Raw genomic sequence first — 40,949 nt, forward strand, 5'->3', positions numbered from 1 at the left:
TCCCAACGACCGGGCGGTGATCCGGCTGGTGGGAGCCCTGATGCTGGAGCAGAACGATGAATGGGCGGTGAGCCGGCGCTACATGTCGCTGGAAAGTCTGAGCGCGTTGAGCGATGATCCCGTTCGCAGGCTGTCAGCCGTGACCGCCTGAGCAACCCGGCTCAGCCGAGGACTGGCGCTCTTACACCACGCCGTGGGACACGATCAACTGGCCCGGCTGGGGGCGGACATCGTCTTGAATGGCCTTGGCGATGCCGACGAGATCGAGGCGACTCGCAGCGGGCTCGAGCGCAACCACCGTGTACGTGCGGTCTACAACAAAGCTGACATGTCGGACGGAGAAGCCGTGCGTGGTTTGATCGCCACCACGGTCGAGACGTTCGGGCGCCTTGACATCTTGGTGAATAATGCCGGCATCCAGTTCACCGCGCCTGTGGAGGAATTCCCGCCCGCCAAGTGGGATGCCATTCTGGCGATCAATCTATCGGCGGCATTCCACGGCATTGCAGCCGCTGTGCCCCTGATGAGGAAGCAGGGTTGGGGGCGGATCGTCAACATCGCCTCCGCTCACGGCCTCGTCGGTTCACCCCATAAGGCCGCCTACGTCGCAGCCAAGCATGGGCTTGTCGGTCTGACCAAGGTGGTTGGCCTTGAGACTGCCGGGAGTGGCGTGACCTGCAATGCGGTTTGCCCTGGCTGGGTGCTGACACCATTGGTTGAGAAGCAGATCGGCTACATTGCCGCAGAGAAGCAGATCAGCGAGAAGGAGGCGACGAAGGAGCTGCTGGCGGAAAAGCAGCCGTCCCTGGAGTTTGTTTCCTCTACGCAACTCGGCGGCACCGTGGCCTTCCTGTGTTCGCCCGCAGCAGACCAGATCACAGGCACGGCGATCTCCGTCGACGGCGGCTGGACGGCGCGGTAGCCCAATGCGACTGAGTTCGCAGCGACGGCCGGCCGCTCCCTTGGGCCGGCTGTCCTCAGTCTGACGGGCTGCACCGTCACTCTTGGAACATCTGATTAGCGTGCTCGAAGGAAGCGCCCTCCTCCGACCGAGGGAGAGAAAATTGAAACATGGCTCCCCGTGGTTCGTTCGCGCTTGCCCACAAGCGTCCGCCGTGTGCGTCGACAATCGAACGGCAGATCGACAGTCCCATGCCCATGCCGGCCGGCTTCGTGGTATAGAAGGCTTCGAAGACACGGTCGGTGCTTGGCAGGCCGGGGCCTGAGTCCCGCACGGTGACGAGCACGTCCCCCGACCGGGCTGGCTCGGTGCTGATCAGCACTTCGCGCTCACCGTCTCCGACGCCGCTCAGGGCCTCTATGGCGTTGAGGATCAGATTGAGCATCACTTGTTGCAATTGCACACGATCGCCGCGAACAAGCGGCAAAACATCAGCGAGTTCAGCCGTGACTCTGACGCGGCTCTTCATCGCCTCGATGCGGGTGAGCTCAATTACATCAGAGATTAGCCCGTTTATCTCTAGCAGATCCTGCTGCGGCGGTGCCTTCTTGATGAGACCACGGATCCGGTGAATGATCTCGCTCGCTCGGGTGTCATTCTTGATGATTTGAGTGAGCAGTTGCCGCACCTTGTCCAGATCGGGCGATCGCCGTGCCAGCCAGCGCAAAGCCGTCTGGGCGTTGATGACCGTTGCCGTTATGGGTTGGTTCACCTCATGGGCGATCGAGCCCGTCAGCTGACCCATGGTGGTGACGCGGTTCGCATGTGCCAGCTCCATTTGCACCTCGCGGTAGCGGCGCTCGCTTTCGCGGGCCTCGGCCTCCGCCTGCTTGCGTTCCGTCAGATCGAGAATGTAGGCAACGCCTTGGTCGGGCGGTACCTCGAAGGCGGCTGCGCCGATCAGAACCGGCACCCGGCTGCCGTCTTTCCGGAAGTATTCCTTCTCGCGGGCTCGCATCATGCCGGTCGCCTGAAGCTCTTTGGCCTCCTCGAGGACATGCGCTTCCTGCCATTCCGGAGGTGTCATGTCGAACCATCGCATTCCTGCCTTCAGATCCTCGCGGTCGTACTGAACCATGCGGAGAAAGGCATCGTTGGCATCGAGCAGACGGCCGTCTAGGTCCCAGATGACGATCCCGATCACGTCAGAGTCAACCAGGCGCCGGATCCTGCCTTCGCGTTCCGCCAAGTCCCGGTACAGGCGGGTATTCTCGAGGGAGATCGCCGCCTGTGAGGCGAGCAGCTTCAGCACCGCAATCCGGGCCGGCGCAAAGACGCGGGGGGCCAAATTGTTCTCAAGATACAGCACCCCAATGACCTTGGCCTGGTTGAGGAGCGGCAGACAAAGAACCGAACGGGCTTGCCGCTGGCGAATATAGTCATCGTCGGAGAATTGGGACCGAACGGCGGCATCGTCGAGGATAGCGCTCTCCCCGGTGCGCAGAACATAATGGAGCACCGTCACCGGCAGCACAGATGTGGCCACAGGCTCGTTGCATAGATGTGCGATTGCCACATTGTTGCTGGTGGTAGCCTCTGCCGCGACGTGCTGCTCACCCCCTTGCGAAAGAATGAGCAAGCCTCGCTCGGCACCTGCCTGCTCGACCGCAGTGCGCATGAGACTGTCGATAAGTTTTTCCAGAACCATCTCTCCTGAGATGGCGTGCGAGACTTTGATGACCGTGGTCAGGTCCAAGAGGTCCGCAGGCGCCAAGATGGTGCTCGTCGGTGTCGCGATCAGCCATTTTTTCTTGAGGTGTGGGTACAACTGGTCGAGCTGTGCAACTTTGCCGTCGGCGCCCCACCGCTCGTAGTGACGGCGTGCTTCGAGCAAGTACGCATCTGCAAACGTTTGGAAGCCGCGACCAGCGTAGAAGCGTGCGGCGACCTCGTAGGCGATCCCTTCAGTGTTGATAAAGCCGTCGCGGTGCGCCGAGTGGATGGCCTGCTCGTAAAGCCGTTCGGCCTCAAGCAGGCGGCCTTCGATACGGGCAATTTCCGCGCCGATCAGTGCGGTGCGGTTCTCAAAATTCTCTGGGCACTGCTGCAACCATATCTCGTGCTGCCTCTGGTGAGCGGCAAGAGCCTCGAAATGCTGGTGCCGCAAATCGTCAGGTGCGGAATCATAGGCCGCTGCTCGCGAGAGCGCACCGTAAAAGTGATACTCAGCTGTTTCGAAGAAAGCGGGCGATGCCCAAAGCAGCCGCTTAGCATTCAAGGACGCGTCGACTGCCGCAAGATAATCGCCCGCAAAGAAGCGGGCTTGCAGCTTTCGGATCCAATACCAGCACTCTGGCAGTGCCAATACGGGGTTACTTGCTAGATGACGTTCGAACCGAAGCTCGTCGAATCGTTCATCATTGAAAGCACCGAAAGTCGCTGTTAAGCCACGGAGCGTCCGGATCAGCCCAAGTTGCGCGGTGATGCAATCTATGACGAGAACGAACCGGATGCCGGTCGCAAAGGCGAGGCCAGTCACAGCCTCGCGCTGCACCTCCGCCAAAGGGGCTCCCGCCACGAGAGAGGTCGTGTTCAGGACGTTGCAGCTGTAGGCGGCGTAGGTGAGATCGCCTATTTCATACGCGGCATCGAAACAGCGGCGATGGAGCTCCCTTGCTGTCTCAACGTGTTTCGCCCATGGAATGATCAGGGTCGCAAACGACATATGGGTGCGGGCCTGATAGCGATGCAAGCCACGCTTCTCTGCCAGATCGCAACCAAGCTTGCCAAATCGGAGCCCAGCCGGATAGTTTCCGAAATGAGATCCCGCGAGCATACCCAGCCATACATAGGCGTAGCACGACCCATCAGTGTTGCCATGCTCCAGACTCAAGCTGACCATCCGACAGATCACGAGAGCAAGAAATCGCGGATCAAGGAATAAGGCGGGTGTCACGATCTCGGTGAAAACATCCAGAACATCAAGGACTTCCGGATCGGTCATCAGGGGCAAGTCAACGATGTCTTCGATCTCGCGTTCCCCGAGCAAGGACCATACGCGGTTATACTCTCGCAATACTTCCTCTTCGGAAGGACGCGGCGACCACTTCATGCCACGACCTCTTAAGTACTCGAGAAAGACCTCGATGGCACGTTCGCTGCGGTCTAACGTGGTGTACAGCGTCAAACGCAATCGCGTGACGAGAGCGACATCATGAACGCTTCCTGCCCGTTTGGCCAACATGGACAGCCGCGTTTCTGCGGCGTCCATAGCCGTGGTCAGCAACTCGCACTCGGCCACGAGAACCTGGATCGAGAAGATCAGGTCGTAATTGTCCGTCCAACTCTCATCGGTTAACAGGTCCAGTCCGGCGTGAAGGTACTTCAGCGCGGAGGTGTACGCGGTTGAGAGCTTCGCGCGCCTGCCAGCAAGGAGGTTGAGCTCAGCGATACGAGCACGCTCCGCATTCGACGTTATCAGGTGAGCGCCATGGTTGAACTGGTTGACGATCTCGAAGATTCCTTCCTCAAGTCTGTCCAGAGGCGTGTGGGTTGCCAGCAACATGCCAATGCGGAGGTGGGCCTCTGCCCGAAGCTCGCGCGGGATGAGCGAGTACGCCGCCTCGTGAACGCGGTCGTGAAGGAAGTGATAGGAGTCTTGCGTGCGCACAACAAAGCCCGCCTCGACCGCTTCCGCGAGATGCGTATGCATCTGCTCTGCCGCATCCTGGTAGACCACGTGTAACATCGTGAACGCTGCGTTGTTGCCCAGGCAGGCGAGTTGCTTCAATGCGTTCTGACAATCAGGGGTTAGGCGGCCTAGTTTCCGGGCCATCAGGTCCGCCACATTTTCAGTATATCCCCTGGCGTGAATGCGATGCAGGTCCCAAGACCATTGTCCTTCAGCATGATCGAAGGTGAGCAAGCCCTCGTCGCAAAGTACGAAAAGAAATTGGATCGCAAAGAAGGGATTGCCGCTCGTCTTGTCGTAAACCAAGGCCGCGAGCGGGCCAGAATGCTCCGGCTCGCAATGAAGGGAATCTGCAATCAACTGCTCGAGATCTTCACTCGTGAGAGGCGCGAGCACGATATCGTTCAGCACCGCTCCCGCTTGGCGCATGTCGTGCAACTTGCGCATTAACGGATGTGCCGAGCCGACTTCATTGTCCCGATAGGCGCCGATCAACAGCAAGTGTCTCACGTCGGGCTGCGTGAGCAAATTCTCCATCAGGTCCAACGTCGCTGCGTCGAGCCACTGCAAGTCATCGAGAAACAAGGTCAAAGGATGCTCGGGCCGGGCAAAGACATTGATAAACCGACGGAATACCAGATGAAACCGGCGCTGGGCGTCCTGCTGCGGAAGATCCGGAACTGGGGGTTGTTCCCCGATGATAAGCGTCAGCTCCGGGATCAGGTTGGTCATGAGCCGGCCGTTCGGGCCGAGTGCCTCCCGCAGGGCCTCACGCCAGCGAGCTAGGTCCACCTCATCCTTGCCAAGGATCTGGCGGACGAGGCCTTGGAAGGCCTGAGCCACCGTGGCGTATGGGATGTCGCGCTTGTACTGGTCAAACTTTCCGGCGGCGAACAGGCCACCTGGCGGCACCAGCACCCTGTGCAGCTCGTTCACCACCGAGGACTTGCCGATGCCGGAGTAGCCGGACACCAACATCAACTCCACCGTCCCGCCGGCGACCACCCGATCGAAGGCGGCAATCAGCGTGTCAATCTCGGCTTGGCGCCCATACAGCCTCTCGGGGATCAGCAGCCGGTCTGACCTGTCCTGCCGGCCCAGTGGGAAGTCATCGATGCGGCCGTGGGCCTCCCATTCGGACAAGCAGTGCCGCAGATCGCGCTCAACGCCGCCAGCGGTCTGGTACCGCTCTTCGGGCGTCTTAGCGAGCAGCTTCATGATGATCGCCGCGACCGGGCCCGGGACATGCTCCACCCGGTCGTTCGGGGCGATAGGCTGTCGAGCGATATGGCAGTGGACCCACTCCATAGGGTCGGAAGCGGTGAACGGGAGCGCGCCCGTGAGCATCTGGTAGAGTGTGACACCAAGAGCGTAGAGGTCGCTGCGGGCATCGATCGAGCGGTTGATGCGCCCGGTCTGCTCAGGCGCCATGTACGGGAGGGTACCGGCGATGATCTCAGGGGCTTCAGGCGCTTGGCGCTTACGCGCCAGGCGCGATGCAATCCCGAACCCGGTGAGCCGCACGTTTCCATCCGCACAGCCGACTATAATGTTACCCGGCTTTATATCCTTGTGAATCAGGCCGTGTTGGTGGACCCTGCCAAGGGCTATGGCTGTGTCGATCGCTAGGGGGAGGAAGCGTTCCACCTCCAAAGGTGAGCCGAGCCGGCTGGCAAGCGGCTCGCCGCCCGGATCCTCGAGTACCAGCTTGGCTCGACCACCATCATGCGTCAGCTCGAGTGGACGCATCGCCCAGGCTGGGTCGAGTTCATCTCTTAAGCTGAATTCGTGAGAAAGGCGATCGTGAGTGGCGGCTGACGGGTATTCTGCGACGGGAACCACCACCAGCGCTGTGGTCCGGTCGGCGCCAGCGTAGCTCACCCGTCTGCACAAGGCGCGTTCATCATCCTCCCATAAAACCTGGAGGCTGTCGGCTCCCTCACCGCCGGCCTGAGAGGTTGAGTCCATCCGGGGCTCCGCTGGCAGGCAGATTGTTTGCGGTCGGTCTCATCACAGTCCGGCCACGATCAGGTTAAACCCGCTACTGCGCCATTGCTAGAGGATGATGGGCAATGCTCGCTCGATAAGCCTTCGACCCATATCCTACTTCGATCTACGTCGTCGCGGGTGGTACCTAACCTTCAGTATAGTCTTCGTAGACTTATCGAGTGGGCCTCCACGCCACCGGCTCAATGGTGCGACCTCTCTTGTGCAGGCATGCTTCTGGACCATGCGGTAAGCCTCTCTTGACCGGTAATGAGTATTACCGTAAAAGGAGCTGGTAACACACATTACCGGAGGGCGCCATGGCGCGTCTTAGCAAGAAGAAGCGGATCGGCATCCTGTTGTGCCTTGGTGCAGGTGTCGTCACTGCGGCCGGTTGGGCTTGGGCCCGCTCAAGTGACGAGACCTCAACCGACAACGCCTACATCCGCGGCGACGTGACCTCCCTCGCCCCGAAGGTTGCAGGCTACGTCACCACGGTCGAGGTTGAGGACAACCAAACGGTCCGGGCGGGTGACGTGTTGTTCCGGATCGACGATCGGGACTACCGCGCCCGGCTTGCCCAAGCGGTGGCCAATATCGAAGCGGCCCAGGCTCGCCTCACCAATGTCGATGCGGAGACCCAGCTTCAGCACGCTCTCATCCGGCAGGCCGAAGCCCAGAAGCAATCGGCTGTCGCCGAGTTGAACCGCGCGACCAAGGCCTCGGACCGCCACCGCCAGCTGATCCGCAGCAATGCCGTCAGTCAGGCCCAGATCGATGAGAGTGACGCGGCGCGATCGCGGGCCGAGGCGGGCGTATCGGCAGCGGCGGCCACGGTCGAGGCTCAGCAGCGGCGCATCGCCGTTCTTGTAACCCAGCGCGAAGCGGCTGTGGCGGCCGTGGCGCAGGCCCAGGCTGCACGCGACCTCGCCCAGATCGATCTCGACAACACCGTGGTCCGGGCACCGATCAGTGGCGTGATCGGCAACCGCCAGGTTCGCATCGGCCGGCTGGTCGCGCCGGGCGCCTCTTTGCTCGATATCGTCCCGGTCGCCGATGTGTGGATCGTGGCAAACTTCAAGGAAACCCAGCTTGAACATATCCGGCCCGGACAGCACGCCCGGATCTCTGTTGATGGCTATCCGAATGAGGTGCTTGAAGGTGTGGTGGACAGCTTTGCGCCGGGCAGCGGGTCCGCCTTCAGCCTGCTTCCCGCGGACAATGCGACGGGCAACTTCGTTCGCGTCGTCCAGCGCGTTCCCGTCAAGATCCGGTTCGCCAACAACCCGTTGCCAGGCCGCCTCGTGCCTGGCCTGTCGGCGCGGGTTGAGATCACCGAAGGCAGCGGCTCATGACCACGGCGGTGGTCGCCTTGCCGAGCCATGGCAAGCCTGCGACAGGAGCTCTTCTTGTTACAGCCATCGTGCTGGCGGCGCTGACGGAGGCGATTGCCAGCACCGTCCTGTCACTCGGACGCGCCGATATCATCGGCGACATCTATGCCACGCCGGATGAGTTCGCCTGGCTGGATGTTGGATACACCGCTTTCAAGATGATTGGGTTCATCGCCGCTCCCTGGCTGATGACCCGGATCAATCTACGCAGCCTGATCATCGGGGCGACACTCGTGATGGGCACGGCCTGTGGCCTGGCTGCCTTCACGGCTCGGTTGGACCTGCTGATCGCGCTTCGCGTCTTCCAGGGTCTTTCCGGCGGTATTCTCCTGGTCGTCGGCCAAGCGATCATCTTTCTCGCTTATCCGCGAACCTACCAGCCGATCCTGCAGGCTCTGTTTGCTATGGGGTCCGTCGTGGCCCCTGCGACCATCGCGCCAGCTCTCCAAGGCTGGCTGCTCGATACCCACTCCTGGACCTGGATCTTCTTCAGCGTTGTTCCGGTGGCTATGGCGGCGGCCGGCCTCCTGCTGATGGTCGATGGCCCGGCTCCCAGTAAGGCCACGCCGCGTCCGTTCGATTGGATCGGCTTCGCGCTGGTCTCCACCACTCTTTTGTGCTTCACCTACGTTCTCAGTCAGGGCAGTCGGTGGGACTGGTTCGAGGAGCCTCGCATCGTGTGGCTGACCGTAGTCGGCTCAGCCGCCCTGCTGGCGTTTCTCGGTCAGCAGGTCATGACCAGCCCGCGCAGCCTACTCGACTTTACAGCGTTTCGGTCAGATGATTTTACCTTTGCCTTCATCGTCAGCTTTGTTGCCGGCGCCGCCTTATTCGGAAGCGCGTTCCTGATCCCCGCGTTTGCCGTCTCCGTCCTCGCGTTCACGCCAACCGGTGCCGGCCTTCTCTTATTGCCAAGTGGCGCTCTTTTTGTCGGAGCGCTCCTGCTCGCCGCTTTCCTCTTCCAAGTGCGCCGTGTTGCTCCATTCGCGACTGTACCGTTCGGAATTCTGATGATCATGGTAGCGATGTGGATGCTGTCCGGATCGACCAGTCAAAGCGGCGCCGACGACATGATGGGCGCCATCCTGCTGCGCGGCCTGGGCCTCGGGTTCCTGTTTCTGTCGATCACCCTAATCGCTTTCAGCACTCTCAACGGCGCTAATCTGGCCTCCGGCATCGGGCTCTTCAACACGGGCCGTCAGCTTGGCGGTCTCATGGGCGTCGCGGGACTTCAGACCCTGATCGAGCACAACGTTGCGGGCAACCTCGCGGTGCTCGGCTCCCACGTCTCCGCAGGCGTTCCGGCAATCAGCGAGCGGTTAACGGCAATGACAGCCATGCTGGTGGCAAAAGGAATGGACGCCGCGGGGGCCGGACGCGCCGCCATGAGCCTTCTGGGGCGGATCGTTGCAGGTCAGTCGACCGTGATTGCCTTTGATACGGCGTTCAATGCGGTCGCTATACTCTTTCTCATCGCCGCGCCCGTGCTGGTCACCATCAAGATCGGCCTCGCCCGGTATGCGAAGGCGCAGGCTGCGAAGTCGCCGGGGACGGTTGGGGTCCAACCTCGGCCCCAGGTGAAGCCGAAGCGCGAAGAGAACCCACGTCAGGTGGTTCAGCTGTACAGTGGAGCGCGCTCAAACCTCGCCGATCGTCCAGCCCAACAACAATATTCCGACAGCGTGATGCTCAGCCTGCAGTCCTGTGCCCCCTCCACGCAGACTCTATGAGCATCCCGCCGGGCCCTGGCATTGCTGTCAGGGCCCACCCCTGACCACGGTACAGGCATTGAGGATCTACCATGCACGGAGCGGCATCCCCCGCGAGCGGCAAACGAGTTTCTGATCGTCGAAGTATCCCGAAGAGTCGTCAGATCCTGAACGGTGCCCGAGAGATCTTTCTGCTGAGCGGCTATGCGGAGGCCACCATGGAGGAGATCGCAACGAAGGCCCAGGTCTCTAAGGGTACGCTTTACAATCACTTCGACAGCAAGGACGATCTGTTCAGGGCTCTCATTCATTCTGAGGCCGGACGGATTGCAGAGGAACTGCCAACGCCTGCTTTGGAGGATCCGAACCCAGCCTCGGCTCTGAGGCAGATGGGGCTTGCAATTCTTAAAGTGATGGAGGCCCCAGCGACAGTGGCGACGCTGCGTCTCATCGTCGGTTCGCTTGGCCGTTTCCCCCGCCTGGGAGGAGAGTTCCTTACGCACAGCCTTGGTCCGACGGTCGAGCAGATCGCGATATACCTCACCATTCATGAGGCCGCCGGTGGCATCCAGATCCTCGATAAGCATGCAGCGGCGGAGCGGTTTACGAGGTGGTGCCTGGCGCATGTGATGGAGCGCATTCTCATGCCTGACCAGCCCCAGCGAACGGCGGAGGACTGCTCCGCGTGGGTGGAGTGGATGTTGTCGCCAGCCGTCTCCCCGTGGGGTGCAAAGACATGAATGATCTCCTGTCGTCGCCTCCTCATCGCGACCTGGTCAGTTTTCGGCGGAAACCTCTCCATCGCGTTCTTCTGCTACCCAGATACCGGGACATTGCACTGCCCGTTCGCTCCCGAGGCCATAGGTGGCGGGGTATTCTGTGCGTCGGCTGTCTGGTCGCTGCATTGATTGTTGGTTTCGCCGTCCAAGCTGATGAGTTTGACCCCCTGATCGTCTATGAAGAGGCGAGAGTTTTGAATGATCAATGGCAGAACTGCGCCGCGACCGTCGTAAAAGGACGACTGCGGGCGGATCAGACGGCGGAGCAGCTTGCAGAGCAAGCACTTGAGCGATGCCGTGCAAGGCAGAACAGCCTCAACCGCTTCTTGATTAAGAGAATCGGGGCGACGAGCGCCAGCAACGTGGTCGAGGTTCTGCGCGATAAGTATCAGTCAGGGTTGATTGTTGCCATCGCCGAGCTGAGAGCACGCAATTAGACCTGCCCGGCAGATCGCTTCTGAGCATCAGGACGTCTAGGTCGGCTTCATAGCGCTCGGGTCATCTCCCCGCTTGCCACTGGTTGATGGCCTCAACAGGGAAGATCAGCATGATGATGTTGAGGAGGAGGTTATCACGGATCCAGTATCCGACGATCAGTTCCATGAGCAGTGCGACCACCACCGTGAGCCAAACGGGCCAGATCCGGGCGAGCCAGAAGCCGGCGACCATGGCAATGACATCCATGATCGAGTTGATGACGCTGTCGCCATAATAGCTGAGAGCGATATTCGTTGCCCGGTAGCGGTCGATGACAGTGTTCGTGTTCTCGGCGATCTCCCATGTACATTCGACACCAAGAGCCATCAGGAGCGCCACGCCCAGCGGCAGAGACTTCCCTCGTACTAAGCCGACGAGCCACGTTCCGCCATAGAACAGGAAGCCGTGGATGACGTGGGACGGAGTGTACCAGTCGGTCAGGTGCTGGGAATTACCAGAATCGTTGACTGTCCCGTGCCATAGCTCGATCGTCCCGCAGGTGCAGATCGCCGTCCGGCCCATAGCGAGCAGGATACCAGCCGTAAGCACGATCAGACCCAGGGAAAGACCGACATAGAGCGTGGTCCGCGCCCTGGGAGGCTTGTTCCCCACGGGCGCGGGTGCCGCAGTGCAGTTTTCCGTTCCTTGCAATGACGTCATCTTGCCCTGGCCTACCTTCAACTTCGCTGATCAGATTGGCCGTTTACCGGTCGACTGGCTCTAGCGTCGAGGTCGCGGCTCTAAACACAAATGCACCGGGTCCGGCGTAGCGTCTGGCCAGTGGATCTTCGATCTGCGCTTGAAATTTTGAGTAAAGTGCTACCATCGCGGTGAAGCGTGCGTGCCTGAAGCTATCAGACGTCGTCAGCTCCGAGATGTCGATCACGCGGGCGCCATATCGCTTGGCCGCAGCCTGAACCCATGGATCGTGGACATCGTCCGAGCCGACACGTCGGCCGCCGGAGATAATGCGGGACAGGGTTAAAGCACTGTCATCGCTCGACACCAGCAGGGTGAGTGGACGAGGAAGCCGGCCGATGACCTCGAGTTGGCGAACCATGTCGACGACGTCGATATCCGGAGCAGCCAACACGACATTCGAAAACCTCTCGATCACCGCCCGCCGACGCTCGCGGCTCATTTTTGCCAGCGTCTCCATTGTGAGCCATCCTCCCATGCTGTGAGCCAGCAACACGACCCGCGCGTTCGGCTCCTCAGCGAGAATTTCCATGGTCCGGGCAAGGCCGTCCGTGGATGCCGCTGCCGCGGCTTTGTCTGCGCTATAGCTCAGCGGCTTCCCCTGGGATGGCCAAGCGAACAGCACCGCAACCCGGTCATCGTGGGCATCCGTCGTGAGTTGGGCGAGCCGATAAACCGTTTCCTGGAAGCTGTTATTATATCCGTGAACGTAAAGTCGGATGAGCCGCCCATCACCCTCCGATCCAGCGATACCGGAACGAAACTCGGCCTCGGAGAGGCGCTCCGCGTCGACGGTAACGAAATCGGTAGCCGGATTAGGTGGATCACTTGGCCACTCGATCGCATCGGCTTGGTGTGTTGGCGGGATCGAGATTACGTACCGGGCAAAGCGAAGTGTCTGCGATTGACCGCTGCTGAACGCAGTTGCCGAGCCGGGCTCTGGTGTTCGCAGTGTCGCGACAAAGATGGTGACGTTCCTTTCACCGCTCTCCGCTGTTGTAGACCGAAGAGCTTCAGGTCCAGGCCGTGAGACACACGCGACAAGCGTGGCGAGCAAGACCAAGTGAGCCACCGGAGTTAACCAGCTTCCGATGACACGATTTGTCCTTGCTACGCCAAGAACCACTTGCCAGCCCTCCCGTTGGCATTTGGTTGAAGTATCTCATCATCTGATATCGGATGGTCATCGACTATCAGCCCAAAGGCGATACTGACCTATGCCAAAGCACAGGGTGACATCGACGCTTTGACATCATTTTTCGAGCGTCTTTGTCGTGCAGTCGCGCCGGATGATCTCGATCACGGTCTCGGTGGTGCGATCGAGATAGCTGCGCCCGTCGGCGAGCCGCGCCGTGGGGCTGATGTAACTCTGCGGGCCAATGTGGGCTGCCGGGTCGAGTGAGTGCACCGTGATTTTCCCAGCGTCCAGGGCCCGGTTCCAGGCGCTGCGCCGCCACAGGCGCCAGCGCTGGGGGAACAGTCCGATGCCCACCCGCTCGATCCAGTCGTTCGCGCTGGTGAGCCGATACAGGTGGAGCGCATGCGTGAGGTCGTTGGCGCCGTTGTGGAAACCACCGAGCGTGATCAGCCATAGCGGAGCGCGGAGCTGTGTGAAGAGCTCCTCGACCGCGCCGGTCGCCACCTGGGCGCCGCCGCTGTAGCAGAGCAGGACGACCGGCATGCCACTGGCGGGCTCGTAGCCTGCGAGCCGGAGTTGGTCGGCGATCTGGGCGCCTACTGCCCGGTTGTACAGCGGGCGGTATCGGTGGTCGGCGGCCACAAAGGTCTGCATGACGTTGTGCAGGAACAGCATAATGCCGACGTGCCGCCGGAGCCAGTCCCACACCGGGCGCCCTACGAGCGGGGCTGCCAGGGGCGAGTAGGGCTGAACCTGGCCCAGCACGCGCAACTCCGGTGCTCCGGCGATGATGGCCTTGACGAATTGGCCGCCGTCGCGCGTATCGGTGAAGCGGCGCTTACCGATCCCGTCCAGGTAGACCACGTAGGCGTCCGGCGGTCGCCCTGGGTCGGCCCCCCTGGCGTAGGGCACCCTAGGCGGGAGCGTGACGACCGGTCTGCGCCGGCCGATGGTGTAAACCATCAGCTCGTGGCGGGCGAGCAAGCCCTCGGCAACCAAAACCGGTCCGAGCGCCAGAAGGACGACGAGCAGGAGCTCGCTCATGCGATCACCTCCCGCTCCCGGGCGCCGGCGATGATCCTCGCGATCAGCCGCCGGACCACCACGACTGTCGCGGCGAGCCCGGCCGCCGCGACGGCGATGCACCCGGCCGCGGTCCACCAGCCCAGTCCCGACGCCGCAACGAGCGGGCCGGCCAGCCCTGCCCCAACACCGGCCAAAAGCAGGATGTGCAGGAACGGCCCGAGGAGCGGGAAGGCGAGGACGGCGGCCAGCAGCAGCGGGGCGACCAGCGCGGGTGTCCAGGCCAACCCGGTCGTGCCGGTCAGCGGGGCCGCGTCAGGCGCCACGACCGGCTGAACCAGGCCGGCGACGGTCCACGCGGCGAGCGGCCACAGCGCGATCACCGTGCCCTCGACGACGGTGCCGGTCACCATCAGCCCGGCCACGAGCCACGCGGACAGCTTAGGCCTGCGAACCACCAGGGGCAGCACCTGCCCGGCACTCTCGGACAGCCCGGCGAGGACCAGCAGGACAATGATGGTCGTCGACATGGTTCAGCGCCCCCGTGCTCGATCGGTCGCGGTGCCTCCGCGGGCGGCGTCGAGGTACCGCTCGAGCTCGTCGGCGGCACGCCGGGCGCCACCCGCCTGCTGCTGTGCGGCACGCTGTGCTGCTGCCGCCTTGCGGAAGCGCGGCTCGTCCAGCAGTCTACGGGTGAGTGCATGCACCGTCTCCGCCGTGGCATCCTCCGTGCGGAGCGCGAGCCCGGCACCGAGTTCGACGACTCGCCGGGCCACCAGCGGCTGGTCCGCGCCCTGCGGTACGACGAGCGTCGGCACCCCGGCTCGCATCGCCTCATTGACACTGTTCATGCCGCCGTGCGTCACGAAGAGCGCCGCCCGGTCCAGCACCTGGAGCTGCGGCACGGATCGGCGGGCCAGCACGTTGGCCGGTAGCGGACCTAGGTCTGCCGGTTCCGTGTGCCCAGTCGAGATGACAACGGTGCCGCCCAGTGGTGCCAGCGCGGTCGCGAAGGTCCGCAGCAGGGCGGCTCCCCCGTCGAACACCGTGCCCAGCGACGCGTACAGCACGGGATCCTCAAGCCGGACGGCGTCAAACTCCGGATCGGTCAGGCGGGAACCGACGCTCGCCCCGACGAACCGGTACGAGGCGTCAAATGCGTCGGCTCCGGGCTGGAACGCGCTGGAGGTAAAGACCAGGTTCAGCGGCTCGCGCACGTTCATCAGGTCGGTCAGGGGCAGTTTGCCGGCGGCGTAGCCGCGGTGCAGAGCCCAGCGTGCGGAGGCGTAACCCCAGCCGATGCGAGGATGGGCCGCCGCGGCGGCCCCCAGCTCGCGGGAGATGCCGGTGGGGCTGGGCACCTGCCGGTTGAACGCGAACGTGGTGAACGTGGCCGCCGCCGGCACACCGAGCTCAAGCGCGGCCACTGCGCCCCATGGACAGGCTGCCCCGTGCACGATCAGGTCAGGCCGGATGCAGCCGAGGTCCGAGAGCACGCTGGGCAGTAGGTCGAGGGCGCTCCGCGCGAGCTCTTTCAGCAACGCGAGGGGGATCGGCGGATCCGGCAGGGGCAGGTCGCCCCCGGGGTAAAGGTGGACCTTCGCACCAGCGGCTTCAATTTGGGCCGCGAACGCGGGAAAGGTGTGGTAGGTCACCGTGTGACCACGCCGGGCGAGCTCTGCTACAACCGGGAGCGTCGGGTTGATGTACCCGTGCATGCCGATGTTGAGGAACGAGACGGTGCTCATCGGCGGCCTCCGGGTGCTGCCGCCACTGGGTCGCGTCGGTACAGGCCGAGGCCAGTGATGACCGGCTCGTCAAGGGACTGGGTTGCCGGTAGCAGCGCGGCATCAGTCAGCCGGGGGGAGTGGCTGAAGTCCCAGAGCACGGGCCAAGCCACCACCAGCGCCATCGTTCCGCCGGCACCGTCATCTAGATCCGTCTTAACGGACCGACTGGAGAGCTTTAGAATTGAGGGTCCGGGCCGGGAGACGCGTGCGACGAGTGCAATGAAAAGTGCTGCGAGCGATGCCCAGCGAGCCAAGGAGACTGGCCAGCGTCCGATGCCTGGGTTCACCCGTGCTCCGTTGAGAACCAACTGCCAGCCCTCCTCGTGGCATTGGGTCCAGTGCCCTGAAGCAACTGTCGCTCATGTGTTCCGGAAACCATCTTTTAGGATCAGAGAGAAATCGGCTACCGACCGAAAGGAGATACTCTCCTATGCCAACGCATAGGCCATCCTAGACGCTTCGACAGCACGCGTTCGCACGGGGCTTAGTCACCCTAAGCCTTGGCACTGCCCAACAGATGCCTGCGTAGAAAAGGTGGGTCCACCAGCCTCTTTCATTCTCCACGCACCACTCCCCTCTGCTCGAATGCAGAAATGTGATACCGGGATCAGGCGAGAAGGAGATCGACACTTCAGCGGCTGCACCGAGACGCAGGAGGAGAAAAAGACACCGGAGCAAATGGCTGAAGGTCTGCCTGCACCCACATCTACGGGCTCTCGTCCTGCTTCAGCTCCGTGCCAAGAGATCGCCGTTAGGGACTCCATTTGGATCGGTCTATGGACGGTGTGAAATATCATATGGATGATCAGAGTTCCCCGCTTCGAGGGATGGCGGTGTAATACTCAGCCGAATGTGCGGTTTGTCCAATGCAATGCATATTTGATCCATTGAGAAGCACATGCCGCCCTCTACCCTCTTTCCTCCTGAATATAGACAAGCGGCAATTATGGCCGCAGCCAAGGGAGAGAAACGCGCATGAACGCCTTCGAACGCCCGCTTCTCGCGACCGCTGTGCTTTGGGTCGGCATCATCCCGGCTCACGCACAGAACGCCTCCAGCTTTACCGCGGCACAGTCCGATGCCACCTTTCGCTCGACGCCGGCATCCCCGCAGATGGCCTGCACGGCTATCGAGCGCTTGGTGCTCCCAGAAGTGTCCTACCTCAAAGCGAGACATTCGGAGGCGACCGACCGGCACCCTGCTCATTGTCAGATTACGGGTGTGATCCAACCGGAGATCCAGTTCGAGATCACACTTCCGGATGCCTGGAACCGGCGGCTCTACATGTTCGGCAATGGCGGCTATGCCGGCGAGAACCTGGCCGAAACCAGCCGGCAGGACACCCGCAACGCCGCTCTGCGGCAGGGCTTTGCCGTGGTCCAGCAGAACAGCGGCCACGATGCCCGGGCCCAACCGCTCGGCAGCTTCGCCGATAACAACCTGGGCAAGCTCGTGGACTATGCTTCGCGCGGGGTCCATGTGACCGTCACCAGGGCGAAGGACCTGATCCAGGCCTACTATGATCGTCCTCCCTCCTACTCCTACTGGGACGGCTGCTCCACGGGTGGACGTCAGGGTCTCATCTCGGCTCAGCGCTACCCAGGCGACTTTGACGGCATTCTCGCCGGCGCCCCTGTGCTCGATTTCACCGGAACCCAGCTCTGGGGCGTGTGGAACGCTCAGGCTTTGGCAAAGGCGCCGATCTCCCTCCGGCAGCTTCCTGTGATCGCCAAGGCCGTGCTGGACAAGTGCGATGCCGTGGACGGGGCCAAGGACGGTCTGTTGGCCGACCCACGCCAATGCTCCTTCAACCCGGCTCAGGACCTGCCGAAATGCGCCGACGGCCAACCTGGTGATCAGTGCTTCACCCAAGCCCAAGTCGAGACGCTCCAGACCATCTATGGTGGCGTGAAGAGCAACGGCGAGGTCATCTTCCCGGGCCAGCTTCCGGGGGCGGAGCCGTCGGATGCCAGCGGCGCGAGCGGGTGGAAGGAGTGGGTCGTCTCTGAGGGACCCAAGAGCCGTCAGCTTGCCTATGGCGAGAGCTTCTTGAAGTACTTTGCCAGCGCTCCCACCTCGCAGCCCAACCTGGAGTGGAAGCAGTTCAACTTCGACAAGGATGTCGAGCCGATCACCCGAATCCGGGAGATCCTCGACGCCAACAACCCGGATCTGTCCGAGTTCGAAAAGCGCGGTGGGCGCCTCATTACCTACTTCGGCTGGGCCGACCCTGCCCTGAACCCGATGATGGGTGTGAACTACTATGAGCGGGTCCGTCGGACGATGGGCGAGGAGCGGACAAGTAACTTCTATCGGCTGTTCATGGTGCCTGGCATGTTTCATTGCCGCGGTGGCTTCGGCCCCGACCGCTTCGACGCCATGACACCGCTCATCAACTGGGTCGAGAGCGGCAAAGCCCCGGATTCCCTTCAGGCGCGGCAGATGGCAGGCTCGCAGGTCGTGCGATCCCGCCCGCTGTGCCCGTATCCGCAGGTGGCGAAGTACTCTGGCACCGGGAACATCGACGAGGCTGCGAATTTCAGCTGCGCGCAACCATAGGAGAGCACAGCGCGTCCTAGGTCGTGTGGACGAATTTGATGAGGATGAAGCTGAGAGTATCCTTCAGCGCGGCCGCTTCGACCACTTGATCGAGATCGGTTATCCAGGTGCGGACGAGGTCCAACTGGCCCTGAAACATATTTGGGCGGGCCGGCCCCATGCAGACATGCCGAACCTGCCCAACATTGCAGCGAAGTTGGCCGGACGTCCATGAGCGATGTCGAGTGGGTGGTAAACGAAGCGGCGCGGCGGACCGCCCAAGCCAAGAGGAATGAGATCACTGAGTTCGATCTTATGGCGTCTGTGGCTCGGCTAGGCTGAGCTAATGGAGCGCGAGCACAATTTCTGCACCCACCTGCAATGTCCGATAAGTAGGGATTAACGGACATTGCTGCAGGCACACGGACCTGTGGCTCTGATCCAGTTTGGATCTCCAACGGCGGTGTGCGTGGGCATCTCAATGGTATCGGCCGTAATCGCGTCCTAGCGGGATTTACACAAGTGCTAGGTCGTGTGGACGGATTTGATGAGGATGAAACTCAGAGCAAGTGCGACGAAGGAACCGTAGTTCACGTCAGTCTTCTCGCAGCGTAAAGCAATGCGCTTGAAGCGCTTGAGCTTTCCCATGGTTTGCTCGATGCGAGCGCGCCCGCGGTAGAGCGCCGTGGGAAAGAACTTCGGCTTCTCTTTGGTGGTCGTGCGGTACGGAATGGCCGGGCAGATGCCGCGGGAGCGGGCAGCCTGTCGGTTAGCCTTGGCGGCATAGCCCTTGTCGCCTACCGCAGCACGGGGCGTGATGTCCGGCCCGACGTCGAGCAGCGTCTCGAACTGAGGACTGTCGCTGGCCTCACCAGCGGTCAGGCAAAAGCCCAGCGGATCGCCAACCCAGTCGGTCTTGAGGTGGATCTTGGTCGAGAACCCACCGCGTGAGCGACCCAGCGCCTGCCGGCTCTGCCCCCTTTTGCGCCTGCGGCCGAGACATGGGCCCGCACGATAGTGGAGTCGAACATCTGCACCAGATGAGCGGTCTCGCTCAGCGCCACCAGAGCCTCAAAGAAGGCCTCGAACACGCCCGCCCGGCTCAAGCGCCAAAAGCGTTTCCAGACTGAGTTCCAGTTGCCGAAATCCTCGGGTAGGGCTCGCCAGGTGATGCTGTGGACTGTGAAGTAATGCAGCGCCTCCAGGAAGCGGCGGTCATTGCGGCCCTTGGCGCCGCGCCGGGAGCATGAGGTCGCAAACACCCGCAGCACCGTGGCCCAATCGTCCTCCGTCATTCCCGTCAGCATGGTCGCGCCTCCTGAAGCCGACCTGCCATGAATCATCACCCAACTGATTTGGGAATCCACTCAGCCAATGCTCAGCCAAATCCGTCCACACAGCCTAGGAGTAGAACCATGGGTTGAGTCCTATTAGGGGGGACCACCTATGCCTCGTTTTTACTTTGACGTAAGAGAAGGTTTCGACCTTGAGCCTGATGAAACTGGGTTGGATCTGAAGAATATCGATGCTGCCGAGACCACCGCGATGCACGTTGCGGGGGAATTCGTACCAGATCGTTTACCAGCAAGCAAAGGTGGCGCAATCACCGTCGAAGTCAGAGATAAACAGAAACAGATGGCGGTATCAGTGAGGATCACTATGCGGAGTGAGCGGTTCGTCCCAGAAACTCTGCATTAGGCTAGCCGGATTTAACGGGCGATGAGATACTGCTGGTCTTTGGGCCAGTCAGCCAATGGCCTGTAAATAGCCTCTCGCCACCATCATGTTTGATTGATCAGTGGTTCCTAAGTTGTGAACCGGCACAGTGTTTGACCCACTGTCAGCGCGCAAGCATGATCCCGGGCAAAGTCGGAAAAGCGATAGAAGTACAGCGACTTGGCCCATCGGAAGAAGAGTCAGCCGCGAGCCGACTGAGGAGTCAAGTGCCGCGCTGATGCACAGCCTGTGCTCCTTCAGCCCGGCAGAACCAGTCCCGGATGTCCGCGGGCGGTGACCACATGCCCATGCTGTCAGCCGGCCTTCCGGGAGAGTGCCTGACCGAGGCGCACGCCGACGGCCGGAAGGCGATGATAATGGGCATTATGGCCAAGGATCCTGACCTCGCGTTCGTCTGCGGGATAATCCCGCACGATCGGGCTGCCAGCGACTTTGCCCAGGGCGGGCTAAAGTCCGGGGATGACCCGGAAGCCAGAACGTTCGCGGAGCAAGTGATCCGTGATCGAGCCAGCGAGATTGCCGAGATGAAGGATTGGCTCAAGAAGTACGCCATGCAACCAAATATCGCGCCTTGGGTGAGCTGGGAGCGTGGGCGCTTTGCCCATCTGCCAGTACTTAATAGTATCCCGTCATGATCTAGCGAGATAGGATCGGCGCATTATCTCCAAGGACGTATCTGTGTCACTGCGCACGCTCAAAGTCATTTTTGGTGCCGTTACTGTCTGCTTCCTCCTGGCGAGTACCTATATCGCGGTGCTGGTTGCTGAACGTCAGAAGGTTCTGGGGGATATCACGCACTATAACCCGGCCTGGCACGCAAGCCAGGCGGTTTCAGAGTTTATGCGCCTCGAGCGCCGTTTGGATGCCTTCAATGTCCCGGGCCGTGGCGCCGATAAGGAGGAGGTCGAACTCCGCTTCGAGATCCTTCTCAGCAGAGCGAAGCTCCTCATCGAGGGCCGCCTTCAAAGCATCATCCAGGACGATCCTGATCAGTTGGCCACTCTCCGCCATTTTGCGGATGTCTTGGCCCTCATGCGGCCTCTCATCGCAGAACTCGAGCATCCAGGCGCCGTTCAGCAGGCGCTTCAGCTCTTGGAGCCGCTGGAGCCACGATTGCTGCAACTCGCATCATATGCACAGATTCGTGGAGGTGAGAGGATTGCCCAGGACCAGCAAGCACTCAATCGCTTGTACTGGATTTTCTCGGGTCTATCCCTCGGGTTGATTCTGCTTGGGCTGATCCTGATCGGCCTCTTCAGCAGGCATAATCAACTGCTGGAACGAGCCCATGGGGATCTCCATGCTCTCACCGGTCGTCTCGCTCATGCAGCCAGCCACGATGCATTGACTAAACTGGCGAACCGCGCGCTCTTCCATGAGCGATTGGCGGTGCATCTCACCAGGTGGCAACAGAAGGGGATCCGGTTTGCTGCCCTATGCTTGGATCTCGATCGGTTTAAGAGCGTCAACGATACCTTAGGTCACGAGATTGGCGATGCGCTTTTGAAGGTTGTCGCTGATCGCCTTCGGAACTGCCTGCGCGAAGGCGACACGGTCGCTCGCCTCGGCGGCGACGAGTTCGGAATCCTCCAGGAGGTTACGGGCGAGCGCGAACCCTGTACCGTTCTTGCGAGACGCATTGTGGAGCGGCTGAGCGCCCCCTACTCTGTCGATGGGCGTGAGATCGTCATTGGCGCCAGCATCGGCATCGCTCCGGTCGAAGCAGACATTGTCTCACCCGACCAGATGCTGAAGCGTGCAGACCTCGCCCTTTACGAAGCTAAATCTCAGGGGCGCGGCATGTTTTGCTACTTCGAGCCGAGCATGGAAGAGCGATTAGATGCACGCCGGTCGCTGGAGATCGACTTGCGCAAAGCCCTGGCAAACGATGAGTTCGAGCTGTTCTTTCAGCCTCAGGTCAATATCAAGCTCAACGAAATCAATGGCTTTGAGGCTCTTCTTCGGTGGCACCATCCCAAATGGGGCAAGGTCTCGCCGGCAGAGTTCATTCCGGTGGCCGAGGAGATTGGCTTGATTTCACCGCTTGGCGAGTGGGTCATACAGACAGCTTGCGCTGAGGCGGTCAAATGGCCGCGGGACATCAAGGTCGCCGTCAATCTCTCGCCTGTTCAGTTCCGGGACGGGACCCTAGTGCAAATTGTGCGCAACGCGCTGGAGGATACGGGACTGCCTCCAAAGCGGCTCGAGCTGGAGCTTACCGAAACGTCCCTTCTCGATGAGAACGAGACGACGATGGCAGCTCTCCATGAGCTGCGTCGGCTGGGGGTGCGGATTGCCATAGATGATTTTGGAACGGGCTATTCATCTCTGAGCTATCTTCGCAGTTTTCCGTTCGACCGGATCAAGGTCGATCGAACTTTTGTGCGGGATCTCTCATCACGGCATGACGCAATGACAATTGTACGATCAATCGCAAGCCTAGGGGCTGGGCTTGGCATGTCCACTGTCGCTGAAGGCATCGAGACGAAGGAACAACTCCTACAGGTTCAGACTGCAGGCTACACGGAGGCCCAAGGCTATTACTTCGGACGTCCCAAGCCGGCCCATGAGCTGGTCTATTCACTGGACCTGGCGTTGGCGGCACCGTCAGCCTAACTCACAGGTGGCGATTTGGGGAATATCGGGAGCACCGATCACTCATGGATTGTCGCCTTTGCGGGCAAGATCCAGTCATACCAGGAAAATTTAGGTGGCTGGATGGCCTTCTAAGCTAATGGAAAGAGAACCGGTGACGGGAGCAAGGTGAATGAAGACATATTGCGAGTTTACGTTCGAGGCTGCCCACTCGGTGGCCCCCTATTCCGGACTGCATGGACATACCTTCATCGTCAAACTCACCTTCGGTGGTGCCGTCGACGAGGTCTACGGCTGGCCGGTCAATCTCTATGATGTCGAGAACTACATCAAAGAGATCAAAGGCGAGCACGGATCGGGCCTGGATCACGGCAATCTCGATCTCAACCCTGAGATCGGCATCGCCTCGCTCGAGAACGTCACGACGTATATCTGGAGGCTCGTGAAGGCGCGCTTCCCGGGGCTTGAAGAGGCCGAGCTCAAGCGCGGAATGCCTGGCTCCTCAGAAGGCTGCATCTATCGCGGCGAAGCAGCAGGCAACAGGCTCGCGGACTAACGCATTGTCAAGGCATGGTGGGTGGCGGACCTCGGCCATGCCATCTCAGGCTGGCTTGCCCTTCATCCATCCTGTAGTCCATCGTGGCGCACTCCTTGGGGAGCCCGGCTTCGAGCTCGCTGATATCCCTAACACACGATCGTAAGCCCAGTTGAACACGAATGCGTAGAGGACGTAGAGCAGAGCGAACACCACGTCCATAAGGAAGGCCTGGAGAAGGCTTATGCCGAGATACCAGGCCATGAGCGGCGTTAGCATGGCCAACAGCCCTGCCTCGAACACAACAGCGTGCAGGACGCGAATGACGATGCTCTTCCCCGATCCGCCCGTCATATGCTGTATAGCGGTATCGAAAGCTAAATTGTAGACATACGTCCAAACCGTTGCGATGATGGCGCAGGCCATCCTGACCACGGTGATGTCGGCCATCGGCAGATCGAAGGCCCACGCGCCGAGCGGGGACACCAGAGCAAGTCCACCGAGTTCGAAACTGATGGCGTGATGGACGCGGTCACGGGTCGAGCGCATGATTCGAGAGCCTCAGTACGATAGATTGGGCTGGATCACTCAGGTGCGGCCGGACTACGCCGATCCTGCCCGGTCGAGAGCCGTGCATTCGTGTAGGAACTCGCGTTTGAACTCAGCAGTCTCCGCCATCTCGCCCCAGTAGTAGGTGTTGACCATGCGGCTGCGGTGGCTGGCGCGTACACCGCGCTGGGTCTTGCACATGTGCACGGCACTGATGCGCACGGCCAATCCCCGGGGAGAGGTCATGTCCATGATGTACTGGCCGATCTGCTTGACCAGTTCCTCCTGGATCTGCAGACGCGAGGCGAAGTACTCGACGATCCGGTCATACTTGGACAAGCCGATGATCTTGCCGTCGGCTGAAGGCAGGATACCGATGTAAGTTGCGCCATAGATCGGCATCATATGATGGGCGCACATCGACCGCAGCTCGATCGGGCCGGTGACGATAAGCTGATCATAGGCCTGGGCGTTGTCGAACTCGGTGATCTTCGGCGGGGCCGTGTAGCGACCCTCCAGGATCTCCTCGACGTACATCTTGGCCACCCGCTGGGGCGTCTCACGGGTGTTGTGATCATTCCGGTGGTCGATGCGCAAGATGTCGAACAGCTCTTCCATCTTCTGGGCGGCAGCCGCCATCATCGCTTCACGCTCAGCCTCTGTGAGCGGTTGGTCAAGCGCCTCGTTGCACAGGCGTGCAAGGTTCAGATCCCGCGGATGGAAGTTCATCATGGCCCCTGCGCAGTTGTTCTGCGATTAGATTGAATGCTTGAAGAAATGAGCCGCCAGCAAGGCGAGCGATAACCCGGCCAGGATCACGACCAGTATCAGGGTGGTCCGGGTTACTTTCTCATGCCGTGCCAGCCGGGCGTCGATGGCTTCCAGGCTTCGCTGCTCATGCTTTGCCACCTCAGTATAATCATAGGCTTTCATTCGCTCCCCCAGGCGAAGTTTTTTGTATACCAGTGCTCTACCAGCCTCATGTCTACATGGGAAGATGGTCCGCAGGTGCGTCAAATCGCGCAGAAGCCCATTGTTGCCGAGCTTAGAAGAGCCTTAATAGCTCCGGAGGGCCCAGAGGTGGTTCGCCAACAGAGCCAGAAGAACGACGCTCACGAGGATTAGCAAAAACAGCGCGAGGCGGCTCAGCCTCTCATGGCGAGCGAGACGGGCCTTGGCGGCTTCGACCCTGCGGCGCTGCTCATCTGGTTCGGAAGGGGGAGAGGACACGATACTGTGACACTTTAGAACTGGACTAAATTTCTATGGGCTATCCTTTCTAACAGCCTTACGCGCCCATGAGAAGATAGTCCGATGTCAGCACTCGTTAAAGAAGTGCGAATCGCGCCGAATTCCCTTTATAGAACAGGCTGAAGAGCGCCGCTCTGGCCGTCTTCTATTGAGTTTCCCAGCGCGTGTCGAACCTACCGTACAAGTTCGCATAAGGCCCGGTATGGAATGCGTCTGCATTTACCTTGGCCGGTTCAGGATGAGTGCGCCGGGAGCGTTGCATATCAGACCGATCTAGGCGAGGACCTGGAGCAGAAACCGGCTTAAGCCTATCCTTGGGGCAGTCGGGGCTGTAGTAACACGGAATGAGCAAGCGATCTCAGCCGGTGAAACCCTGGCATACGAAGCGTTTCGCGTTCTACGGCGCGTTGCTTGGCGTCATTGTGAGTATTGTTCACGGGTATGATCACGCCTTCTTGAGGCCCCATTATGAAGGTGATCTGCTCACGCACGTTTTAATCCGGATAGTGCTCTTCATCACGAGCGGAACAGTCGGTCTTGCGGCCGTTGCAGCGATCCGCAACTGGCTCAGGCGGAAGCCCTAATTCCGATACCCGAGGATGGAACGCGATCTCGCCCGCGTGTCAGAGCCCTGGAATGCAATACGGCCAGACGAGATAGCCGACGATCCCGGTGAGAGCCGCCACGCCGAAGATGACAATTGTGAGCAAGGTGGCGCGCACGGTTCTATTTTGTGGGATGTCACATCAACGGCGAATACTGCCCTGTACTCATCAAGCAAAAAACTCGCGCCGAGGGGAACCAACGACTTGGGCTGTGCAAAGAACTGACCTTGTCGGCCAGCCGAATGGCTATACTCGATTAATGTGATGTCGTGGATGGCGCACTTCACCAGCGTCAGACATGCCAGAATGGGCATGTCGAAGTACCGGAGAGGATCACTGCCATGCCTGAGATTGCCACGATCGGCCTTGATATTGCAAAGATCGTCCTGCGCAGGACGCTGCGCCGCAGCCAGGTGCCGGGCTTCTTCAGCACCCTTCCGCCTTGCCTGATCGGGCTGGAGGCCTGCGCGACCGCTCACCACTGGGCCCGCACGCTCATGGCTTTCGGGCACGATGTTCGCCTGATCCCGCCCGCCTACGTCAAACCCTATCTGCGTCGACAGAAGAATGATGCTGCGGATGCGGCGGCGATCTGCGAGGCCGTCGATGCGGTTCGTGCCGGTCAAGAGCCCGCAGCAGCAGAGCACCTCATGCTGCATGGAGCCCGTGATCTCCTGATTCGGCAGCGGACAGCCCTGATCAATGCCCTGCGTGGTCACTTTGCCGAGCTGGGCATCGTGGTGGCGCAAGGGGCTCGCAACACGCGCCAGCTGATCGCTTTCCTCCATGAGGAGGCCAATCCAGACTTCCCCGCGGCAGCTCGAACTGCGCTTCAGCCTTTGGCCACGATGCTGCTCGGAATCGAGGCGCAGATTGCAAAGCTCGATAAGGCTATTCTGGCCGCCCACCGCAGCGATCCGGTCAGCACGAGGCTCGCTAGCATTCCCGGCATCGGCCCAATTGTGGCCTCCTGCCTCTCGGCCAGTATCCCGGACGCCAGCCTGTTCCAGGGCAGTCGAGAGTTCGCAGCCTATCTCGGCCTTGTCCCCCGGCAGCATTCAACCGGCGGCAAGGCGAGGCTCGGGTCCATCTCCAAGATGGGCAACCGGCATCTGCGCAAGCTGCTGGTCGTCGGCGCGCACGCGGCGCTCTACAGCATGAAGTCGTGCAAGACCCGGACGGCCCTGGCTGACTGGGCGCGAGGCCTCCTGGCCAAGAAGCCGTTCAAGGTGGTCGCCGTCGCGCTGGCCAGCAAGATGGCCCGGATCGCCTGGGCGGTGATGGCCAGGAGCACGGCTTACGAGCCTGGAAGCAAAGGAGTTGCCGTGTCGGCGGCCTCATAGACGGAGAGCTCAGATGATTCGCCCTTAGGGCAACCCAGTTGGCACGGTGATGATGAGATGATGTGAAGCCACAGCGGACATGGACCGCCGGATCTGGACAACCCGTGGCATCGTCTTGCGTCAGCCAAGCGCGATAATTTGAGAGGGACCAGCTCCAGCGTAAAACATCAGGGCCAGCGGTCATGAAGCACCGCGTTCAAAGGCCGGAGACATGACTTGCACCCGCCCCGCTAGGCCAAAACGTCATCAACAATCACATTGCCAAACGGGCGCCATCCAGACATGACGGTGCCCTCCAGACCTACCCCTATGGGAGATATTCAATCGTAGCCCGCCAGTCCTTGCCGTGTTCCGGCGGGCCCCTTGTGTTTAGTTGGGGGACGCGGCTCTCGGTTTCGGGTGCTCAAGAAAGAAGCGCATCATCTCGCGGCTGGCATCGGGGCCCTTGGGTTCGGTGTAGGACCCACTCGGACTTCCTCCAGACCAGGCATGGCCCGCTCCGTGAAGAACCCAATGCTCAAGCATCGGATGTCCGCTGTCATCGCACGCCACCGTGCGGGTATAGTTGATCCCGCCGGGAGCCTGCCCGCGGCTGACTGTTGTCTGGAAATCGGACCCCGCCTTCGACTGAGCAATGACCTGGTCCCCATTGATGGGACTGACGGTCGTGTCGCGGTCGCCATGGAACACGATGGTCGGCACGGGCTGTTCGGCTCCACTGTGTTGAGGCGCCCCTCCCTGCCGCATGGCAGCAAACGCGGACGGCATGTCACGCGCTGCCCCACACGCCAGCCCGGAATGGACCCCCACGGCCGCATAGAGGTCTGGGTAGGCCGAGCCCATGATTGCCGCCGCTGCCCCACCGGCGGACAGCCCGGCGGCATACACCTGTCCCGGCTTGACGGAGAAGTCATGCATGATCTGCCGGGTGATGCCAGCGATCAGCGAAGGCTCGCCGCGATCCCGTTGCTGATCGGCTGCGTTGAACCAGTTCCAGCACTTCGACACATTGGCGGATTGGGCCTGCGCCGGGTAAGCCACCAGAAACGTCTGCTCTTCGGCCAACTCGTTCATCCGCGTGCCAGCCGCAAAATCGTCCGGCGACTGGGTGCAGCCGTGCAGCATCACCACGAGCGGCACTGGCTGACCTGTGTAGCCGCTTGGGATGTACAGCTTATACGTCCGGCTTCCTGCCTCGTTGGCAAAGGTGCGCTCTTCGAAGCGGGCCCCCTCCGGCAGCGGGATAGGCGCACGGGCTGGAACAGGTCCAACCAACCCATCAAAGCCAGCTAGGGAGCCGGGTTGCCCCGTGCGGTCGAGGAAGCCGCGCAGCGCCTCCGGCATCTGGGGCTGGCCCAAACCTCCGGCAGAACCGCCAGGAGCCATGTGCGGGACGTTGAACTTCGGCGAAGTCCACGCCCCTCCTCCGGACGATGGTGGCATCATATTGACGATCCGTGCAGCAGGTCTCCCGCAACGCTGGCCTTCATTCCCGCCTGCGTTGCCTGAAAGAGCTGAGGGACGGCCACTCGGAAGCCCTCCCTGGAGGATGGCCATCGCTTCTGCGAGCCGGCCTTCACGGGTGAGGCGGGTTGCCTCGAGTATGTCGATGTTCGGTTGTGCGTTCATGGGTTCGGTTCCTGTTGTGGGGTCACGTGGGGCAAAGCGAGGCCAGCCCCTTACCGCGTCGGGAAGGGTCAGGTAGGCTCGAAACACGGGGAGACGGGTACTACCTGGTGGTCAGCGCATGCGGTCCTTCAGCGCCTCTTTTACCGCCGGAGGGGCATGCAAGGCGCCAAGGACATGAAGGGAGGCGATCGCCTGCCGCGCCAGCTCAGGTGTGACATCGTTGGCGATGCTGGCGAGACCCAGAACCTGGATGTGCAACATTTCTCCGGCTGCTTGCACGGCCTCGAGGTCCTGGCGACCGTAGTGGCGCAGGCCGAGGTCGAGCTGGTGGCGGTCGACCGATTTCCTGACGGCATCATTGTGCCGATCGAGCTGGTTTCGAATGGCTGTCCGGATGAAGTCGGTCCGGTTGGAGTAGAACCCTTCCTGAACCAAGAGATCAATATGGCCGAGGTCGACATAGCCCAGGTTGATCGTAACCTTCTCGCTGTCGGAAGCCTTAGGTCGAAGTTCGTGCACGTTGCTCGCCATAGCCACCCTCCTGCTACCATCTGTATGGATGGTACATGGATGGCAGGCGTTGCGAGTTCAAGCCTCCTTATCGTCATTACCTGATTTCAGCCTGCTGCTTGGCGTCTATGTCACAGGTCAGGCATCCGGATTGGGAGCACGGACCTTAAAGGAGCCAGGAGGTCAGTCTCGGGGTTAATGTGGAAAGGCCTGGGAACGTCCCTTCACACCGCAAGAAACTGTCGACCCGATATCCTTCTGGACCACAATGGTGCCCCATGAACGAACACGGCGAAGACTGGCGCTCCAAGCTCGAAGAGGAGGCCGCTCCCGGCGTGCAGCCGGACGATCTCAACCGTGCCCGCGAGCCCGGCCGGGGACGGGAGGCGAATACCCCCGGGCAGATCCCGGCCCGCGGCTGGAAGGACATTCTCTGGCGTGTGCTCTGGGGGATCTCGGAAGATCGTATCCTGTCGACCTCGGGCGGAGTTGCATTCTTCGCCCTGCTGGCGATCTTTCCGGCGGTTGCCACCATCGTGTCGCTGTACGGGCTCTTTGCCGATGTCAGCACGATCAGAGGTCACCTGTCCCTGCTGTCAGGCATTTTGCCCGGCGGGGTGCTGGAACTCATCGGGGAGCAGATCTCCCTGATCGTCACCCAAAGCAACGACACGCTCAGCGTCGCCTTCATCATCGGCTTTCTGGTGGCACTCTGGAGCGCGAACTCGGGGGTGGCAGCCCTCTTCGACGCTCTCAACGTGGTCTATAGCGAAAAGGAGAAGCGCAGCTTGGTGCGCTTCTACGCCACGACGTTCCTGATCACCCTTGGCATGATCGGCTTCATCATCCTAGCCATCAGTGCGGTGGTGGTCGCGCCGGTCATTCTCACCTTTGTGGGCTTGGCGACCCCAGCCGAACAGCTCTTGGCCATCCTGCGCTGGCCGATCCTTCTCGTGATTGTGGGCATGTGGCTTGCCGTCATCTACCGCTACGGCCCAAGCCGTCGTGACCCGAAGTGGCGTTGGGTAACCTGGGGCAGTGTCACGGCTGCGGTGCTTTGGCTTGCGGCCTCGATGCTGTTCTCTTGGTATGTTGCCAACTTCGACAGCTACAACAAAACCTATGGCTCGCTGGGTGCTGGCGTTGGCTTTATGGTGTGGATTTGGTTGTCGGTGGTGATTGTCCTGCTTGGTGCTGATCTCAATGCCGAAATGGAGCACCAGACGGCCCGCGACAGCACGGATGGGACGCCAAAGCCGCTCGGCGCCCGCGGCGCCAACATGGCGGATCATGTTGGTGCGTCGCACGCGTGACAAGGCTCGACGCTGGCGCGAGAGGCGTCCCCAGGCCGCTGCCGCGCCCATGTTCAAGACCCCTGATATAGGCAGAGATTGGGCCGAACAAACCCTAACACGCAAGTTCCGCGTAGTTCGTAGAACGGGCTATATGGAATGCAGCGCCACGCAATGATCCGCTAATGGTCAAACTCGGTAGGAGCACAGGTCCGAATGAAAGTCCGCTCATCCTAGCAGTGCGGAAGTACGGCTAAGGTCAGCCCAGTGCCAGTTGCGGACCTTCCCTACTCAACCTGCTAAGGAATGTGGCTTTGCGCTCCTGCTCACGAACCAGCTTTATTGTCCAGGAATGTTTCGAATAACAGCTCGTGACCCATCTGGCCGCCCTTGAGCATCACGAGCATCCGGTCGCGTGATGAATCATTGCTCCGTGCCAGGCTGACGGCGACCCCATTACTGATCTGGCTATGATAGCCAAGACCCCAATAGCCGAGATGGCCGACAATGCGGCTTGACGTGTCGCCGCCGGCAATAGCCAAACGCCGGACCGGACGACGCCTGAGGACCTCTTCTACGAGGGAGGCGCTAACTGTTGCGAGGTTGGCAGCCATAGAATGCGGAGGATCGTCTGCCTCAGGGGCCGTCGAGACTATCACATGCTCGCCTCGAGCCAAGGCAGCCGCGGCATTTTCGATGATCCGCTCGCGAGCATCTGAGCTCGACAGAAGGCTGTCGGGATCCACGTTCAGACAAGTGTAGGACCGTGCGGCCGCTATCTGCACCCTCGTCGTCGGAGAAAGACTTCCCACAAAGACAAACACAGGCCCATCCACGAGGGTCGGCGGAGGGCTAACTATCGGCTGTCCCTCCTCGAAGAAGGCTTGGGCGACGCTGCTGGGACCAACCGCCAGCAGCGAATGCCGCTGGCTTTCTGTTCGGAGCAAGCGGCCAATGGCGTTCACGTGGTGTGCGTCCAACGCATCGAGCAGCACCGCTGGCGCTGCGTTTGCCAGTCGCCGCCATTCGGCAACAACTGCTTCTGAGTCCCCAGTCAGTAGGGGCCAGTGGATCGCCCCTATACTCTGCATGCCAAGAGCAGAAAGATGCTGCCGCAGATCGGCCTCGGTCATCGGGGTTGCCGGATGCCTGCTCATCGTCGGGTGACGATCGAGCCGGAAGACCCCTCCATCGGCGCCGAATGACGCAAATAGATTAGAGAAGGCGCAGTATCGGCCAAGCGATGGCTGGCCGCCAACAATGGCAACGGTTTTGTGCGCCACATACTCACGCAGGATCTCGGTTGCCACTGCTATGTTTCCACGCGCCGACCCGCTGTCGAAGGTCGAGCAGCACTTGTAATGCAGAATGCGAACTCCGAGATCGCGGAAGAACGCCCCAATGGGTGCAAGCTCGGTCCGCATCTCGCCTGGCTCCATCGCACGCGCGGCACCTGCAATGCCTACGGCTTCCAGATCACCGACCTGGGCCATGTTCTGCGGATCCGGCACGCGCAGGAAGAGAAAGGCGCGGAAGCCGCGCCGCGCTACTGTCGCGAGCGTATCCGTCGCCCCTGTGAAATCGTCTCCGTACCAGCCATAGGAAGGGGTCACGGCGGCCTCAGTTTCTCTAGTGCTTCCGGAAAAAGCTGAATGCATCCGCAAGAGCGCGATGCTTCGTGCACGCGCTGTCCATGCTTTCGCCGGCCTCTACAACCCGCCAAGCTTCGCGAATGCTCGCAACGCCTTCCGCAGGTCCGCCCGGATGGGCCATGACCCCACCGCCCGCCATGAAGAGGAGGTCCGATGTGTTCACGGCGCGGTAGGTCTGCTCGACTGTTCCCGCCCATTGACCGGAGGAGAAGGCTGGCATGACACGGTCATCGACGTCACAGAGCGCCGTTAGGCACTCCTTAGCACTGTCAACCACCTCTTCGTCGGCCTGGGCGAACTTTCCGCCCAAGCCGTGCACATGCATGTGATCGACGCCGGCGAGACGCCAGAGCGTCTGATAGGCTCGGAATCCGATGCCAAGTGCGGGGTGACGCGAGAACCCGCCGTAGCCGTTGCGGTGGCCGTGGATCACCAGATCGGTGCCGCGCCGCAATGTCTCAATACTGGAGAAGCCGCACCAGTTGAGGCTGGCCATCACGCAGCTTCCACCCTCCCTTGCGACCAGATCTGCATGACGGCGCATGGCATCTGTCTCATCCGTGATATTGAAGGCGACCATGACGTGCTTGCCAGTTCGATCCTGATGCCGGCGCACGGCGGCCATGACGGCGGGGATGCGGGTAGACAGGGGCGCGTGGACGGGATTGGCCGCAATTTCATCATCCTTGATGAAGTCAAGGCCGGCTGCGCAGAGGCGCTCGACGAGCGACGCAATCTCCTCCGAACGGAGCCCAACATTCGGTTTGATGATCGACCCAATGAGTGCACCCTGAACAGCACCGGTCAGACGTCGCGTTCCCACAATGCCATGCCGCGGCAGCGCATATTGCTTCCGGTAGGCACCGGGAAGCCTGAGAGCTTCGAGCCGCAGGCCTGTAACCTCACCCAGATCAAAGAGGTTGCCAGCAACAGTCGCGGTAAGTGTCGACAGATTGACACCGACATTCGCGACCGGAAAACGCACGACTATCTCGCCGCGGCGCGAGGCAGCCGATAGGCCCTTGCGGTCGAGCCAGGAGCTGCGGACGGAGGGCTGCGCGACCTCCCCCAGATCCCGGACTGCAACAACATTCGCACGGGCTCGCTCGCGCAGTTCGTCGGTTTCGCCTTCGACACGGGTGAAGGTTCCGCAAGATTGCTCGCCCGCCATCACCTCGGCCACCGTCTCAAGTGGCAATGGAGTTTCGACGAGATAGGTCGCCTCGTAATGTGCGTCTGACATGACGGGCCTCACAGCTGAGAGAGATTGGGGAACGGCCGGACCGGATCGTGTCCGTCCCAGCCTTCCGAGGCCTCCCTGATCAACTGAAACATCTTGCCTTTCGGCCCGGCCACCTCCGAGAGCTCGATTACGGTGCCCGGATGGTATTCGGTGTCGAAATAGACGAAGCGGCCGCGCTCGCCGACCTCACCGCTCATAACCGGAACAAAACTCTGCTTCATCAGCCGTTCCAGATCGGCATCGTAACTCTCCGTCCAGTAGGCGACATGCTGCAGGCCGCGATGACCGGCCTGCTTGAAGTCGCGGTACATGGACGGTGCATCGTTGCGGGTCTGGATGAGCTCGATCTGGAGCGGACCGGAATTGGCCAAAGCTACGGAGTTATGCGGCCGATAACTCTCGCCTCGGTACGTGTAGTTCTCGATAGGCACCTGCTCCTTATAGAAGAATGGTCCCACGCCTAGAACACGTGACCAATAATCCATAGCGGCCTCGATGTCGTCGACAACATAGCCAGCCTGCCTGATCTCTCCGAGAAATCGGCTCATACCCTACCTACAAATCTAATGAGTGCGCGGCTCTTGAGCCGCGCCCGAGGAAGAGGAAGATCCGATGACCTTCATCGGATCGCACAACATTCGTCAGGCGAGCGTCCCCACAACGCTCTCGAGGTGCCCCCAGGCCTCTGGGCCGAACTTCTGCTTCCATTCCTTGTAGAAGCCAGCTTCGCGCAGTTTCGCGCGGAAGCTTTCCGTTTCGCACTGGTTGAACTTGAGGCCCTTGCTCTGAAGGTCGGTCTGGATCCCTTCATTGAGTGCCTTGATATCCTCGCGCTGCTTCAGCCCGGCCTCGTTGATGGCGCGGGAGACAATCTCCTGCACATCCGCCGGCATGCCAGCCCACTGGCGGCCGTTGGCAATGAACCAGTAGCCGTCCCAGATGTGGTTCGTGAGCGCGCAGGAGGACTGCACCTCATAGAGCTTCGCCACCTGGATGATCGGAAGGGGGTTCTCCTGCGCATCGACCACCTTGGTCTGGAGCGCGGTGTAGACTTCACTGAACTGCAGGCTGGCCGGCGCAGCGCCGAGGCCGGAGAACATCGAGATGCTGATTGGGCTCACCGGAACCCGAATCTTCAGCCCTTTCATCGAGTCGGCGCTCTGGATCGGCGCGCCGCTCGTGGTCATCTGACGGAAGCCGTTATCCCACATGGTTTCCAGCGCGTGCAGCCGGGAATCGGCAATTGCCCTGCGCACAAAGGCCCCGACGGGCCCATCCATGGCAGCCCAGACCTGGTTGTAATCCTTGAACGCGAAGCCAACGGCGTTGATTGCCGCGACCGGAACGAGGGTGGCGATCACTAGTGCCGACGGGGTGAAGAAGGTGAGAGCGCCGTTGCGCACCTGGGAAAGCATGTCCGTGTCGCCGCCAAGCTGGTTGGCAGGGAAGATCAGCATCTCGACACGCCCGTTGGTCTCCTTCGCGATCCGGTCGGCGGCCTCCTTGGCGCGAATGTTGAGCGGATGGCTGAGCGGCAGGTTGTTGCCGTACCGCAGGGTGATCTCGGCAGCGTGAGCATAGCGCGGGATCGAGAACAGGCTGACAGCGGCCGGAGCAGCCCCGAGGCCTTTGAGAAGCGTCCTTCTGCTGATGGGCATGGCGTAATTTTCTCCCGAAAAGATGGTTTTTGAGCTTTCCGAACGAAAAAATCCGTCATAATGATGATGTGGTCAAATCATAATTTTGATGTTTTTTGATGTAACTTTATGAACCTCTCGCTCAATACGCCCTCCCTCAGCCGGCGCACCACCATCGTGGATATCGCACGGCTTGCCGATGTCTCGACAGCTACCGTCGATCGGGTTCTGAATGGCCGCCAGGGGGTAAAGGCTGCAACGGTCAAGCGCGTCATGAAGGCTGCGGCGGAGCTCGGATACGTTGACGACAGCGACGAGCGTATCCGCGATGTGCGCCCGCTTGGGCAGATCTCGTTTATTCTCCCCCAGGGCACGAATCGCTACATCACCATGCTTGGCCGCATGATCACCGAGATGGCGCCGCAACTGGAGCGGTTCTCGATCAAGCCCACGGTCGAATACATCGACAGCTTTAATCCCGACCTTTTGGCAAAGGCGCTGCACCGTCACGCCAAGCAAGCGGACGGGATTGCCTTTATGGCGATCGAACATCCCGTGGTGCGCGAGGCCGTCACCCGTATCGCCGCAGCAGGAAAGCCTGTGGTGACCCTGATCTCCGATGTGGCCAGCCCCGCGCGGACGGCTTATTTCGGCCTCGACAACCGGGCTGCCGGGCGCATGGCGGGCTATCTTCTCGCCCGCTTCATTAGCAAACGCCCCGCCAAGGTTGCCATGATCGCGGGCAGCCTCAGCTATCGCGCCCATGGAGAGCGCGAGATGGGTTTCCTCGACATCCTGCAGGAACTCTATCCAGAGATCGAAGTCGTCGGGCTGCGTGAGGGACATGACGACGAGGCGCTCAACTATCGACAGATGAGGGCTCTCCTGTCTCACCATCCGGATCTGGACGGCATCTACAACATTGGCGGCGGCGCCTCCGGCATCGGACGCGCGCTGAAGGATGCGCGGCGCGAGAGGGATGTGGTCTTCGTCGGCCATGGCCTGACCAGCGACACCAGAGAGTTCCTCCTCGACGGCACAATGGATGCCGTCATCACCCAGAGCGCCGAAGACACCATTGCTAAATGTGCAGCCCTGTTCCGCGATCTGCGGGAGGGGCGCAACCCCGGCAACCTACCCGATCCCATGCGCGTCGAAGTCGTATTCAGGGAAAACCTGCCCTGACCGCAAACATTCACAACAACGAAGAACAAGAACACCAAGAACATTCAAAGACGACGGAGGAGACAATGACTATGGCAACTGAGAGCATCGGCGTCGGCGAAATCGAGGACATGCCGACCGGTCTGAAAAGCGGGTCGGCGCTCCTCAAGCCCATTGAGATGATCGCCTCCGCCATCTTGGTGGCGATCATCGGCCTGCTCCTGATGGGCGTAACCTCACGCTACGTGCTCTCTTTGCCGATCGTCTGGATCGATGAGGCGGCTGCCTTCTGCTTCCTTTGGCTCGCCATGCTTGGCGCAGTCATTGCGGTCGACCGCAACGAGCACCTCCGCCTGACCCTGTTTCTCCATATGTTTCCGGAAAGACTGCGTGGCTTCTTTGGCGCGCTGGGACCGCTTCTCGTCGCAGTGTTTCTAGTCGGAATGCTGTGGCCTGCCATCGAGTATGTGATCGAGGAATCCTACATCACATCGGCCGCGCTCAACATCCCCATGAGTTGGCGCGTGGCTGCTCTTCCGGTCGGCATCGGCTTGATGGCTCTCCTGGCGCTCAGGGAAACGCTGCGTGCAGCCAAAGGGTCAGAAATCTGCATGGCGGCGGCCGTAATCGTGGCTGCCGGTGCATTGCTGTGGCTCGCCTCCCCGTCTCTGCCATCGCTGGGCAACATCAACATCCTCATCTTCCTGGTCGGCTTCGTCGCCTTCTTCCTCGTTATCGGCGTGCCGATCGCCTTCTGCTTCGGCCTTGGGGCGCTCACCTTTCTCACCTTCACCAGTTCCGTGCCGACGATGGTGATGATCGGGCGCATCGACGAAGGTATGTCCAGCCTCATCCTGCTGTCTGTTCCCATCTTCGTGCTCCTCGGCTGTATCCTTGACGCGACCGGCATGGGTCGGGCCATCGTGGAGTTTCTCGCGTCACTGCTCGGCCACGTGAAAGCAGGCATGTCCTATGTGCTGCTCGGCTCGCTCTTCCTGGTCTCCGGCATTTCCGGTTCCAAGGTGTCCGATATGGCCACAGTCGCGCCGGCCCTCTTTCCGGAAATGAAACGCCGCGGCCACAAACCGAAGGAGATGATCGCCCTCCTCGCAACCGGTGCCGCCATGGCTGATACGGTGCCGCCAAGTATCGTGCTGATCGTTCTGGGATCCGTGGCAGGCGTCTCGATCGCAGGCTTGTTCACCTCCGGCTTCGTTATCGCCATGGTGCTGCTCCTCGTTCTCGCCGTCCTCGCGCGCTGGAAAGCACGCGGCGAGGTGATGGATGGCATCCGGCGGGCTCCCCTTCGAACCGTCGGTAAGGCGCTTATGGTCGCGGGCCCGGCGCTCGTGCTGCCCTTCCTGATCCGAAGCGCCGTCGGCGGGGGCGTGGCGACAGCAACCGAGGTTTCGACCATCGCGGTGCTCTACGCCATGATCATCGGCATGGTTCTGTATGGCGGCATCCGTCCTGGCAAGATCTATGACATGATGGTTGAGACGGCGGCCCTCTCTGGGGCTATCCTGATCATCCTGGGCACCGCCTCCGCCATGGCTTGGGCGCTGACTCAGACCGGCTTTGCCTTCAAGATGGCTGCGATCGTCACCGACCTGCCCGGCGGCTGGGTCACTTATATGCTGGTCACGATTGCGGTTTTCATGGTGCTCGGCTGCGTGCTCGAAGGCCTGCCGGCCATCGTGCTTATGGCGCCGATCATGTTCCCCATAGCGAAGAATCTCGGGATCAACGACATCCACTATTCCATGGTGGTTGTGACCGCTATGAATGTCGGCCTGATGGCACCGCCTATCGGCATTGGCTTCTACATCGCGTGCAAGATCGGCAACGTCTCGCCGGATGAAGCCATGGGGGCCATTTGGCCCTACATCGGAGCACTCTTCATCGGACTTCTCATCATCGCAATGGTTCCAGCGCTGTCGACCGCTTATCTCTAGGTTTCGATGGATATTTCGCCCACTGTCCTAGAGCGCGTTGACATTCAGGCTTTCGACGGGCTCGCAACTCTGATTCAAGCTCCTTTTGGGCGCGGAGGCTTGGGTGAGCGGAGTTCGTCTGATGTTGGAAGATCACCAGTGGGATCGGATGGAGCCGCATTTGCCAGGCAAACGCATGGATCCCGGCAAAACGGCGGTCGATAGCCGGTTGTTCGTGGAAGCCGTGCCCTGGCTGGCCCGAACTGGGTCGCCGTGGCGGGATCTGCCGGAACTCTTCGGCAACTGGAACAGCGCCTTTGTTCGCTTCTCACGCTGGTCCAAGAGCGGCGTCTGGGATCGGCTGTTTGCCACCATAGCGGATGAGCCCGACTTCGAATACATCATGATCGACTCAAACATTGTCCGGGCGCACCAGCATGCGGCGGGCAAAAAGGGGGGTGTGAGGCTCGTGCGATCGGACGCTCCCGCGGCGGGCTGACCACCAAGATCCATGCCGTCGTGGATGCTTTGGGCAATCCGCTCCGCTTCATCCTGACGCCGGGACAGGCGAGCGATATCACTCAGGCTGAAGCCTTGATCGCCGATCTTCCCGCCGACCATGTCTTGGGGGACAAGGGCTACGACGCCAAGCCATTGCGGGAGGCCATCGAACGCCAGGATGCCGTGCCAGTCATCCCGCCCAGGACAACATCGCCGCAAGTCCCCTGCGACTACGCCCTCTATTGCGAGCGCAACCTCGTCGAGCGGTTCTTCCTGAAAATCAAACACTTCACACGCATCGCCACCCGCTACGAACAGACCTCACGGGCGTTCATGTCACTCCTTTGCCTCGTCAGCGCATTCATCTGGACCAAGTGAATGTCAACGCGCTCTAGAAGGTCTGCTAATGGGATGGACCGGCCGTGCTTACCGGCGCACCCTTCATCAGGGGCGCCCCAGCACGAGGACTTGAGCCATGCCCAAAGCTCCGCTTCTGCCCATTGCCACCCTTGGGATCGACATCGGCAAGAACAGCTTCCACCTCATCGGCCTGGACGGCCGCGGCGCCATTGTCCTGCGCCAGAAGCTCTCCCGCGGCCAAGTCGAGCAGCGCCTCGCCAACATGCCCACCTGTCTATCGGCATGGAGGCGTGTGTGGGGGCTCACCATCTCAGCCGTCCGTTGTTGGCCCTCGGCTACGACGTGAAGCTGATCCCCGCGCAGTTCGTGAAGCCTTTCCGCAAAAGCCTCAACAGATACCATGATGGTCACGGCGGCGTCGGTGCTGACTTAGGAGGCAGCCATGGATCAAACTCAGGACTTGGGAGTAGTGGCAGTTCTAGTGGCAATTGAGCTGAGCAAGGCAACGTGGCTCCTGGCGATCCATGAGCCTGTCACCGGCAAGGTGTCACGGCGGCGTGTCGGCGGAGTGAGGCAGATACGCTCATCGCTACAATCGAGCAGATCCGGCACAACACCGAAGCCCGATTGGGGGCTGCCGTCGAGATCGAATGCGTCTTCGAGGCGGGCTATGACGGGTTCTGGTTGCAGCGCCGTCTCGTTCAGAGCGGAATTGCCTGCCGGGTGATGGATCCGGCCAGCCTCAAGGTCGACCGCCGGGCGCGCCGCGTCAAAACCGATCGGGGCGACGCGGAATGCCTCCTGCGGGCGCTGCAGGCCTGGCGTCGCGGGGACCGGCATGCGTGCTCCTTCGTCCGGATCCCGAGCATCCAGGAGGAGGATGCGCGCTGGCCTCATCGCGAGTTGGCGCGACTGGTCAAGGAACGGGTGGCCCACGCCAATCGGATCAAAGGCCTGCTGGCGTTGCATGGCGTCCGAACCTACCAGCCGCTCCGGCGTGACCGACGCGAAGCACTGGCTGTCTTGCAAACAAGCTGCGGAGGGCCTCTGCCGGCGCGGTGCCGGGCTGAGGTCGAACGGGAGTTGTCGCGGCTCGAACTCGTGCTGCAGCACATTGAGGAGGTTGAGCAGACCATGGCAGAATCAGTGTCCATGGCCCCATCGGAGAGCAAGGGTGTGCCAGCTCGATCCGAGCCCGCAGCCTCGGATGCCGTGACCATGCTGGAGAAGCTCACCTGTGTCGGCCGTGAGACAGCCGTGGTTCTTGCTCGTGAGGTACTGTGCCGTGACTTTCGGGATCGCCGCAGCCTCGCAGCCTTCGCAGGACTAACACCGTGTCCGTACAGCAGTGGCCGCGTCCGGCACGAGCAGGGCATCAGCAAGGCGGGGAACGCGATCGTCCGTGCTCGCCTGATCCAGCTGGCGTGGCGCTGGGTTCGTTTCCAGTCGACAAGCGACGTCACCGCCTGGTTCCTGGCGCGCACGACAGGCAACAGCAAACGGAGCCGACGCATCACCATCGTTGCGGTTGCCAGAAAGCTGCTGATCGCGTTGTGGCGTTACGCCACCACCGGCCTTGTGCCAGCCGGAGCCAGGATTCGAGCCGCACAGACCTGACCGAGATTGGAGAAGATCGTCCCGGAGCGACGGCTCCGTGACGTCTGGGGTGGACGTGTGATCGTGAAGTCGTTGGGGCTCAAGACCCGAACCAAAGAGTTGGATCCCGCCCGCCTGCAGCTTGCACGCCGTGCATGAGGCACCTGGGTCGGCTTTGCTGACCGAATACGAGTGGATGGCGCCAAGCGCCTGACCTGATGCAAGCGCGCCCTGGACGTCAAAAATGGCTGAGGATCCGAAGAGATGACTTGACGGAACCATCATACGAACGACTTCCGCGACGCTGAGGCCATTGCTGAAGCCGTGCTCCGCCCCACCATGCGGTTTGTGCCCACCAAAACAGTCGAGCAACTCGACCTGCAAGCGCTTCATCGCGTTCGGTCGCGGTTGGTGAGTGAGCGGTCGGCGGTGATCAATCAGATCCGCGCCTTCCTGCTCGAGCGCGGCATCGCGGTGCGCCAGAGGCTGCGTTCCCTCCGCCAGGCCCTGTGGTCTTGCTCCGCTTTTGTGGAGAGCGGTTTAGTAGCTATTCGGCCAGCCTTTCGAATTGAACCGGACTGACATCATCCAGTGTCGAATGACGCCGGACAGGGTTGTAGAAACCGTCGATGTAACGACCAAGCGCCGCCTTGGCTTCAGCTCGGGTCTGGAACACCGTGCGCCAGACCAA

34 protein-coding genes and 3 pseudogenes are annotated in these 40,949 nt (G+C 61.1%); 19 read left to right on the top strand and 18 right to left on the bottom strand.

Annotated elements, in window-relative coordinates; translation table 11 throughout:
• Window positions 1-151, top strand: a pseudogene (locus tag KHP60_RS20870) (IS256 family transposase); the annotation flags it as partial.
• Window positions 152-193: 42 nt separating this feature from the next.
• Window positions 194-922, top strand: a complete 729-nt coding sequence (locus KHP60_RS20875; protein WP_311925218.1) for a 3-hydroxybutyrate dehydrogenase — start codon at window positions 194-196, stop codon at window positions 920-922.
• A 76-nt stretch (window positions 923-998) separates the two neighbouring features.
• Here the strand turns inward: KHP60_RS20875 and KHP60_RS20880 are convergent, their stop codons facing one another.
• Complete coding sequence (locus KHP60_RS20880) at window positions 999-6,560, bottom strand: trifunctional serine/threonine-protein kinase/ATP-binding protein/sensor histidine kinase (protein WP_213566230.1); 5,562 nt, start codon at window positions 6,558-6,560, stop codon at window positions 999-1,001.
• A gap of 338 nt (window positions 6,561-6,898) precedes the next feature.
• Here KHP60_RS20880 and KHP60_RS20885 point away from each other — a divergent pair, with 338 nt between their 5' ends.
• From KHP60_RS20885 to KHP60_RS20900, 4 genes are all read left to right on the top strand, one after another.
• Entirely contained in the window at window positions 6,899-7,933 is a 1,035-nt protein-coding gene (locus tag KHP60_RS20885; protein ID WP_213566231.1) for an HlyD family secretion protein, read from the top strand.
• A complete protein-coding gene (locus KHP60_RS20890) occupies window positions 7,930-9,702 on the top strand; it encodes an MFS transporter (RefSeq protein WP_213566232.1) in 1,773 nt (590 codons plus the stop codon). Before KHP60_RS20885 ends, KHP60_RS20890 begins: the two co-directional genes overlap by 4 nt.
• Before the next feature lie 71 nt (window positions 9,703-9,773).
• Complete coding sequence (locus tag KHP60_RS20895) at window positions 9,774-10,421, top strand: TetR/AcrR family transcriptional regulator (RefSeq protein WP_213566233.1); 648 nt, start codon at window positions 9,774-9,776, stop codon at window positions 10,419-10,421.
• The gene (locus tag KHP60_RS20900; protein WP_213566234.1) at window positions 10,418-10,897 is read left to right on the top strand and encodes a hypothetical protein; all 480 of its coding nucleotides are present in this window, start codon (window positions 10,418-10,420) and stop codon (window positions 10,895-10,897) included. Before KHP60_RS20895 ends, KHP60_RS20900 begins: the two co-directional genes overlap by 4 nt.
• Window positions 10,898-10,958: 61 nt before the next feature.
• Here the strand turns inward: KHP60_RS20900 and KHP60_RS20905 are convergent, their stop codons facing one another.
• From KHP60_RS20905 to KHP60_RS20925, 5 genes are all read right to left on the bottom strand, one after another.
• Window positions 10,959-11,549, bottom strand: coding sequence for a DUF2585 domain-containing protein (locus KHP60_RS20905; protein WP_311925219.1), 591 nt, complete (start codon window positions 11,547-11,549; stop codon window positions 10,959-10,961).
• Window positions 11,550-11,640: 91 nt separating this feature from the next.
• Window positions 11,641-12,699, bottom strand: a complete 1,059-nt coding sequence (locus KHP60_RS20910; RefSeq protein WP_249688987.1) for an alpha/beta hydrolase — start codon at window positions 12,697-12,699, stop codon at window positions 11,641-11,643.
• Between the two features lie 189 nt (window positions 12,700-12,888).
• Complete coding sequence (locus KHP60_RS25290) at window positions 12,889-13,818, bottom strand: hypothetical protein (RefSeq protein WP_249688988.1); 930 nt, start codon at window positions 13,816-13,818, stop codon at window positions 12,889-12,891.
• Window positions 13,815-14,327: a hypothetical protein gene (locus KHP60_RS20920; RefSeq protein WP_213566236.1), complete on the bottom strand. Its 513-nt coding sequence runs from the start codon at window positions 14,325-14,327 to the stop codon at window positions 13,815-13,817. The genes KHP60_RS25290 and KHP60_RS20920 overlap by 4 nt, the downstream gene beginning before the upstream one ends.
• 3 nt (window positions 14,328-14,330) lie before the next feature.
• The gene (locus tag KHP60_RS20925; RefSeq protein ID WP_213566237.1) at window positions 14,331-15,545 is read right to left on the bottom strand and encodes a macrolide family glycosyltransferase; all 1,215 of its coding nucleotides are present in this window, start codon (window positions 15,543-15,545) and stop codon (window positions 14,331-14,333) included.
• A 1,017-nt stretch (window positions 15,546-16,562) separates the two neighbouring features.
• On the opposite strand from KHP60_RS20925, the gene KHP60_RS20930 reads away from it, so the two are divergent.
• The gene (locus tag KHP60_RS20930; protein WP_213566238.1) at window positions 16,563-18,146 is read left to right on the top strand and encodes a DUF6351 family protein; all 1,584 of its coding nucleotides are present in this window, start codon (window positions 16,563-16,565) and stop codon (window positions 18,144-18,146) included.
• 504 nt (window positions 18,147-18,650) lie between these two features.
• Here the strand turns inward: KHP60_RS20930 and KHP60_RS20935 are convergent.
• Window positions 18,651-19,085: an IS5 family transposase gene (locus KHP60_RS20935; protein ID WP_213566259.1), complete on the bottom strand. Its 435-nt coding sequence runs from the start codon at window positions 19,083-19,085 to the stop codon at window positions 18,651-18,653.
• Window positions 19,004-19,432, bottom strand: coding sequence for a transposase (locus KHP60_RS20940; RefSeq protein WP_213566239.1), 429 nt, complete (start codon window positions 19,430-19,432; stop codon window positions 19,004-19,006). Before KHP60_RS20940 ends, KHP60_RS20935 begins: the two co-directional genes overlap by 82 nt.
• Window positions 19,433-19,571: 139 nt before the next feature.
• Between KHP60_RS20940 and KHP60_RS20945 the strand changes: the two genes are divergently transcribed.
• From KHP60_RS20945 to KHP60_RS20960, 4 genes are all read left to right on the top strand, one after another.
• Window positions 19,572-19,823 (top strand): DUF6894 family protein, encoded by a 252-nt coding sequence (locus tag KHP60_RS20945; RefSeq protein WP_213566240.1) that lies wholly within the window; start codon window positions 19,572-19,574, stop codon window positions 19,821-19,823.
• 320 nt (window positions 19,824-20,143) lie between these two features.
• Window positions 20,144-20,497 carry a DUF305 domain-containing protein gene (locus tag KHP60_RS20950; protein ID WP_213566241.1) on the top strand — a complete coding sequence of 118 codons (354 nt, stop codon included), beginning with the start codon at window positions 20,144-20,146 and terminating at the stop codon, window positions 20,495-20,497.
• A 43-nt stretch (window positions 20,498-20,540) separates the two neighbouring features.
• Window positions 20,541-22,478 (top strand): bifunctional diguanylate cyclase/phosphodiesterase, encoded by a 1,938-nt coding sequence (locus KHP60_RS20955; RefSeq protein WP_213566242.1) that lies wholly within the window; start codon window positions 20,541-20,543, stop codon window positions 22,476-22,478.
• A gap of 151 nt (window positions 22,479-22,629) precedes the next feature.
• Window positions 22,630-23,013, top strand: a complete 384-nt coding sequence (locus tag KHP60_RS20960; protein WP_213566243.1) for a 6-carboxytetrahydropterin synthase — start codon at window positions 22,630-22,632, stop codon at window positions 23,011-23,013.
• Between the two features lie 45 nt (window positions 23,014-23,058).
• Here the strand turns inward: KHP60_RS20960 and KHP60_RS20965 are convergent, their stop codons facing one another.
• Genes KHP60_RS20965 through KHP60_RS20975 form a run of 3 tightly spaced genes read right to left on the bottom strand, consistent with a single transcriptional unit; the run spans window position 23,059 to window position 24,474 of the window.
• Window positions 23,059-23,541, bottom strand: coding sequence for a PACE efflux transporter (locus KHP60_RS20965; protein WP_213566244.1), 483 nt, complete (start codon window positions 23,539-23,541; stop codon window positions 23,059-23,061).
• Window positions 23,542-23,595: 54 nt separating this feature from the next.
• On the bottom strand, window positions 23,596-24,273 hold the full coding sequence (gene folE, locus KHP60_RS20970; protein WP_213566245.1) for a GTP cyclohydrolase I: 678 nt from the start codon (window positions 24,271-24,273) through the stop codon (window positions 23,596-23,598).
• A 24-nt stretch (window positions 24,274-24,297) separates the two neighbouring features.
• The gene (locus KHP60_RS20975; RefSeq protein WP_213566246.1) at window positions 24,298-24,474 is read right to left on the bottom strand and encodes a hypothetical protein; all 177 of its coding nucleotides are present in this window, start codon (window positions 24,472-24,474) and stop codon (window positions 24,298-24,300) included.
• A 1,264-nt stretch (window positions 24,475-25,738) separates the two neighbouring features.
• On the opposite strand from KHP60_RS20975, the gene KHP60_RS20980 reads away from it, so the two are divergent.
• Entirely contained in the window at window positions 25,739-26,740 is a 1,002-nt protein-coding gene (locus KHP60_RS20980; RefSeq protein WP_249688989.1) for an IS110 family transposase, read from the top strand.
• 369 nt (window positions 26,741-27,109) lie between these two features.
• On the opposite strand, the gene KHP60_RS20985 is transcribed toward KHP60_RS20980, so the two are convergent.
• Window positions 27,110-28,369 (bottom strand): PHB depolymerase family esterase, encoded by a 1,260-nt coding sequence (locus KHP60_RS20985; protein WP_213566247.1) that lies wholly within the window; start codon window positions 28,367-28,369, stop codon window positions 27,110-27,112.
• 111 nt (window positions 28,370-28,480) lie between these two features.
• Window positions 28,481-28,900, bottom strand: a complete 420-nt coding sequence (locus tag KHP60_RS20990; protein WP_213566248.1) for a CopG family transcriptional regulator — start codon at window positions 28,898-28,900, stop codon at window positions 28,481-28,483.
• A 257-nt stretch (window positions 28,901-29,157) separates the two neighbouring features.
• Here KHP60_RS20990 and KHP60_RS20995 point away from each other — a divergent pair, with 257 nt between their 5' ends.
• Window positions 29,158-30,192: a YihY/virulence factor BrkB family protein gene (locus tag KHP60_RS20995; protein ID WP_213566249.1), complete on the top strand. Its 1,035-nt coding sequence runs from the start codon at window positions 29,158-29,160 to the stop codon at window positions 30,190-30,192.
• Window positions 30,193-30,497: 305 nt separating this feature from the next.
• Here KHP60_RS20995 and KHP60_RS21000 read toward each other — a convergent pair whose 3' ends face one another.
• The 4 genes from KHP60_RS21000 to KHP60_RS21015 all read right to left on the bottom strand — a co-directional run bounded on the left by KHP60_RS21000 (window position 30,498) and on the right by KHP60_RS21015 (window position 34,724).
• Window positions 30,498-31,784 (bottom strand): four-carbon acid sugar kinase family protein, encoded by a 1,287-nt coding sequence (locus tag KHP60_RS21000; protein WP_213566250.1) that lies wholly within the window; start codon window positions 31,782-31,784, stop codon window positions 30,498-30,500.
• A 16-nt stretch (window positions 31,785-31,800) separates the two neighbouring features.
• Entirely contained in the window at window positions 31,801-33,066 is a 1,266-nt protein-coding gene (locus KHP60_RS21005; RefSeq protein WP_213566251.1) for a ribulose-bisphosphate carboxylase large subunit family protein, read from the bottom strand.
• Between the two features lie 8 nt (window positions 33,067-33,074).
• Window positions 33,075-33,614 (bottom strand): VOC family protein, encoded by a 540-nt coding sequence (locus tag KHP60_RS21010; RefSeq protein ID WP_213566252.1) that lies wholly within the window; start codon window positions 33,612-33,614, stop codon window positions 33,075-33,077.
• A 93-nt stretch (window positions 33,615-33,707) separates the two neighbouring features.
• Window positions 33,708-34,724 carry a TRAP transporter substrate-binding protein gene (locus KHP60_RS21015; protein ID WP_213566253.1) on the bottom strand — a complete coding sequence of 339 codons (1,017 nt, stop codon included), beginning with the start codon at window positions 34,722-34,724 and terminating at the stop codon, window positions 33,708-33,710.
• 108 nt (window positions 34,725-34,832) lie between these two features.
• Between KHP60_RS21015 and KHP60_RS21020 the strand changes: the two genes are divergently transcribed.
• From KHP60_RS21020 to KHP60_RS21045, 6 genes and pseudogenes are all read left to right on the top strand, one after another.
• The gene (locus KHP60_RS21020) at window positions 34,833-35,888 is read left to right on the top strand and encodes a LacI family DNA-binding transcriptional regulator (RefSeq protein ID WP_213566254.1); all 1,056 of its coding nucleotides are present in this window, start codon (window positions 34,833-34,835) and stop codon (window positions 35,886-35,888) included.
• A gap of 71 nt (window positions 35,889-35,959) precedes the next feature.
• The gene (locus tag KHP60_RS21025; protein WP_409366307.1) at window positions 35,960-37,822 is read left to right on the top strand and encodes a TRAP transporter large permease subunit; all 1,863 of its coding nucleotides are present in this window, start codon (window positions 35,960-35,962) and stop codon (window positions 37,820-37,822) included.
• 121 nt (window positions 37,823-37,943) lie between these two features.
• Window positions 37,944-38,680, top strand: a protein-coding gene (locus tag KHP60_RS21030; protein WP_249688994.1) for an IS5 family transposase whose coding sequence is annotated in 2 segments (ribosomal slippage) — window positions 37,944-38,250 and window positions 38,250-38,680 — 738 coding nt in all. Because the reading frame shifts where the segments join, the coding sequence is not laid out codon by codon here.
• Between the two features lie 97 nt (window positions 38,681-38,777).
• Window positions 38,778-39,046: pseudogene (locus tag KHP60_RS21035) on the top strand (IS110 family transposase); the annotation flags it as partial.
• Between the two features lie 243 nt (window positions 39,047-39,289).
• The gene (locus KHP60_RS21040; RefSeq protein ID WP_249688990.1) at window positions 39,290-40,279 is read left to right on the top strand and encodes an IS110 family transposase; all 990 of its coding nucleotides are present in this window, start codon (window positions 39,290-39,292) and stop codon (window positions 40,277-40,279) included.
• A gap of 267 nt (window positions 40,280-40,546) precedes the next feature.
• Window positions 40,547-40,768, top strand: a pseudogene (locus tag KHP60_RS21045) (transposase); the annotation flags it as partial.
• A 37-nt stretch (window positions 40,769-40,805) separates the two neighbouring features.
• Here KHP60_RS21045 and KHP60_RS21050 read toward each other — a convergent pair.
• Window positions 40,806-40,949, bottom strand: a 144-nt coding sequence (locus KHP60_RS21050) for an IS3 family transposase (protein ID WP_213566260.1), incomplete at its 5' end; no start/stop codon positions are given.

The sequence above is a fragment of the Microvirga sp. 3-52 genome (genome assembly GCF_018383585.1).
Taxonomy (GTDB): Bacteria; Pseudomonadota; Alphaproteobacteria; order Rhizobiales; family Beijerinckiaceae; genus Microvirga.

What these genes read in the sequence shown, in the direction of transcription:
- KHP60_RS20880 (WP_213566230.1), bottom strand. Translation starts at nt 6,560, where the DNA reads ATGGACTCAACCTCTCAGGCCGGCGGTGAGGGAGCCGACAGCCTCCAG.
- KHP60_RS20885 (WP_213566231.1), top strand. Translation starts at nt 6,899, where the DNA reads ATGGCGCGTCTTAGCAAGAAGAAGCGGATCGGCATCCTGTTGTGCCTT.
- KHP60_RS20890 (WP_213566232.1), top strand. Translation starts at nt 7,930, where the DNA reads ATGACCACGGCGGTGGTCGCCTTGCCGAGCCATGGCAAGCCTGCGACA.
- KHP60_RS20895 (WP_213566233.1), top strand. Translation starts at nt 9,774, where the DNA reads ATGCACGGAGCGGCATCCCCCGCGAGCGGCAAACGAGTTTCTGATCGT.
- KHP60_RS20900 (WP_213566234.1), top strand. Translation starts at nt 10,418, where the DNA reads ATGAATGATCTCCTGTCGTCGCCTCCTCATCGCGACCTGGTCAGTTTT.
- KHP60_RS25290 (WP_249688988.1), bottom strand. Translation starts at nt 13,818, where the DNA reads ATGAGCGAGCTCCTGCTCGTCGTCCTTCTGGCGCTCGGACCGGTTTTG.
- KHP60_RS20920 (WP_213566236.1), bottom strand. Translation starts at nt 14,327, where the DNA reads ATGTCGACGACCATCATTGTCCTGCTGGTCCTCGCCGGGCTGTCCGAG.
- KHP60_RS20925 (WP_213566237.1), bottom strand. Translation starts at nt 15,545, where the DNA reads ATGAGCACCGTCTCGTTCCTCAACATCGGCATGCACGGGTACATCAAC.
- KHP60_RS20930 (WP_213566238.1), top strand. Translation starts at nt 16,563, where the DNA reads ATGAACGCCTTCGAACGCCCGCTTCTCGCGACCGCTGTGCTTTGGGTC.
- KHP60_RS20940 (WP_213566239.1), bottom strand. Translation starts at nt 19,432, where the DNA reads ATGCTGACGGGAATGACGGAGGACGATTGGGCCACGGTGCTGCGGGTG.
- KHP60_RS20945 (WP_213566240.1), top strand. Translation starts at nt 19,572, where the DNA reads ATGCCTCGTTTTTACTTTGACGTAAGAGAAGGTTTCGACCTTGAGCCT.
- KHP60_RS20950 (WP_213566241.1), top strand. Translation starts at nt 20,144, where the DNA reads ATGCCCATGCTGTCAGCCGGCCTTCCGGGAGAGTGCCTGACCGAGGCG.
- KHP60_RS20960 (WP_213566243.1), top strand. Translation starts at nt 22,630, where the DNA reads ATGAAGACATATTGCGAGTTTACGTTCGAGGCTGCCCACTCGGTGGCC.
- KHP60_RS20965 (WP_213566244.1), bottom strand. Translation starts at nt 23,541, where the DNA reads ATGCGCTCGACCCGTGACCGCGTCCATCACGCCATCAGTTTCGAACTC.
- folE (WP_213566245.1), bottom strand. Translation starts at nt 24,273, where the DNA reads ATGATGAACTTCCATCCGCGGGATCTGAACCTTGCACGCCTGTGCAAC.
- KHP60_RS20975 (WP_213566246.1), bottom strand. Translation starts at nt 24,474, where the DNA reads ATGAAAGCCTATGATTATACTGAGGTGGCAAAGCATGAGCAGCGAAGC.
- KHP60_RS20980 (WP_249688989.1), top strand. Translation starts at nt 25,739, where the DNA reads ATGCCTGAGATTGCCACGATCGGCCTTGATATTGCAAAGATCGTCCTG.
- KHP60_RS20985 (WP_213566247.1), bottom strand. Translation starts at nt 28,369, where the DNA reads ATGAACGCACAACCGAACATCGACATACTCGAGGCAACCCGCCTCACC.
- KHP60_RS20990 (WP_213566248.1), bottom strand. Translation starts at nt 28,900, where the DNA reads ATGGCGAGCAACGTGCACGAACTTCGACCTAAGGCTTCCGACAGCGAG.
- KHP60_RS20995 (WP_213566249.1), top strand. Translation starts at nt 29,158, where the DNA reads ATGAACGAACACGGCGAAGACTGGCGCTCCAAGCTCGAAGAGGAGGCC.
- KHP60_RS21005 (WP_213566251.1), bottom strand. Translation starts at nt 33,066, where the DNA reads ATGTCAGACGCACATTACGAGGCGACCTATCTCGTCGAAACTCCATTG.
- KHP60_RS21010 (WP_213566252.1), bottom strand. Translation starts at nt 33,614, where the DNA reads ATGAGCCGATTTCTCGGAGAGATCAGGCAGGCTGGCTATGTTGTCGAC.
- KHP60_RS21015 (WP_213566253.1), bottom strand. Translation starts at nt 34,724, where the DNA reads ATGCCCATCAGCAGAAGGACGCTTCTCAAAGGCCTCGGGGCTGCTCCG.
- KHP60_RS21020 (WP_213566254.1), top strand. Translation starts at nt 34,833, where the DNA reads ATGAACCTCTCGCTCAATACGCCCTCCCTCAGCCGGCGCACCACCATC.
- KHP60_RS21025 (WP_409366307.1), top strand. Translation starts at nt 35,960, where the DNA reads ATGGCAACTGAGAGCATCGGCGTCGGCGAAATCGAGGACATGCCGACC.